Source organism: Mycobacterium sp. E2733 (genome assembly GCF_001667585.1).
Classification (GTDB): Bacteria; Actinomycetota; Actinomycetes; order Mycobacteriales; family Mycobacteriaceae; genus Mycobacterium.
Map to the genome: position 1 here is coordinate 1 of NZ_LZJZ01000035.1, position 47,483 is coordinate 47,483.

The 47,483-nt window shown below is 67.9% G+C and carries 39 protein-coding genes and 2 pseudogenes; 24 read left to right on the top strand and 17 right to left on the bottom strand.

Going from position 1 to position 47,483, the window contains the following annotated elements; genetic code table 11:
- From uvrC to A5678_RS08610, 5 genes are all read left to right on the top strand, one after another.
- Window positions 1–1,141 (top strand): excinuclease ABC subunit UvrC (uvrC, locus tag A5678_RS08590; protein WP_156746819.1); only part of this gene is annotated, 1,141 nt, incomplete at its 5' end.
- Window positions 1,138–2,052: an RNase adapter RapZ gene (gene rapZ, locus A5678_RS08595; RefSeq protein WP_068040866.1), complete on the top strand. Its 915-nt coding sequence runs from the start codon at window positions 1,138–1,140 to the stop codon at window positions 2,050–2,052. The genes uvrC and rapZ, both read left to right, overlap by 4 nt.
- On the top strand, window positions 2,049–3,125 hold the full coding sequence (gene yvcK / locus A5678_RS08600; RefSeq protein ID WP_068040868.1) for a uridine diphosphate-N-acetylglucosamine-binding protein YvcK: 1,077 nt from the start codon (window positions 2,049–2,051) through the stop codon (window positions 3,123–3,125). Before rapZ ends, yvcK begins: the two co-directional genes overlap by 4 nt.
- Entirely contained in the window at window positions 3,122–4,099 is a 978-nt protein-coding gene (gene whiA / locus A5678_RS08605; protein ID WP_156746820.1) for a DNA-binding protein WhiA, read from the top strand. The genes yvcK and whiA overlap by 4 nt, the downstream gene beginning before the upstream one ends.
- Before the next feature lie 53 nt (window positions 4,100–4,152).
- Window positions 4,153–5,544: a wax ester/triacylglycerol synthase family O-acyltransferase gene (locus tag A5678_RS08610; RefSeq protein WP_068040872.1), complete on the top strand. Its 1,392-nt coding sequence runs from the start codon at window positions 4,153–4,155 to the stop codon at window positions 5,542–5,544.
- 62 nt (window positions 5,545–5,606) lie between these two features.
- On the opposite strand, the pseudogene A5678_RS08615 reads toward A5678_RS08610, so the two are convergent.
- The 4 genes and pseudogenes from A5678_RS08615 to A5678_RS08630 all read right to left on the bottom strand — a co-directional run bounded on the left by A5678_RS08615 (window position 5,607) and on the right by A5678_RS08630 (window position 10,252).
- Window positions 5,607–6,457 (bottom strand): annotated as a pseudogene (locus A5678_RS08615) (DUF559 domain-containing protein).
- A 148-nt stretch (window positions 6,458–6,605) separates the two neighbouring features.
- Window positions 6,606–7,880: an alpha/beta hydrolase gene (locus A5678_RS08620; RefSeq protein ID WP_068040873.1), complete on the bottom strand. Its 1,275-nt coding sequence runs from the start codon at window positions 7,878–7,880 to the stop codon at window positions 6,606–6,608.
- Complete coding sequence (gene fadD12, locus A5678_RS08625) at window positions 7,880–9,451, bottom strand: acyl-CoA ligase FadD12 (RefSeq protein ID WP_231983612.1); 1,572 nt, start codon at window positions 9,449–9,451, stop codon at window positions 7,880–7,882. Before fadD12 ends, A5678_RS08620 begins: the two co-directional genes overlap by 1 nt.
- 60 nt (window positions 9,452–9,511) lie before the next feature.
- The gene (locus A5678_RS08630; protein ID WP_156746821.1) at window positions 9,512–10,252 is read right to left on the bottom strand and encodes a lysophospholipid acyltransferase family protein; all 741 of its coding nucleotides are present in this window, start codon (window positions 10,250–10,252) and stop codon (window positions 9,512–9,514) included.
- A 262-nt stretch (window positions 10,253–10,514) separates the two neighbouring features.
- Here A5678_RS08630 and A5678_RS08635 point away from each other — a divergent pair, with 262 nt between their 5' ends.
- From A5678_RS08635 to tpiA, 6 genes are all read left to right on the top strand, one after another.
- The gene (locus A5678_RS08635; RefSeq protein WP_068040879.1) at window positions 10,515–10,982 is read left to right on the top strand and encodes a hypothetical protein; all 468 of its coding nucleotides are present in this window, start codon (window positions 10,515–10,517) and stop codon (window positions 10,980–10,982) included.
- A gap of 156 nt (window positions 10,983–11,138) precedes the next feature.
- Window positions 11,139–12,896, top strand: coding sequence for a DUF3556 domain-containing protein (locus A5678_RS08640; protein ID WP_068040881.1), 1,758 nt, complete (start codon window positions 11,139–11,141; stop codon window positions 12,894–12,896).
- Window positions 12,893–14,320 (top strand): NAD(P)/FAD-dependent oxidoreductase, encoded by a 1,428-nt coding sequence (locus A5678_RS08645; protein WP_068040883.1) that lies wholly within the window; start codon window positions 12,893–12,895, stop codon window positions 14,318–14,320. The genes A5678_RS08640 and A5678_RS08645 overlap by 4 nt, the downstream gene beginning before the upstream one ends.
- A gap of 116 nt (window positions 14,321–14,436) precedes the next feature.
- The gene (gene gap / locus A5678_RS08650; RefSeq protein ID WP_068040885.1) at window positions 14,437–15,456 is read left to right on the top strand and encodes a type I glyceraldehyde-3-phosphate dehydrogenase; all 1,020 of its coding nucleotides are present in this window, start codon (window positions 14,437–14,439) and stop codon (window positions 15,454–15,456) included.
- Window positions 15,457–15,470: 14 nt separating this feature from the next.
- Window positions 15,471–16,742 (top strand): phosphoglycerate kinase, encoded by a 1,272-nt coding sequence (gene pgk / locus A5678_RS08655; protein WP_068040929.1) that lies wholly within the window; start codon window positions 15,471–15,473, stop codon window positions 16,740–16,742.
- Window positions 16,739–17,524 carry a triose-phosphate isomerase gene (gene tpiA / locus A5678_RS08660; protein WP_068040886.1) on the top strand — a complete coding sequence of 262 codons (786 nt, stop codon included), beginning with the start codon at window positions 16,739–16,741 and terminating at the stop codon, window positions 17,522–17,524. The genes pgk and tpiA overlap by 4 nt, the downstream gene beginning before the upstream one ends.
- Window positions 17,525–17,558: 34 nt before the next feature.
- Here tpiA and A5678_RS08665 read toward each other — a convergent pair whose 3' ends face one another.
- On the bottom strand, window positions 17,559–18,245 hold the full coding sequence (locus A5678_RS08665; RefSeq protein WP_068040888.1) for a PAS and ANTAR domain-containing protein: 687 nt from the start codon (window positions 18,243–18,245) through the stop codon (window positions 17,559–17,561).
- A 211-nt stretch (window positions 18,246–18,456) separates the two neighbouring features.
- On the opposite strand from A5678_RS08665, the gene secG reads away from it, so the two are divergent.
- From secG to A5678_RS08680, 3 genes are read left to right on the top strand one after another with little or no spacing between them, the layout of a single operon-like run.
- On the top strand, window positions 18,457–18,690 hold the full coding sequence (gene secG / locus A5678_RS08670) for a preprotein translocase subunit SecG (protein WP_040624202.1): 234 nt from the start codon (window positions 18,457–18,459) through the stop codon (window positions 18,688–18,690).
- Between the two features lie 45 nt (window positions 18,691–18,735).
- Entirely contained in the window at window positions 18,736–21,543 is a 2,808-nt protein-coding gene (gene ppc / locus A5678_RS08675) for a phosphoenolpyruvate carboxylase (protein WP_068040890.1), read from the top strand.
- A 16-nt stretch (window positions 21,544–21,559) separates the two neighbouring features.
- Window positions 21,560–22,372 (top strand): DUF1206 domain-containing protein, encoded by an 813-nt coding sequence (locus A5678_RS08680; RefSeq protein WP_068040892.1) that lies wholly within the window; start codon window positions 21,560–21,562, stop codon window positions 22,370–22,372.
- Window positions 22,373–22,383: 11 nt separating this feature from the next.
- Here A5678_RS08680 and A5678_RS08685 read toward each other — a convergent pair whose 3' ends face one another.
- Genes A5678_RS08685 through tkt form a run of 6 tightly spaced genes read right to left on the bottom strand, consistent with a single transcriptional unit; the run spans window position 22,384 to window position 29,226 of the window.
- Window positions 22,384–22,773 carry an ATPase gene (locus A5678_RS08685; RefSeq protein ID WP_068040894.1) on the bottom strand — a complete coding sequence of 130 codons (390 nt, stop codon included), beginning with the start codon at window positions 22,771–22,773 and terminating at the stop codon, window positions 22,384–22,386.
- Window positions 22,774–22,800: 27 nt separating this feature from the next.
- The gene (gene pgl, locus A5678_RS08690; protein ID WP_068040896.1) at window positions 22,801–23,556 is read right to left on the bottom strand and encodes a 6-phosphogluconolactonase; all 756 of its coding nucleotides are present in this window, start codon (window positions 23,554–23,556) and stop codon (window positions 22,801–22,803) included.
- A complete protein-coding gene (opcA, locus tag A5678_RS08695) occupies window positions 23,553–24,464 on the bottom strand; it encodes a glucose-6-phosphate dehydrogenase assembly protein OpcA (protein ID WP_068040931.1) in 912 nt (303 codons plus the stop codon). The genes pgl and opcA overlap by 4 nt, the downstream gene beginning before the upstream one ends.
- Complete coding sequence (gene zwf / locus A5678_RS08700; protein WP_068040898.1) at window positions 24,461–26,005, bottom strand: glucose-6-phosphate dehydrogenase; 1,545 nt, start codon at window positions 26,003–26,005, stop codon at window positions 24,461–24,463. The genes opcA and zwf overlap by 4 nt, the downstream gene beginning before the upstream one ends.
- The gene (tal, locus tag A5678_RS08705) at window positions 26,002–27,120 is read right to left on the bottom strand and encodes a transaldolase (RefSeq protein WP_068040900.1); all 1,119 of its coding nucleotides are present in this window, start codon (window positions 27,118–27,120) and stop codon (window positions 26,002–26,004) included. Before tal ends, zwf begins: the two co-directional genes overlap by 4 nt.
- Before the next feature lie 15 nt (window positions 27,121–27,135).
- Entirely contained in the window at window positions 27,136–29,226 is a 2,091-nt protein-coding gene (gene tkt, locus A5678_RS08710) for a transketolase (protein ID WP_068040902.1), read from the bottom strand.
- A 256-nt stretch (window positions 29,227–29,482) separates the two neighbouring features.
- On the opposite strand from tkt, the gene A5678_RS08715 reads away from it, so the two are divergent.
- A complete protein-coding gene (locus A5678_RS08715) occupies window positions 29,483–30,409 on the top strand; it encodes a heme o synthase (protein ID WP_068040904.1) in 927 nt (308 codons plus the stop codon).
- Between the two features lie 259 nt (window positions 30,410–30,668).
- A complete protein-coding gene (gene otsB, locus A5678_RS08720; RefSeq protein ID WP_068040906.1) occupies window positions 30,669–34,343 on the top strand; it encodes a trehalose-phosphatase in 3,675 nt (1,224 codons plus the stop codon).
- A 4-nt stretch (window positions 34,344–34,347) separates the two neighbouring features.
- Here the strand turns inward: otsB and A5678_RS08725 are convergent, their stop codons facing one another.
- Window positions 34,348–35,325: a quinone oxidoreductase gene (locus A5678_RS08725; RefSeq protein ID WP_068040908.1), complete on the bottom strand. Its 978-nt coding sequence runs from the start codon at window positions 35,323–35,325 to the stop codon at window positions 34,348–34,350.
- Window positions 35,326–35,344: 19 nt separating this feature from the next.
- Between A5678_RS08725 and A5678_RS08730 the strand changes: the two genes are divergently transcribed.
- Window positions 35,345–36,013: a hypothetical protein gene (locus A5678_RS08730; protein WP_068040910.1), complete on the top strand. Its 669-nt coding sequence runs from the start codon at window positions 35,345–35,347 to the stop codon at window positions 36,011–36,013.
- Here A5678_RS08730 and A5678_RS08735 read toward each other — a convergent pair.
- From A5678_RS08735 to mptB, 4 genes are all read right to left on the bottom strand, one after another.
- Window positions 35,963–36,898 (bottom strand): heme A synthase, encoded by a 936-nt coding sequence (locus tag A5678_RS08735; RefSeq protein ID WP_197502076.1) that lies wholly within the window; start codon window positions 36,896–36,898, stop codon window positions 35,963–35,965. The genes A5678_RS08730 and A5678_RS08735 overlap by 51 nt on opposite strands.
- Window positions 36,899–37,000: 102 nt before the next feature.
- Window positions 37,001–37,711 carry an ABC transporter permease gene (locus A5678_RS08740; RefSeq protein WP_231983613.1) on the bottom strand — a complete coding sequence of 237 codons (711 nt, stop codon included), beginning with the start codon at window positions 37,709–37,711 and terminating at the stop codon, window positions 37,001–37,003.
- 77 nt (window positions 37,712–37,788) lie between these two features.
- Entirely contained in the window at window positions 37,789–38,724 is a 936-nt protein-coding gene (locus A5678_RS08745; protein WP_197502074.1) for an ABC transporter ATP-binding protein, read from the bottom strand.
- Entirely contained in the window at window positions 38,721–40,421 is a 1,701-nt protein-coding gene (gene mptB, locus A5678_RS08750; RefSeq protein WP_068040916.1) for a polyprenol phosphomannose-dependent alpha 1,6 mannosyltransferase MptB, read from the bottom strand. Before mptB ends, A5678_RS08745 begins: the two co-directional genes overlap by 4 nt.
- 120 nt (window positions 40,422–40,541) lie before the next feature.
- Here mptB and A5678_RS08755 point away from each other — a divergent pair, with 120 nt between their 5' ends.
- From A5678_RS08755 to A5678_RS08785, 7 genes are read left to right on the top strand one after another with little or no spacing between them, the layout of a single operon-like run.
- Window positions 40,542–41,393, top strand: coding sequence for a metalloregulator ArsR/SmtB family transcription factor (locus A5678_RS08755; RefSeq protein ID WP_231983611.1), 852 nt, complete (start codon window positions 40,542–40,544; stop codon window positions 41,391–41,393).
- The gene (sufB, locus tag A5678_RS08760; RefSeq protein WP_068040918.1) at window positions 41,390–42,838 is read left to right on the top strand and encodes a Fe-S cluster assembly protein SufB; all 1,449 of its coding nucleotides are present in this window, start codon (window positions 41,390–41,392) and stop codon (window positions 42,836–42,838) included. The genes A5678_RS08755 and sufB overlap by 4 nt, the downstream gene beginning before the upstream one ends.
- Window positions 42,835–43,998, top strand: coding sequence for a Fe-S cluster assembly protein SufD (sufD, locus tag A5678_RS08765; RefSeq protein WP_068040920.1), 1,164 nt, complete (start codon window positions 42,835–42,837; stop codon window positions 43,996–43,998). The genes sufB and sufD overlap by 4 nt, the downstream gene beginning before the upstream one ends.
- On the top strand, window positions 43,995–44,777 hold the full coding sequence (gene sufC / locus A5678_RS08770) for a Fe-S cluster assembly ATPase SufC (protein ID WP_068040922.1): 783 nt from the start codon (window positions 43,995–43,997) through the stop codon (window positions 44,775–44,777). Before sufD ends, sufC begins: the two co-directional genes overlap by 4 nt.
- A 2-nt stretch (window positions 44,778–44,779) precedes the next feature.
- The gene (locus A5678_RS08775) at window positions 44,780–46,027 is read left to right on the top strand and encodes a cysteine desulfurase (RefSeq protein WP_068040923.1); all 1,248 of its coding nucleotides are present in this window, start codon (window positions 44,780–44,782) and stop codon (window positions 46,025–46,027) included.
- Entirely contained in the window at window positions 46,024–46,524 is a 501-nt protein-coding gene (gene sufU, locus A5678_RS08780) for a Fe-S cluster assembly sulfur transfer protein SufU (protein ID WP_068040925.1), read from the top strand. Before A5678_RS08775 ends, sufU begins: the two co-directional genes overlap by 4 nt.
- Window positions 46,499–46,846: a metal-sulfur cluster assembly factor gene (locus tag A5678_RS08785; RefSeq protein WP_068040927.1), complete on the top strand. Its 348-nt coding sequence runs from the start codon at window positions 46,499–46,501 to the stop codon at window positions 46,844–46,846. The genes sufU and A5678_RS08785 overlap by 26 nt, the downstream gene beginning before the upstream one ends.
- A gap of 23 nt (window positions 46,847–46,869) precedes the next feature.
- Here the strand turns inward: A5678_RS08785 and A5678_RS08790 are convergent.
- Window positions 46,870–47,439 (bottom strand): annotated as a pseudogene (locus A5678_RS08790) (DUF5666 domain-containing protein); the annotation flags it as partial.
- Window positions 47,440–47,483 lie beyond the last annotated feature (44 nt).

Sequence of the window (47,483 nt, forward strand, 5' to 3'; positions counted from 1 at the left end):
GGTGTTCCACGTCCGCGGCGGCCGGGTGCGCGGCCAGCGCGGCTGGATCGTCGAAAAGTCCGCTGAGGCCGGTGATTCCGGCGAGGAGCAGTTGGTCGAGCAGTTCCTGACGCAGTTCTACGGCGAGCAGGCCGAACTGGGTGGCCAGGACAACCAAGGGGCCGACGAAGCCGCCAACCCGGTGCCGCGCGAGGTGCTGGTGCCCTGCCTGCCGTCGAACTCCGACGAACTGGTCAGCTGGCTCTCCGGCCTGCGCGGCTCCCGGGTCGCGCTGCGGGTGCCGCGCCGCGGCGACAAAAGGGCGCTGGCCGAAACGGTGCAACGCAACGCCAAAGAGGCTCTGCAGCAACACAAGCTGAGAAGGGCTGGCGACTTCAACGCCAGATCTGCTGCGCTGCAGAACATTCAGGAAGCCCTCGGGTTGGCGGATGCGCCGCTGCGCATCGAATGCGTCGACATCAGCCACGTGCAGGGCACCGACGTGGTGGGGTCGTTGGTGGTGTTCGAGGACGGCCTGCCGCGCAAGTCCGACTACCGCCACTTCGGAATCCGCGAAGCCGCCGGGCAGGGGCGCTCCGACGACGTCGCCTCGATCGCCGAGGTGACCCGCCGCCGGTTCGCGCGACACCTCAGTGAACAGAGCGACCCGAATATGCTTTCCCCCGAAGGCAAGTCGCGCCGGTTCGCCTATCCGCCCAATCTCTACGTCGTCGACGGCGGCGCGCCGCAGGTCAACGCGGCCAGCACGGTGCTCGAAGACCTCGGCATCACCGACGTCGCGGTGATCGGCCTGGCCAAGCGGCTGGAAGAGATATGGGTGCCGTCCGAGCCGGATCCCGTCATCATGCCCCGCAACAGCGAGGGCCTTTATCTGCTGCAACGGATTCGCGACGAGGCCCATCGGTTCGCCATCACCTACCATCGCAGCAAGCGATCCAAGCGAATGACCGCCTCGGCGCTGGATTCGGTGCCAGGATTGGGGGAGCATCGCCGCAAGGCGCTGGTAACCCATTTCGGATCCATAGCCCGCCTCAAGGAGGCCACCGTCGACCAGATCACGGCCGTTCCCGGTATCGGTGTGGCCACCGCCACCGCCGTCCTTGAGGCGTTGCGACCCGAGCAGCCCGGAGAAGCCGGATGACGGGTGAATTGGCGGAGGGCCACACCAGGGATGCCCCGGCCGGCATCGATGTCGTTCTGGTGACCGGACTATCGGGCGCCGGGCGGGGTACAGCGGCCAAGGTGCTCGAGGACCTGGGCTGGTACGTGGCCGACAACCTGCCGCCCCAGCTGATCACGCGGATGGTGGATTTCGGCATGGACGCCGGGTCGCGGATCACCCGGTTGGCGGTGGTGATGGACGTGCGGTCGCGCGGCTTCACCGGTGACCTCGATGAGGTGCGCAACGAGCTGGCCACCCGCAACATCAGCCCCCGGGTCGTGTTCATGGAGGCATCCGACGACATGCTGGTGCGCCGCTACGAACAGAACCGCCGCAGCCATCCGCTGCAGGGCGACCAGACCCTGGCCGAGGGCATCGCGGCCGAGCGCCGGATGCTGGCCCCGGTGCGCGCCACCGCCGACCTGATCATCGATACGTCGACGCTGTCGGTGCGGGGCTTGCGGGAGAGCATCGAGCGCGCGTTCGGTGGCGAAGCCAGCACGTCGATCAGCGTCACCGTCGAATCGTTCGGCTTCAAGTACGGCCTGCCGATGGACGCCGACATGGTGATGGACGTGCGGTTCCTGCCGAACCCGCACTGGGTCGACGAGCTGCGCCCGCTCACCGGACAGGACCCGGCCGTCAGCGAATACGTTCTGAATCAGCCCGGCGCCGCCGAGTTTCTCGACGCCTACCATCGGTTGCTGTCTCTGGTCGTCGACGGCTACCGCCGGGAGGGCAAGCGTTATATGACGGTCGCAATCGGCTGCACCGGTGGTAAGCATCGCAGCGTTGCGATCGCCGAAGCGCTGATGCAGATCCTCAAGGCCCATAAGGGCGAAGCCCAGCTGTCGGTGCGGGTGCTGCACCGGGATCTGGGCCGCGAATGAACGCGCCGACGAATCACGGCATCGTCGCGCTGGGCGGCGGGCACGGCCTGTACGCGACGCTGTCCGCGGCCCGCCGGCTGACCCCGCACGTCACCGCCGTGGTGACCGTCGCCGACGACGGTGGCTCCTCCGGGCGGCTGCGCAGCGAGTTGGACGTGGTGCCGCCGGGTGATCTGCGGATGGCGTTGGCGGCGTTGGCATCTGACAGCCCACACGGCCGGCTGTGGGCGACCATCCTGCAGCACCGCTTCGGCGGCAACGGGGCGTTGGCCGGGCACCCGATCGGCAACCTGCTGCTCGCCGGGCTGTCGGAGGTGCTGGCCGATCCGGTGGCCGCCCTCGACGAGCTGGGCCGCATCCTCGGCGTCAAGGGCCGCGTCCTGCCGATGTGCCCGATCGCGCTGCAGATCGAGGCGGACGTGTCCGGCCTGGAAACCGATCCGCGGATGTTCCGGCTGATTCGCGGCCAGGTGGCGATCGCCACCACACCGGGCAAGGTGCGGCGGGTGCGCCTGCTGCCGTCCGACCCGCCGGCGACCCGGCAGGCCGTCGACGCCATCATGGCCGCCGACCTGGTGGTGCTGGGTCCCGGTTCGTGGTTCACCAGCGTGATCCCGCACGTGCTGGTGCCGGGTCTGGCGGCGGCCCTGCGGGCCACCACCGCCCGTCGGGCGCTGGTGCTCAATTTGATGGCCGAGCCGGGGGAGACGGCCGGCTTCTCCGTCGAGCGTCATCTGCACGTGTTGGCCCAGCATGCACCGGGGTTCACCGTGCACGACATCATCATCGACGCCGAACGGGTGCCCAGTGAGCGGGAGCGGGAGCACCTGCGCCGCACCGCGACGCTGCTTTCGGCCGAGGTCCACTTCGCCGACGTGGCCCGACCTGGTACACCTTTACATGATCCAGGCAAACTCGCGGCGGCCCTGGACGGGGTCCGGGCGGCCAACAAGGGTCCGGGCGCGCCTCCGGTCACGGCCACCGCGGATATTCGGGTCGACGGTGCAAGTCCACAGACCGGTGGACCCGGACCGGGCGGCAGCGGACCGAGGAGTGACGACGCGTGGCGATGACGACCGAAGTCAAGGACGAACTCAGCCGCCTGGTCGTGAAATCGGTCAGTGCGCGTCGCGCGGAAGTCACGTCGCTGCTGAGGTTCGCTGGTGGGTTGCACATCGTCGGCGGTCGGGTGGTCGTCGAGGCCGAGGTGGACCTGGGCAACGTCGCGCGGCGGCTGCGCAAGGACATCTTCGAGCTCTACGGTTACAACGCGGTCGTGCATGTGTTGTCGGCCAGCGGGATTCGCAAGACCACGCGCTACGTGCTGCGCGTGGCCAACGACGGCGAGGCGCTGGCACGCCAGACCGGCCTGCTCGATAACCGGGGCCGGCCCGTGCGCGGTCTGCCCGCTCAGGTCGTGGGCGGCAGCGTCGCCGACGCGGAAGCCGCCTGGCGCGGAGCCTTCCTCGCGCACGGGTCGCTGACCGAGCCGGGACGGTCGTCGGCTCTCGAGGTCAGCTGCCCCGGCCCGGAGGCCGCGCTGGCGTTGGTGGGGGCGGCCCGGCGGCTCGGGGTCAGCGCCAAGGCCCGCGAGGTGCGTGGCGCCGATCGGGTGGTGGTGCGCGACGGCGAGGCGATCGGCGCATTGCTGACGCGGATGGGCGCCCAGGACACCCGGCTCATCTGGGAGGAGCGCCGGATGCGCCGCGAGGTGCGGGCGACGGCCAACCGGCTGGCCAACTTCGATGACGCCAACCTGCGCCGCTCGGCGCGGGCCGCGGTCGCGGCCGCCGCCCGGGTGGAGCGCGCGCTCGAGATTCTCGGCGACACCGTCCCCGACCACCTGGCCTCGGCGGGCAAGCTGCGTGTCGAGCACCGGCAGGCCTCGCTCGAGGAGCTCGGCCGGCTCGCCGACCCCCCGATGACGAAAGACGCTGTGGCCGGGCGCATTCGCCGGCTGCTGTCGATGGCCGACCGGAAGGCCAAGGTCGAGGGCATCCCGGACACCGAGTCGGCGGTGACGCCGGATTTGCTGGAAGACGCGTAACTGGTCGCGCGAATCGCTGTTCGCAACGAGTAGGCGGGGGCTACGGTCGGGGGATGAAACGGCTTTCGAGCGTTGATGCGGCGTTTTGGTCGGCCGAGACTGCGGGCTGGCACATGCATGTGGGGGCACTGGCGATCTGTGACCCGAAGGAAACACCCGAGTACAGCTTCCAGCGGCTCCGTGAGCTGATCATCGAGCGGCTGCCGGAACTGCCGCAGCTGCGGTGGCGGGTCACCGGCGCGCCGCTCGGGCTGGACCGGCCGTGGTTCGTCGAAGACGAGGAGCTGGACATCGACTTCCACATCCGGCGCATCGCCGTTCCGGCGCCGGGCGGCCGCCGCGAGCTCGAGGAGCTGGTGGGCCGGTTGATGTCCTACAAGCTGGACCGCGCGCGGCCGTTGTGGGAGATGTGGGTGATCGAGGGCGTCGAGGGCGGCCGGATCGCGTCGCTGACCAAGATGCACCACGCCATCGTCGACGGCGTCTCGGGTGCCGGCCTGGGTGAGATTCTTTTGGACGTCACGCCGGAACCGAGGCCGCCGCAACAGCAAACGGTGGGATCGCTGGTGGGATCGCGGATTCCGGGCATCGAACGGCGCGCGGTGGGCGCGCTCATCAACCTTGGTGTCAAGACGCCCTTCCGCATCGCCCGGCTGATGGAGCAGACGGTGCGCCAGCAGATCGCGGCGCTCGGCGTGAGCAGCGGCCGGCCGCCACGGTACTTCGAAGCGCCCAAGACCCGGTTCAACGCACCCGTGTCGCCGCACCGGCGGATCACCGGCTGCCGCGTCGAGCTGGCCCGGGCCAAGGCCGTCAAGGACGCCTACGGCGTCAAGCTCAACGACGTGGTGCTGGCCCTCGTGGCCGGAGCGGCCCGCGAGTACTTGCAGAAGCGTGGCGAGCTGCCCGCCAAGCCGCTCATCGCCCAGATCCCCGTCTCCACGCGCACCGACGACGACAAGGACGACGTCGGCAACAAGGTGAGCTCGATGACCGTGTCGCTCGCGACCGACATCGACGATCCCGCCGAGCGGCTGCGGGCCATCCACGAAAGCACCCAGAACGCCAAGTTGATGGCCAAGGCGCTGTCGGCGCATCAGATCATGGGGCTGACGGAGACCACGCCGCCGGGATTGCTGCAGTTGGCTGCCCGGGCCTACACGGCCAGCGGGCTGTCGCGAAACCTGGCCCCCATCAACCTGGTTGTGTCCAATGTGCCGGGTCCGCCGTTCCCGTTGTACATGGCCGGCGCCCGGCTGGATTCGCTGGTGCCGCTCGGGCCGCCCGTCATGGACGTCGCGCTGAACATCACCTGCTTCTCCTACACCGACTATCTGGACTTCGGTTTCGTGACGACGCCCGAGGTGGCCAACGACATCGACGACATGGCGGACCGTATCGAGCCGGCGCTTACCGAGCTGGAGAAGGCGGCGGCGCGCGAGTGAGCGGCTAGCTGTCTGGTGTCCTCGGCCGAGTGTCACGCCAGCGTGACTACCGTAAGCGAGCGTCACGCTAGCGTGGCGGCGCGCCTGGCCAACGCGGCTCGTACCCGGCTGACGATGTCGGCGGGGCGATCCCCGCGACCACTCGAATGACGATCCAGCCCAGGCGCTCGAGTGTTTCGCGCCGCCTGATGTCCCACGTGTATTGCCAGCGATCCCGACGGTGTTGCTCACCGTCGTACTCGGCAGCGACTTTGAAATCCTCCCAACCCATGTCGAGGTAGTAAGTTAGGTCGCCGAATTCGTCACTGACCGGGATCTGTGTTTGTGGCCGGGGCAGCCCCGCCCGGATCAGCAACAGTCGCATCCACGTTTCCTTCGGCGACTGCGCGCCGGCATCCGCGAGACTGATTGCATTGCGCGCCGACTGAATGCCGCGGCGGCCCGGATATCGCTCGGCGAGCATCTCAAACTCGGCCACCTTGCAGTCGGTTGCGCGAAGCAGATCGTCGATCGCGGCCACAGCGTCGTTTATCGGATGCCAGCACCCCAGGTCGACGGCAGTCCGGGCCGGGGTCGTTACGGGAACACCGTCAATCAGCGTGAATTCGTCGTCTTGTAGGCGGCCACTGTGAATCCGCAAACCCGGCAACGGGTTTCTGTTGGTATGGAGAATCTCAAGCGGTGCCGTCGCATCCACCCATTGGGCACCGTGAACAGCGGCAGCCGACAGCCCTGCGATAATGCCCCGCCGGCGCGACCACAGCCATGCTGCGCGGGCTCGAACCAGCGGAGTGAGCTCGGCGCCAGGGTCGACATACACATCGCGGAACAACTTCCTGTAGTGCGTTCGCAAAGCGCTCTTGACAAAGTCTCCGTTCGCGATTGCCTCGCTGCCGATGAATGGTTCCGCCATCGCGGCAGCGTCGCATAAACCGCGACGAACGTCAGGTCAGTGCGGCCCGATTATCCACATCCAGTCACGCCAGCGTGACGCTCGCGCCCCAGGGCCACGCTGGCGTGACGCTCGGCGCGGGAGTGAGTCCTCGCCGCGATGTGCCGACCTAGTCGCGATCGGGTGGGTTCGTCGCGTACACCCAGGACAGGAACCGCGCGACGGCCTCCGCGGATCGATGCGCCCGGGGCGAACTGAAGATGTCGAAAGCGTGTTGGGCGCTGGGTAATTCGGCGTAGGCGACCGGGGACTTCGACACCGCGCGCAGTTCCTCGATGAACTCCTGCGCTTCGCCGACGGGGATCAGGGAATCGTCGCGGCCGTGCAGGACGAAGAACGGCGGCGCGTCGGCCCGCAGCCGCCGGATCGGCGAGGCGTCGACGTAGACGTCGCGGTTTGACGCGAATCCGCGCTTCACCACGAACTTTTCGAGCAGCGAGACGAATTCGGGCCGGCCCTCGCCCTCCGTCGAGAACCAGTCGTAGCGGCCATAAATCGGGACCGCGGCCGCCACCGAAGTGTCGGCGTCTTCGAAGCCCGGCTGGTATTTCGGGTCGTTGGGGGTCAACGCCGCCAATGCGCACAGGTGCCCGCCCGCGGAACCACCGGTGACCGCGACGAAGTCGGGGTCACCGCCGTAGTCGGCGATGTTCTCCTTGACCCACGCCAGAGCCCGTTTGACGTCGACGATGTGGTCGGGCCAGGTGTGGCGGGGGGAGACGCGGTAACCGATCGAGACGCACACCCAGCCGCGGGCGGCCAGGTGGCTCATCAGCGGATAGGCCTGCGGCCGGCGCATCCCGATCATCCAGGCGCCGCCTGGGACCTGTAGCAGCACCGGCGCCTTGGCGTCGCGCGGCAGGTCGCGGTGGCGCCAGATGTCGGCGAGGTTGGCGCGGCCGTTCGGGCCGTAGGACACCACGTTCGTCTTCTCGACGTACCGCCGGCGGGCCACGGTGTTGCCCAGCGGCAGGCTGCGCCGCCCGCTGCGCGTGGGCTTGGCGTGTGGCAGCTTGCCCAGCGCCTCTTCGTAGTCGTGCCCGAGCTGCTCGCGCAGGCCGGCCTCCAGCACCGGGCCGGGGGTGGTGATGCCGCGGTAGCGGATCACCGCCAGGATCGCCCACGACGCGGCCGTCATCGCCAGCGCCGCCTTGCCGCGCCGCCCCGCGAAGTGGCCGCGCCGCGCGCGCCGCAGCGCGTCCAGCACCGAGACGGAGAAGTAGATGCCCGGCACTTCCGACGTCGGCCAGCCGAACCAGAAGACCAGCACGGTGCTGTAGCCCTTGCGGGCCAGCGGCCGTAAACCGTTGGCCGCGTTGGCCAATTCCAGTGCGGCGCGCGCCAGCGGCCGGGGACGCCGCAGTTCCGAGAGGCGGCGGCGCATCAGCCGTCGACCCGAGACTGCAGTTCGTTGCGCTGGATCTTGCCGGTGCTCCCGCGCGGGAGTTCGTCGAGGACGGTGATTTCGCGGGGCACCTTGTAGTTGGCCAGGTTATCCCGGACGTGTTGTTTGAGGGCCTCGGGCGTGGCCTGGGCGCCCGCGCTCAAGACCACGAATGCCACCAGGCGCTGGCCGTACTGTTCGTCGTCGACGCCGATGACCGCGGCCTCGGCCACGTCGGGGTGTGCCGCCAGCGTCTTCTCCACCTCGATCGGATAGACGTTCTCGCCGCCGGAGACGATCATCTCGTCGTCGCGGCCGACCACGAACAACCGGCCGGCCTCGTCCAGATAGCCGACGTCGCCCGACGACATGAACCCCGCGTGAAAGGCTTTGCCTTTGCCGGAGGAACCCTCCGTGTAGCCCTCGAACTGGGTGTCGTTGCGGACGTAGATGGTGCCGACCTCGCCGGTGGGCAGCTCGTTGAACTCGCTGTCCAGTATCCGGATTTCGGTTCCGCCCGCCGGGCGGCCCGCGGTGTCGGGCGCCGCGCGCAGGTCCTGCGGGGTGGCGGTGGCGATCATGCCGGCCTCGGTGGCGTTGTAGTTGTTGTAGATCACGTCGCCGAACTCGTCCATGAACGCGGTGACGACATCGGGCCGCATGCGCGAGCCGGATGCCGCCGCGAATCGCAATGACTTGCAGCTGTACCGCTTTCGCACCTCGGGCGGTAGCTCCATGATGCGGTCGAACATCACCGGCACGACCGCAAGGCCGGTCGCCTGGTGCCGGTCGATGAGGTCCAGCGTCGCCTCCGGGTCGAACTTGCGCCGGGTGACCACCGTGCAGGCCATCGACGCCGCGAAGATCAACTGCGAGAAGCCCCAGGCGTGGAACATCGGCGCCACGACCACGATCGTCTCCTCGGCCCGCCACGGCGTGCGGTCCAGAATGGCCTTGAGCGTGCCGATGCCGGCATTGCCGCCAGTTTGGTTGGCGCCCTTCGGGGTTCCGGTGGTGCCGGAGGTGAGCAGGATCATCCTGCCCTTGCGGCCGGTGCGCTCGGGTTGTTGGCCCGTGTGATCGGCGATGAGCTTTTCCACCGTCAGCTCGTGCTGCCCGTCGGTCCAGGCCACGATGCGGGTGGCGTCCGGATTGTCGGCCAACGCGCGGTCGACCGTATCGGTGAACTCCTCGTCGTAGATGACGGCGTCGACGCCTTCGCGGTTGACCACCTCGGCGAGCGCCGGTCCCGCGAACGACGTGTTGAGCAGCACGACGTCGGAGCCGATCCGGTTGGTTGCCACCACCGCCTCGACGAAGCCGCGGTGGTTGCGGCACATGATCCCGACCACCCTCGGCTGACCCGAGGACAGATCCTGCAGGGCCGCGGCGAGCGCGTTGATCCGCTCGTCGAGCTGGCGCCAGGTCAGCGTGCCGAGTTCGTCGACCAGGCCCGGCCGGTCCGGGCAGCGTTGCGCCGCACTGGCGAAGCCCACGGTCATGCCCATGCCCTCGCGGCGCATGGCGGCGGCGATCTTCAGGTAGCGGTCGGGTCGCATCGGCGCGATCATCCCGGCGCGCCTCAGGGTGGTGATGACGCCGAGGGCTTGATTGATCGGAGAGGCCACGGCTCAGCCCAGGATCGGGAAGCGTCGCTTGGCGGCCAGGTCCTTGAGGGCCTGCTGCATCACCGACCGCACGTGCTCGTCGACTTCGTCGACGTTCGGGTCGTCACCGAATTGCGCGGTGATATCGATCGGCTTCAGCACCTGCGTGACGATCTTGGTGGGCAGCGGCAGGTTGGGTGGGATCACCGCGCTGAAGCCGAAGGGGAAGCCGAACGACAGCGGCAGGATGGCGCTGCGCAGCAAGCGCTTCACCCCCAACCGCTCGGCCAGCCAGGTGCCGCGCGACAGGTAGAGCTGCGTCTCCTGTCCGCCGATGGACACCGCGGGCACGATGGGGACGCCCGCTTCGATCGCCGTCCTGACGTACCCCTTGCGGCCGTCGAAGTCGATGACGTTCTCCGAGAACGTGGGCCGGTATGCGTCGTAGTCACCGCCGGGAAAGACGATGACCACCCCGCCGGACCGCAGGGCCTTGGCCGCGTTCTCCCGGTTGGCCCGGATGTATCCGGTGCGGCGGAAGAACTCGCCGGTGGGGCCGGTCATCAGGATGTCGTGGCTCAGCGTGTAGATGGGGCGGTCGTAGCCGAATTTCTCGTAGAAGTGGACGCTGAAGATGGGGACGTCCATCGGGAACATGCCGCCGGAGTGGTTGCCGACGACCAGCGCCCCGCCGGGTGGGAACGATCCCAGGCCGTGCACTTCCGACCGGAAGTACGTCTTCAGGGCCGGGCGCATCACGCTCATCAGGCGCTGGGTCAAGACGGGGTCGAATTTGCCGATGTCGCCGGTATCGGAGTGATCGTTGTCGGTCACGTTCCTCCCTTGACGCTCCCGCGAGGCCGCATCGAGGTATGAGGGGCCGCGTCGACTTCCTCGATGGTAGCGACCGGGGTGCGGCGGCCGTCATGGTGTTTGTCTCTTTCGGCATCTGCGGATATGGTGCCGGCCCGGGTCCGGGCGCTATTGTTACGACGCCCTTTGATGAAATCTCGAGGAACGGGACCCGATGGACGTCGCCGGTTTGTCGCCCGAGCGCAATGCCCGTTCGGGCGGCGCGCGCAGGAGTGTTCCGCGCTCCCGGCGGCCGCACGCCGGCGTGGTCCGCGCCGAACCGGCCCATCGCAGTCAGAAACCGTCCCCGTCCGCTCCGGGCACCGACCGCCCGGCCGGTGACGCCGATCCGGCCGGCCCGGACGCGGCGGACAATCGCCAGGCCGACTACTTTGTGCGGCTGCTCTCGCAGAACCGCAGGCTCATCGAACAGCGCCTCGACGACTATCAGAAGGCGATCGTCACCGCGCAAGCCAACGGCGACGCCGACGCCGTCTGCAACCTTCGCCGCATGGCGCGGATCGAGGAACAGGACCGGGACCATCTCGACGGCATGCTGGAGAAGTTGCGCCGCCGATTTGCCCGCCGGACCCCCGGGGAGCCGCCCGCCCTCCCCGCGCGGCCGCGCTCCGCGGTCCGGTAGTTCCGGCAAGACGCCAATTCGCCCACAGTGCAGCGTTTTTCGTGGCTCGGGCGACCGGCGAAGGCTTGCGGCGCGCCGATTCGGCCACCCCCGCTTGGCGGTGCCGATACATTTGACGGGCCAACTGGTTTCTTCCGACACCGAACGAGGCCACCCATGGGATTTATGACCCCGGAAATTCCCGACGTCGACCCCGACCGCTGGCCCGACTTGCCGCGATCTACCAGGCGGCAGGTCATGACCCGGCACTGGGTCGAACACGGATTCGGTTCGCCCTATGCGGTCTACCTGTTCTACGTCGTCAAGATCGCCCTGTACGTCGGCGGCGCGGCCGCGGTGATCTCGCTGACGCCGGGCTTGGGCGGGCTCGGGCGCATCACCGAGTGGTGGACACAGCCGATCGTGTATCAGAAGGTGGTCATCTTCACGCTGCTGTTCGAGATCCTGGGCCTGGGCTGCGGATCGGGGCCGTTGACCGCGCGGTTCTGGCCGGTATTCGGTGGGTTTCTGTATTGGTTGCGCCCCAACACCATTCGGTTGCCGCCGTGGCCGGGCAAGGTTCCGTTCACCGGTGGCGACAACCGCACCGTCGTCGACGTCGCCCTCTACCTGGTCGTACTCGGCTCGGGCGCCTGGGCTTTGCTGTCGCCCGGGCGGGGCGGCCCCGTGACCGCCGGCGGCGACGCCGGCTTGATCAATCCCGTTCTGGTGGTGCCGACCATCGTCGCGCTGGCGCTGCTGGGGTTGCGCGACAAAACCGTCTTTCTCGCCGCGCGCGGGGAGCACTACGGGCTGACCCTGCTGGTGTTCTTCTTTTCGTTCACCGACCAGATCGCCGCGTTCAAGATCATCATGCTCGCCCTGTGGTGGGGAGCCGCGACGTCGAAGCTCAATCACCACTTCCCGTACGTCGTCGCGGTCATGATGAGCAACAGCCCCGTGTTGCGCGCGAGAGCGTTCAACTGGTTCAAGCGCAGGCTCTACCTCGACCCGGTGAACGACCTGCGCCCCTCGTGGGTGCCGAAGGTGATGGCGCATGTCGGTGGGACGACGGCCGAGTTCCTGGTGCCGCTGGTCCTGGTCTTCTTCGCCGACGGTCACCGGTGGGCATGGTTCCTCATCGCGTTCATGGTGCTGTTCCACCTCAACATCACTTCCACCATTCCGATGGGAGTTCCCTTGGAGTGGAACGTTTTCTTCCTGTTTTCGCTGTTCTACTTGTTCGGGCACTACGCCGGCGTCACGGCCAGCGGACTGAGTTCGCCGCTGCTGCTGGTCATCCTGATCGCCGCGCTGGCGGTGGTGCCGATCTTGGGAAACCTGTTCCCCAAACAGATTTCGTTCCTGCCCGCGATGCGTTACTACGCCGGCAACTGGGCCACCAGCCTGTGGTGCCTGCGCGCGGGTGCCGAAGACAAGATCGACGCGAATATCACCAAGCCCGCGGCGCTGGTGCCCAAACAACTTGCCCGGCTTTACGACCCGAGCACCGCGGAGATGATGATCGACAAGCTGATGGGGTGGCGGTCCATGCACACGCACGGGCGCACGCTCAACGGGCTGGTGCCCCGCGCCCTGGACGGGCTGGACGAGGCGGACTACAAGCTGCGGGACGGCGAGATCATCGCCGGGCCGCTGATCGGGTGGAACTTCGGCGAAGGCCACCTGCACAACGAGCAGTTGCTCGCGGCGGTGCAGCGGCGCTGCCAGTTCGAGGACGGAGATGTCCGGGTGATCATCCTGGAAAGCCAACCGATCCACGTTCAGCGCCAGGAGTACCGCATCGTCGACGCCAAAGCCGGCTTGATCGAAGAGGGCTACGTCGACGTGGAAAGCATGCTGACCCGTCAGCCGTGGCCCGAGCCCGGCGACGAGTACCCGGTCCACGTGACAACGGCGGCCAGCGCTCGATGACCAGGGCGGTGGTGGTCGGCGCAGGCCCCAACGGGCTGGCCGCCGCGATTCACCTCGCTCGCAACGGCGTCGACGTGCAGGTGCTCGAGGCGTGCGACACCGTCGGCGGGGGAGCCCGCTCGGGCGAGCTGACGATGGCCGGCGTCATCCACGACCACTGCTCGGCGTTTCACCCGCTGGGCGTCGGTTCGCCGTTCTGGAAGGACATCGACCTGCAGCGCTACGGGCTGCAGTGGAAGTGGCCGGACGTCGACTGCGCGCACCCACTCGACGACGGCACCGCCGGCGTGCTCTACCAGTCGCTCGATGAGACGGTCGCCCGGATGGGGTCCGACGGCCCCCGGTGGCGGTGGGCAATCGGGGACCTGGCGGCCGGATTCGATCAGCTGGCCGAGGATCTCATGGGCCCGGTGCTGGGCATCCCGCGTCACCCGCTTCGCCTGGCCGGCTTCGGCCCGCGGGCGCTGTTGCCGGCCACCACCATGGCCCGCTGGTTCCGCACCGAGCAGGCGCGCGCGTTGTTCGGCGGCGCCGCCGCGCACGTCTACACCCGGCTGGACCGGCCGCTCACCGCGTCCCTGGGACTGATGATCCTGGCCAGCGGGCACCGCTACGGCTGGCCCGTCGCAAAAGGGGGTTCCGGGTCGATCAGTCAAGCGCTGTCCGCCGCGCTGCGGGACCACGGCGGCTCGGTGGCCACCGGGGTGACCGTCACCAGTCGCAAAGACATCCCCGACGCCGACATCGTCATGCTGGACCTGAGTCCGGAAGCGGCGGTCGCCATCTACGGCGACGCCATGCCGGCGCGGATCAGGCGGTCGTATCGGCGTTACCGCGAGGGCTCGTCGGCGTTCAAGGTGGACTTCGCGATCGAGGGCGAGATCCCCTGGACCAATCCGGACTGCGCCCGGGCCGGCACCGTGCACCTGGGCGGCACGTTCGCGGAGATGGTGGACACGGAACGCCAACGCGCACAGGGGAAGATGGCCGCGCGGCCCTTTGTGCTTCTGGGGCAGCAGTACCTGGCGGACCCGTCCCGCTCGGCGGGCAACGTCAACCCGATCTGGGCGTACGCGCACGTGCCGTTCGGCTACGACGGCGACGCCACCGCCGCCGTCGTCGGCCAGATCGAGCGGTTCGCGCCGGGCTTCTCCGACCGCGTCCTGGCGACGGTCAGCAAGGGACCCGCGCAACTGCAGGCCTACAACGCCAACTTCATCGGCGGCGACATCATCGGCGGCGCCAACGACGGGCTGCAGGTGATCTTCCGCCCGCGCATCGCCGTGGATCCCTACGCCACGGGTGTGCCGGGCGTCTACCTGTGTTCACAGTCCACGCCGCCGGGCGCCGGCATCCATGGCCTGTGCGGTTACCACGCCGCCGAGTCGGCGCTGAAGTGGCTGAAGAAGACGCGCCGCGACTGAGGTCACGTTGTCCGCGGGAACCGGGGCGGCAACCGCGCATGTTGCTCAACTAGGCTGACCACGAGCGCGTATTCAGCGGACTCAGTAAAGACATCGCCAAGACAGGGAGAGATCAAGTGACTGTCCGAGTAGGCATCAACGGCTTCGGTCGAATCGGACGCAACTTCTACCGGGCCCTCCTGGCCCAACAGGAGCAGGGCACCGCAGACATCGAGGTGCTGGCGGTCAACGACATCACCGACAACCACACACTGGCGCACCTGCTCAAATTCGACTCGATCCTGGGCCGGCTGCCGTATGACGTCAGCCTGGAAGGCCAGGACACCATCGTGGTGGGTCCGCACAAGATAAAGGCGCTCGAGGTCAGGGAGGGCCCGGCAGCGTTGCCGTGGGGCGACCTGGGCGTCGACGTCGTCGTGGAGTCCACCGGTCTGTTCACCAACGCCGCCAAGGCCAAGGGCCACCTGGACGCCGGCGCCAAGAAGGTGATCATCTCGGCGCCCGCCACCGACGAGGACATCACCATCGTCCTGGGCGTCAACGACGACAAGTACGACGGCAGCCAGAACATCATCTCCAATGCGTCGTGCACCACGAACTGCCTCGGGCCGCTGGCCAAGGTCCTCAACGACGAGTTCGGCATCGTCAAGGGGCTGATGACCACGATCCACGCTTACACCCAGGACCAGAACCTGCAGGACGGGCCGCACAAGGACCTGCGCCGCGCCCGCGCCGCCGCGCTGAACATCGTGCCGACCTCCACCGGCGCGGCCAAGGCCATCGGGCTGGTGCTGCCGGAGCTGAAGGGCAAGCTCGACGGTTACGCGTTGCGGGTGCCGATCCCCACCGGCTCGGTGACCGACCTCACCGCCGAGTTGTCCAAATCCGCCAGCGCCGAAGACATCAACGCCGCCTTCAAGGCCGCCGCGGAGGGCAAGCTGAAGGGCATCCTGAAGTACTACGACGCCCCGATCGTCTCCAGCGACATCGTCACCGACCCGCACAGCTCGATCTTCGACTCCGGCCTGACCAAGGTGATCGACAACCAGGCCAAGGTGGTGTCCTGGTACGACAACGAGTGGGGCTACTCCAACCGCCTCATCGACCTCGTCGCACTGGTCGGCAAGTCGCTGTAGCCGTGACGGATTCCTTGCCGCCCAACCTCTCGGACCTACTGACCGAAGGTGTTTCGGGCCGGGGCGTGCTGGTGCGCTCCGACCTGAACGTCCCGCTCGACGACTCCACCGGTTCTCAAGGCGCCATCACCGACCTGGGCCGGATCACCGCGTCGGTGCCGACGTTGCAGGCCCTCGTCGACGCCGGCGCCAAGGTGGTGGTCACCGCGCACCTGGGTCGGCCGAAAAACGGGCCCGACCCGAAACTGTCGCTGGCACCGGTCGCCGCGGCGCTCGGAGAGCGGCTCGGCCGGCACGTGCAACTCGCCGGCGTTGACGGTGCCCGAGTGGTCGGCGGCGACGCGCTGGCCCGGGCCGAGGGCCTGACGGACGGTGACGTCCTGCTGCTGGAGAACATCCGCTTCGATCCGCGCGAAACCAGCAAGGACGACGGCGAGCGACTCGCGCTCGCCCGCGAACTCGCCGAATTGGTCTCGCCCGGAGGGGCTTTCGTCTCCGACGGATTCGGGGTGGTGCACCGCAAGCAGGCCTCGGTGTACGACGTGGCCACGCTGCTGCCGCACTATGCCGGCACGCTGGTGGCCGACGAGATCCGAGTGCTGGAGCAGTTGACCAGCTCGACCACCCGCCCCTACGCGGTGGTGCTCGGCGGCTCGAAGGTGTCCGACAAGCTCGGCGTCATCGAATCGCTGGCGACCAAGGCCGACAGCATCGTGATCGGCGGCGGGATGTGCTTCACCTTCCTTGCGGCACAAGGCTTTCCGGTGGGGAAGTCGCTGCTGGAAGAGGAGATGGTGGACACCTGTCGCCGGCTGCTGGACACCTACGTCGACGTGCTGCGCCTGCCCAGGGACGTCGTGGTGGCCGAGCAGTTCGCCGCCGACTCGCCGCCGCAGACGGTGGCCGCCGACGCCATCCCGGACAACATGATCGGCCTGGACATCGGCCCGGAGTCGGTGAAGCGCTTCGCTGCCCTGTTGTCCAACGCCCGGACGGTCTTCTGGAACGGCCCCATGGGCGTGTTCGAGTTCCCGGCGTTCGCCACGGGCACCAGGGGCGTCGCCGAGGCCATCGCCGCGGCGACCGGCAAGGGTGCGTTCAGTGTGGTGGGCGGCGGCGACTCCGCGGCCGCGGTGCGCGCCCTGGGCATCCCGGAGGGCGACTTCTCGCACATCTCGACCGGCGGGGGCGCGTCGCTGGAGTACCTGGAGGGCAAGACCCTGCCCGGCATTGAGGTTTTGGGGCGGCCGCAGCCTGATCAAAACAAGGAAGCAGGAGACGCGTGAGCCGCAAGCCGCTGATCGCCGGCAACTGGAAGATGAACCTCAATCACTTCGAGGCGATCGCGCTGGTGCAGAAGATCGCGTTCGCGCTGCCGGACAAGTACTACGACAAGGTCGACGTCACGGTCTTGCCGCCGTTCACCGACCTGCGCAGCGTGCAGACCCTGGTCGACGGCGACAAGCTGCGGCTGACCTACGGCGGCCAGGATCTGTCCCAGCACGACTCGGGCGCCTACACCGGTGACGTCAGCGGGGCCTTCCTGGCCAAGCTGGGCTGCAGCTTCGTCGTGGTCGGCCACTCCGAACGGCGCACCTACCACAACGAGGACGACGCGTTGGTGGCCGCCAAGGCCGCCGCGGCCCTCAAGCACGAGCTGACCCCGATCGTGTGCATCGGCGAGCACCTGGACGTCCGCGAGGCCGGCGGGCACGTCAGCCACTGCGAGGAGCAGCTGCGCGGCTCGCTGGCCGGCCTTTCGGCGGAGCAGATCGGCAAGGTCGTGGTCGCCTACGAGCCGGTGTGGGCCATCGGCACCGGACGGGTGGCCAGTGCCGCCGACGCCCAGGAGGTGTGCGCCGCGATCCGGGCAACCCTGGGTTCTTTCGCCTCGTCAAAGGTCGCCGACACCGTGCGGGTGCTTTACGGCGGCTCGGTGAACGCCAAGAACATCGGCGACATCATCGCCCGCGACGACATCGACGGGGCCCTCGTCGGCGGGGCGTCCCTGGACGGCGAGCAGTTCGCGACGCTGGCGGCGATCGCCGCCGGCGGGCCCCTGCCATAGGCGGGCCGTAGCGACGGACTTGGCCCGCGGGGCGTCACCAGCTCTGCGGGTCGACCCGAAGGTGTGCGGATAGGACGATGTCGTCGTAAGCGGATCGAAGCGGGTGGACTTCTCTGCGTGACAGTGCCAGAAACTCGGCGACGATTTGCCGGGCGAGCGGTCGCAGCTTGACGTTGTTCTGCTGGGACCGCCATTTCAGCAACACGAAGGCCGTCGTTTCATCGATCCCGTAGATCACCATCAACATGCCCTTTGCTCTTTCGATGATGGCGCGGTTCTTGGTGAACTTTGCGACCTCGGCGGTCAGGGCCTCCTGGTCCGCGCGGTCGGTGGGCGTCACGTCGACGTAAAAGCCTTCTGTGCCGACGACGGTGCCCGCGGCGTCGACGAGCTGGTTGCCGACCACGACAACTTGGTGGACGTTGCCCTGGACATCGATGATCCGGTGCCGCGTGCTGAACGGGCCGTGGTTGCAACGGATGTCGTCCAGGGTCGCGGCGATCTGCTTGCGATCGTCGGGATGCTTGTGCGCGAGCACCAACTCGGTCGTCGGCGTGACCGTCCCCGGTTCGTAGCCGTGCAGCCGTGCTACCTGTTCACACCACTCCCACCGCTGCCCGTCGAAATAGAAGCGGAATGTCCCCATCCGCTGCGGTGAACCGGCCGCCAATGCCTGAACAACCGCGTCGTCGGCCCTAGTTTCACTGAAATCAGCAATCATCGCTACGTCCGAATGTTTGGGCACGTAGCAAAGGTGCAAAGAGTAAACAGCGACGGTTGCGAGTAATCGCTCGATGCCGACGTTTACATTCTCAGCCGGGCATCTAATTGCTGATCGTTGCACGCGTGTGGAAAAAGGGCAAGGAAGGTCGTCCTAGCACCGCGGCGGCCATTTGCGGCCGCTCGAGCGCCACCCGGTAGGATTTGGCGTCATGGAGCTGGCCCTGCAGATCACCCTGGTGGTCACAAGCGTGCTCGTGGTGTTGCTGGTGCTGCTGCACCGCGCCAAGGGTGGCGGCCTGTCGACGCTGTTCGGCGGCGGTGTGCAGTCCAGCCTCTCCGGCTCGACGGTGGTGGAAAAGAACCTGGACCGGTTGACCCTGTTCATCACCGGCATCTGGCTGGTCTCCATCATCGGGGTGGCCCTGCTGATCAAGTACCGGTGACCCGTCGGCGGGCGGACCACGTGATCCGCACCGATACTGGGACGCATGGTTGACGTTTCCGACATCGCGCTCGAACCCATCGGCGCCGTGCGACGCACGCTCGTCGGTCGCGAGGCGACAGAGCCGATGCGCGCCGACATCAGGCTGCTGGGCGCCATCCTCGGGGACACCGTGCGCGAGCACAGCGGGCACGATGTTTTCGAACTCGTCGAACGTGCCCGGGTGGAGTCGTTCCGGGTGCGCCGCTCCGAGATCGACCGGGTCGACCTGGCGCGCATGTTCGACGGCATCGACATTCACCGAGCGATCCCCGTCATCCGGGCGTTCAGCCACTTCGCGCTGCTTGCCAACGTGGCCGAGGACATCCACCGGGAGCGCCGCCGCGCCATCCACGTCTCCGCCGGAGAGCCGCCGCAGGACAGCAGCCTGGCCGCGACGTACGCGAAACTTGATGCGGCCGAACTTGATTCGGCCACGGTGGCCGACGCGCTGCGAGGCGCCCTGATCTCCCCGGTGATCACCGCACACCCCACCGAAACCCGGCGGCGCACCGTCTTCGTCACCCAGCACCGGATCACCCAGCTGATGCGGTTGCATGCCGAGGGGCACACCGAAACCGACGACGGGCGCAACATCGAGCGCGAGTTGCGCCGTCAGATCCTCACCCTGTGGCAGACCGCGTTGATCCGGTTGTCCCGCTTGCAGATCACCGACGAGATCGAGGTGGGGCTGCGCTATTACGCCGCGGCGTTCTTCCAGGTCATTCCCCAGGTCAACGCCGAGGTGCGGGACGCGTTGCGGGCCCGATGGCCCGGCACCGACCTGCTCGCCGCGCCGATCCTGCGCCCCGGTTCCTGGATCGGCGGCGACCGCGACGGCAATCCGAACGTGACGGGCGACGTGGTGCGCCAGGCCACCGGCAGCGCGGCGTTCACCGCGCTGTCGCATTACCTGGCCGAGCTCACCGCCCTCGAGCAGGATCTGTCGATGTCGGCGCGACTCGTCCCCGTCACCCCGGGGCTGGCGGAACTGGCCGAGGGCTGCGGGGAGCAGGCCCGCGCCGACGAACCGTACCGGCGGGCGGTGCGGGTGATTCGCGCGCGGCTCACCGCGACGGGTGCCGAGATCCTGGACAGCCGGCCGCAGCACGAGCTGGACCTCGGCCTGAGGCCGTATTCCGCCCCGGCCGAGCTGCAGGCGGACCTGGACACCATCGACGAGGCGCTCCGCGCACACGGCAGCGCGCTGCTGGCGGACGACCGCCTGGCCCTGTTACGAGAAGGCGTGAGCGTCTTCGGGTTTCACTTGTCCGGCCTGGACATGCGGCAAAACTCCGACGTCCACGAAGAGGTGGTGGGGGAGCTGTTGGCGTGGGCCGGGGTGCACCCGGACTACGCTTCGCTGCCCGAGGACGAGCGGGTCGAGCTGCTGGCCGGCGAGCTGGGCACCCGCCGCCCGCTGGTCGGCGACCGCGGTGGCCTGTCCGACCTGGCCCGCACGGAGCTCGAGGTCGTCGCCGCCGCGGCGTACGCCGTCGGGCGCTACGGCCCGGCCGCGGTGCCGACCTATGTCATCTCCATGTGCCGCTCGGTGTCCGACGTCTTGGAGGTGGCGATCCTGCTGAAAGAGGGCGGGCTGTTGGATGCCTCCGGGCCGGAACCGTATTGCCCGGTTGCCATCTCGCCGCTCTTCGAGACGATCGACGATCTGCACAACGGCGCGGCCATCCTGGACGCGATGCTCGAGCTTCCCCTGTACCGGGCGGTCGTCGACGCGCAGGGCGGCTGCCAGGAGGTGATGCTCGGCTACTCCGACTCGAACAAGGACGGCGGTTACCTCGCGTCCAGCTGGGCGGTCTACCGCGCCGAGCTGGCACTGGTCGAGGTGGCCCGCAAGGCGGGAATCCGGTTGCGGCTCTTCCACGGCCGCGGCGGTACCGTCGGCCGCGGGGGTGGGCCGAGCTATGAGGCCATCCTGGCGCAACCGCCGGGAGCGGTGAACGGTTCGCTGCGGCTCACCGAGCAGGGCGAGGTGATCGCCGCCAAGTACGCGGAACCGCAGGCGGCCCGGCGCAACGTGGAGAGCTTGGTGGCGGCGACGCTGGAGTCGACGCTGCTCGACGTCGAGGGCCTGGGAGATGCCGCGGAGCCGGCCTACGCGGTGCTCGACGAAGTGGCCACCCTCGCGCAGCGCGCTTACGCCGAATTGGTGCATGACACACCGGGTTTCGTCGACTACTTCCTGGCTTCCACGCCGGTCAGCGAGATCGGTTCGCTGAACATCGGCAGCCGCCCTACGTCACGCAAACCCACCTCTTCGATCTCGGACCTACGCGCCATCCCCTGGGTCCTGGCGTGGAGCCAGTCGCGGGTGATGCTTCCGGGCTGGTACGGCACCGGATCGGCGTTCGAGCAGTGGATCGCGGCCGGGCCCGAAAGCGAAACCGAGCGGGTGGCGATCCTGCACGAGCTGTACGAGCGGTGGCCGTTCTTCCGCGGCGCGCTCTCCAACATGGCCCAGGTGCTCGCCAAGAGCGACCTCGGGCTGGCGGCGCATTACGCGGAGCTGGTCGACGACGAGGAACTGCGGGACCGGGTGTTCGGCAAGATCGTGGACGAGCACCGGCGAACCATCGCGATGCACAAGCGCATCACCGGTCACGACGACCTGCTCGCCGACAACCCCGCGCTGGCCCGCTCGGTGTTCAACCGCTTCCCCTACCTGGAGCCGCTGAACCACCTCCAGGTGGAGTTGCTGCGCCGCTACCGCTCCGGTGACGACGACGAACTGGTGCAGCGCGGCATCCTGCTGACGATGAATGGATTGGCCAGCGCGTTACGTAACAGTGGCTGATGGGCATTCGTAAGCCATGTCGGACATCGCCTCGCCGGTCACCGCGGCTCAGTTGGCTCAGAACACCGTCTTCGAACGACTGGCACGCGTCGGGTTCGTCGTCAACGGGGTACTGCACCTGATCGTCGGCTATCTCGCCATCCGGGTTGCGTTCGGCGACGGCGGAACCGCTGACCAAACCGGGGCCCTGGCGACGCTGGCGTCCAAGCCGGGCGGGCCGTTGGCGCTCTGGATCGCCACGGCCGCCCTGTTGGCGATGGGCCTGTGGCGGCTGGTCGAAACCGCCCTCGGCCGATCGAGCGACCGCAAGTCAAAGGGTGCCTCATCGGATGCCTCCTCGCGGGCGAAGGCCCTGGGGCTCGCCGCGGTCTACCTGGCTTTCGCCTACTCGGCGTTCGGATTCGCCCGGGGCGCCGGCAGGTCGGCGGATCAACAGAATTCGAGCATCAGCGCGCGCCTCATGGCAACGACCGGCGGCACCATCGCGCTCATCGTGGGCGGACTGATCATCGTCGCGGTCGGTTGCTATCACATCTACAAGGGCGCCAGCCGCAACTTCGTCGACGACCTCCACGGCAAGTCGGGCGACTTGGTGCGACGGCTTGGCGTCGCCGGATATATCGGCAAGGGCACCGTGATCACCCTGACGGGCGTGCTGGTAATCGTTGCCGCGTGTCGCTCGGAACCGAAGAAGGCCACCGGCCTCGACGGGGCCCTGAAGACCCTCGGCGCCCAGCACTATGGGGCAGCGCTGCTGATCGCCGCCGGCGTGGGGATCATCACCTATGGGCTGTATAGCTTCGTGATGGCCCGGTCGACCAAGATGTAGCCCGCGAGGCCTCAGCGGTTCCGCAGTCTGTCCAGCGCCCCGCGCACGGCGTGCTCGGTCATCGCGACCGGCGTCAACATCGTCTCGCCCACCTTCACCATGCCGTCGAGCCGCCCGACGATGGCCTCCACGGGCTCGACCAGGACGATCAGTCGCCTGGCCAGATCGTCCAGCCGCGACAGGGTGCCGTCCAGGTGGTCCAGGCCGCTTTCCATGCGCTCGACCGTGGCATTCAGGTTGGAAAGGGACGTGTTCAGCTCTTTCATGGTCGTGCTCAGGCCGTCGAGGACGTCTTCGACCTGCTCCACCGTCTTGTCGGCGTTCAGCGCAGCCTGGGTGAGGGTTTTGATCCGGCTTCGCTCTTGCCCACCGCGCACGGTTCTGTCTGCCATGACCGTCATTATTACCCGGATCACACCGGGCGGGGGTTAGCCTGGCTGACCCGGGCGCGACGGCAGTTTGGCGGCGGCCTCCTCGTCGAGCAGCCACAGGGTGGTTTCCTGGCCGATCGCCCCTGCCGCCGGCACCTTGACCGGCGGGGCACCGCCGATGGCCGCGGCCGCCGCGTCGGCCTTGGCGGCGCCCGACACCATCAGCCAAACCTCGCGTGAACGTTGAATCGCGGGCAGCGTCAGGGTGATTCGTTGGGGAGGCGGCTTGGGGGAGTCCTCCACCGGGACCACCATGCGGCTGGTTTCCAGCACGGCCGGGGTGTCCGGGAACAACGAGTTGATATGACCCTCGGGCCCCATGCCCAACAGGTGCACGTCGAAATTCGGAACCGGTTGGCCGGGTTCGGCGTTGGCCGCCAGCAGTTGCTCGTAGGCCAGCGCCGCGGCGGCGAGGTCCGTGCCGAATTCGCCGTCGCTGGCGGGCATCGTGTGCACGTGGCTGGTCGGGATGTCGATCCGGTCCAGTAAGGCCTCGCGGGCCTGCTTGTCGTTGCGTTCGTCGTCGTCCTCCGGGACGTAGCGTTCGTCGCCCCAGAACAGGTGCACCTTGGGCCAGGCGATCTCGTGCCCCGCCAGGGACTTGAGCAGCCCGATGCCGTTGCCGCCGCCGGTCAGCACGACAAGCGCGCGGTCCCGCGCTGCCACGGCGGTGCGGATGCTATCGGCCAGTCGGTTGGCCGCGGCCTCGGCGAGCGCCTGACCGTTCGGGAAAACTTCGATGATGGTGCTCACACGTACTGCACTTTCTCAATACCCTCTAACGCTGTCTGATAAATCTCGTCGGGATCCAGCCGCCGCAGGTCTTCGGCGAGGCACTCGCCGGTTTCCCTGCGAGCCAAGGGAAGCAGGGCCTCCGGCTTGGCGGTGCGACTAAGTGTCGCCGTCCTGCCCTGTTGGGGCCGGCTCAAGACGATGGTCTCGCTCTTGCGTACGAGTTCCACCTTGAGCTCGCCGACCGCGCGGCGCACCGGGCCATCGATGCAGCTGGCCAGCCAGCCCGCAAGGATGTCAAGCGCCGGTTCGTTTTTCAAACCGGACACCACGGCCGACTCGATCGGTTCGTGGGGCGGCAGGTCAACCGCGGAGGTCAGCAGCGCCCGCCAGTAGGTAATGCGGGCCCACGCCAGGTCCGTGTCGCCGGCGGTGTACCCGGGCAGCCGACCCTTGATCGCCGACAATGGATCGGTTCCGTTGGTGGCATCGGTGATGCGCCGAATCGCCAACTTGCCCAACGGATCCTGGGCGGGAACGGCCGGTGCGACGTCGGGCCACCACGCCACTACGGGGATGTCGGGCAGCAGGAACGGGGTCACCACGCTGGCGGCGTGCCCGGCCAGCGCCCCGGACAGATTCAGGATCACCACCTCGGTGGCCCCGGTGTCTCCGCCCGCGCGCAGCTGTGCGTCCAGGCGTGGCTCGTCGGCGTACGGGTCGCCCCGCATCGTGACGATGACCCGGCTGGGGTGCTCGTGGCTGGCGTTGTTGGCCGCCTCGAGCGACTCTTCGAGGATGGCGTCGCTTTCGGGGGCGATGATGAGCGTCAGCACCCGGCCCATCGTCACGGCGCCGACCTTCTCCCGCAGTTCCTCGAGCTTCTTGTTGACCGCGGTGGTGGTGGTGTCCGGCATGTCGATAATCAAGGCCGCCGCCATTCGCGCCCGGTCCGGCGCAGCATCTCGAACGCGGACTCCGGACCCCAGGTGCCCGCCTCGTACGGCTCCGGCTTGCCGTCGGCCGCCCAGTTATCGAGGACGGGATCCAATATCTGCCAAGCCAATTCGACCTCTTCGTTGACCGGAAACAGGGACGGCTCGCCCAGCAGCACATCCAGGATCAGCTGTTCGTACGCTTCCGGCGACTCGTCGGCGAACGCCGAACCGTAGGAGAAGTCCATGTTGACGTCGCGGACCTCCATCGCGGTTCCCGGCACCTTGGAGCCGAACCGCAGCGTGATGCCCTCGTCGGGCTGCACCCGGATGACCATGGCGTTGGTGCCCAGCTCGTCGGTCATGGTGGCGTCGAACGGCAGATGCGGCGCGCGCTTGAAGACGAGCGCGATCTCGGTAACCCTGCGGCCCAGGCGTTTTCCCGTCCGCAGATAGAACGGCACACCGGCCCAGCGGCGGGTGTCGACCTCCAGCGTGATGGCGGCGAACGTCTCGGTGGTGGAGTCCTTGGCGAACCCTTCCTCGTCGAGCAGCCCGACGACCTTCTCGCCGCCCTGCCAACCGCCGGTGTACTGGCCGCGGCTGGTGGTCTCGTCGAGGGGCTCGGCCAGCTGGGTCGCCGAGAGCACCTTGATCTTTTCGGTCTGCAACGCCGCGGGGTTGAAGCTGACCGGCTCTTCCATCGCGGTGAGCGCCAGCAGCTGCATCAGGTGATTCTGGATGACATCGCGGGCGGCGCCGATACCGTCGTAATAGCCGGCGCGGCCGCCCAACCCGATGTCCTCGGCCATCGTGATCTGCACGTGATCGACGTAGTGCGCGTTCCAGATCGGGTCGAACAACTGATTGGCGAACCGCAGCGCCAATATGTTGCGCACCGTCTCCTTGCCGAGGTAGTGGTCGATGCGGAACACCGCCTCCTCGGGGAAGACGGCGTTGACCGCATGGTTGAGGGCCTGCGCGCTCTCCAGATCGTGTCCGAACGGCTTCTCGATGACCACCCGGCTCCATCGGTCACCCTGCGGGCGGGCCAGCCCGGACTTGTGCAGCTGTTCGCACACCACCGGGAAGGACTTCGGCGGGATGGCCAGGTAGAAGGCGTGGTTGCCGCCGGTGCCGCGCTCGGCGTCCAGTTTGTCCAGGGTTTCGGCCAGCCGGCCGAACGACTCGTCGTCGTCGAAAGAGCCTGGCACGAAACGGAAACCCTCGGCCAGCCGCTCCCAGTTCTCCTCCCGAAAGGGAGTCCGGCAGTGATCCTTCACGGCCTGATAGACCACCTTGCGGAAATCCTGGGTCTCCCAGTCCCGACGGGCGAATCCCACCAGGGAGAAGCTGGGCGGCAGCAGCCCACGGTTGGCCAGGTCGTAGATGGCCGGCATCACCTTCTTGCGAGCGAGGTCGCCGGTGACACCGAAGATCACCATGCCACAGGGGCCGGCGATCCTCGGCAACCGCTTGTCACGCTTGTCCCGTAACGGGTTATGCCATTGTGCAGCGGTACGAGCCGGGCTCATTTCGAGGCGGAATCCAGCTGCTTCTGTGTCTCCTCCAGCAGCTCGGTCCACGAGTCCACGAACTTCTCCACGCCCTCGTCCTCCAGCACCTTGAACACGTCGGTCAAGTCGATCCCGACCGCGGCCAGCTTGTCGAACACCTCCTGGGCGGCGGAAGCGGTGCCGGTGACGGTGTCACCCTTGATCTCACCGTGGTCGGCGACGGCGTCAATGGTCTTCTCCGGCATGGTGTTCACCGTGTTCGGCGCGACCAGCTCGGTGACGTATAGGGTGTCGGAGTAGTCGGGGTTCTTGACCCCGGTCGACGCCCACAGCGGACGCTGCACGCGGGCGCCGTCGCCCTTGAGCGCCTCGTAGCGATCGCCGCCCTCGAAAACCTCCTGGTAGGCGGCGTAGGCCAGCCGGGCGTTGGCGACCCCGGCCTGGCCGCGCAACGCCAGCGCCTCCTCGGAGCCGATCTTCTCCAGCCGCTTGTCGACCTCGGTGTCCACCCGAGACACGAAAAACGATGCCACAGAATGGATCTTGGATAGGTCGTGTCCCGCCTCGCGCGCCTTCTCCAGGCCGGCCAGGTAAGCGTCCATCACCTGACGGTGCCGCTCGACCGAGAAGATGAGCGTGACGTTGACCGAAATCCCTTCCGCCAGTGTGGCGGTGATGGCCGGAACGCCGGCCTTGGTCGCCGGGATCTTGATGTACGCGTTCGGCCGGTCGACGATCTTCCACAGCTCGACGGCCTGCGCGATGGTCTTGTCTGTCTCGGCCGCCAGTCGCGGGTCGACCTCGATGGACACCCGGCCGTCGACGCCGTCGGAGGCTTCCCACTGCGGCCGCAGCACGTCGCACGCGTTGCGGACGTCGTCGGTGGTGACGGTGCGGATGGTGGCGTCGACGTCGGCGCCGCGCTCGGCGAGCTCGGCGATCTGACCGTCGTAAGTGTCGCCCTCGGCGAAAGCCTTCTGGAAGATCGACGGGTTGGTTGTCACTCCGACAACGCTTTTGGTGTCGATCAGCTCCTGCAGATTGCCCGACTGCAGCCGCTGGCGCGACAGGTCATCCAGCCAGACGGATACGCCCGCAGCGCTGAGCGCCGCAAGGTTTGGGTTCTGAGTCATGTGAATTACCCCTTCTCAGTTGTCCACTACCTGTTCCGCGGCGGCCGCGACGGCTTCTGCGGTGAAACCGAATTCACGGAACAAAGTCTTGTAGTCGGCGGATTCGCCATAGTGCTCGATCGACACGATCTTGCCGGTGTCGCCGACGAGCTTGTGCCAGGACTGCGCGACGCCCGCCTCGACGGCCACCCGGGCCGATACCGACGGGGGCAGCACGCTGTCGCGGTAGTCCTCGGGCTGAGACTCGAACCATTCCACGCACGGCATGGACACCACTCGCGCGACAATGTCCTTGTCCGCCAACAGCTTCTGGGCTTCCACGGCGAGCTGAACCTCCGAGCCCGTGGCGATCAGGACGACGTCCGGCTCGTCGCCGCCGGCATCACCAAGGACGTACCCGCCTTTGGCCACGCCCTCGACGTTGGTGCCTTCGAGGATCGGCACGCCCTGGCGGGTCAGCATCAGCCCGACCGGGCCGCTCCCGTTGCCGCGGGCCAGGATGGTGCGCCAGGCGTAGGCGGTCTCGTTGGCGTCGGCCGGGCGCACCACCGACAGGTTTGGGATGGCCCGCAGCGCCGCGAGGTGCTCGATGGGCTGATGGGTCGGGCCGTCCTCGCCGAGTCCGATGGAGTCGTGCGTCCACACGTAGATGGTGTCGATGTCCATCAGCGAGGCCAGCCGCACCGCCGGGCGCATGTAGTCCGAGAACTGCAGGAACGTGCCGCCATAGGCCCGGGTCGGGCCGTGCAGCACGATGCCGGACAGGATGGCGGCCATCGCGTGTTCGCGAACACCGAAATGCAGTGTGCGGCCATACCAGTGCGCGGTGTAGTCCTTGGTTGAAATCGATGGCGGCCCAAACGAATCGACACCGTCCATGGTGGTGTTGTTGCTGCCCGCCAGGTCGGCCGAGCCGCCCCACAGCTCCGGCAGCTTCGGTCCCAGGGCGGTGAGCACTTCGCCGGAGGCCTTGCGGGTGGCCACCGCGTCGGAGCCGGGTTCCCAGTGCGGTAGGTCTGCGTCCCAACCGTCGGGCAATTCCTCGGCGGTCAACCGGTCCAGCAGCGCCTTGCGGTCGGGTTCGCGCTCCGCCCAGGCGTCGAAGTCGGCCTGCCACTTCTCGTGCGCTTCCTTGCCCCGGTCCACCAGCTTGCGGGTGTGGGCGATGACCTCGTCGCGCACCTCGAACTTCTTCTCGGGATCGAACCCCAGGATCTCCTTGACCGCCGCGACTTCCTCGTCGCCCAGCGCCGCGCCGTGCGCCTTGCCGGTGTTCATCAACTTCGGTGCCGGGAAGCCGATGATGGTGCGCAACTCGATGAACGACGGCCGGTCGGTGACGGCCCTGGCGTTGGCGATGGCCTCCTCGATGCCGACCACGTTCTCGCCGCCTTCGACCCTCTGCACGTGCCAGCCGTAGGCCTCGTAACGCGCCGCGGTGTCCTCACACAGCGCGATGTTGGTGTCGTCCTCGATCGAGATCTGGTTGTGGTCGTAGAAGACGATCAGGTTGCCGAGCTGCTGGACGGCCGCCAGCGACGAGGCCTCCGAGGTGACGCCCTCCTCGATGTCGCCGTCGGAGGCGATCACGTAGATGAAGTGATCGAACGGGCTGGTGCCGGGGGCGGCGTCCGGGTCGAACAGCCCGCGCTCGTAGCGCGACGCCATCGCCATGCCCACGGCCGAGGCCAGACCCTGGCCGAGCGGGCCGGTGGTGATCTCAACGCCCTTGGTGTGCCGGAATTCCGGGTGCCCGGGCGTTTTGGATCCCCACGTGCGCAGCGACTCGATGTCGGACAGCTCGAGGCCGAACCCGCCCAGGTAAAGCTGGATGTAGAGCGTCAGGCTGCTGTGCCCGCACGACAGCACGAACCGGTCGCGTCCCAGCCAGTAGGTGTCGCTGGGGTCGTGTCGCATCGTGCGCTGGAACAGGGTGTAGGCCAGGGGGGCCAGGCTCATCGCCGTTCCGGGATGTCCGTTGCCGACCTTTTGGACCGCGTCGGCGGCCAGCACCCGAATGGTGTCGACGGCGGCCGAGTCGAGCTCGGACCAGTCGTCGGGAAGGTGTGGTTGGGTCAGCGTCGAGATCTCTTCGAGTGTGGTCACAGACTCAGTCCTTGGGGTCATCAAGCTGATAATTCCCACCCTAGTGCGGGAGGGCCGGCCTTTGCAGTGCAGGTTTCGGGTACCCGCCGCCGGCTGAACTGAAAATTACGCGGTGGCTGTCGACCCGTAGCATTCAGTTCGAAAATCTGAGGAAAATCTGCGTGAATAGACCCTGCGGGCGGGCCATTACCGGCCCTCGGTCTACCATCGTGTGTAGTAGATGCTGCGCGCTGCTGCGACCCCAAGGAGTTATTGCGTGAGCGTTCGCGGGCGCGTCGCCCCGAGCCGAGTACCGAGCCGAGTGCATGGCACGGTGCTGGCGTATTTGGCACTGACCAAGCCGCGGGTCATCGAGCTGCTGCTTGTCACCACCATTCCGGCCATGCTGCTCGCCCACCGCGGCACCGTGGACCCGCTGCTGATCCTCAACACGTTGATCGGCGGGATGCTGGCCGCCGGGGGAGCGAACACGCTCAACTGCGTGGCCGACGCCGACATCGACAAGGTGATGAAGCGCACGGCGCGCCGCCCGTTGGCCAGGGCCGCGGTCCCTCGCAGCCACGCGCTGGTGTTCGGGTTGGCGCTGTCGGTGGCGTCGTTCTTCTGGCTGTGGTGGACGACGAACATGCTGTCGGCACACCTGGCCGGCGCCACCATCGCCTTCTACGTGCTGATCTACACGCTGCTGCTCAAGCGGCGCACGTCGCAGAACGTCGTGTGGGGCGGCGCGGCGGGCTGCATGCCGGTGATGATCGGCTGGTCGGCCGTCACCGGCACCATCGGCTGGCCGGCGCTGGTGATGTTCGCCATCATCTTCTTCTGGACGCCGCCGCACACCTGGGCGCTGGCGATGCGTTACAAGGACGACTACAAAGCGGCCGGCGTCCCGATGCTGCCCGCGGTCGCGACCGAGCGTCAGGTCACCAAGCAGATCCTGATCTACACCTGGCTGACGGTGGCGGCGACGCTGGCGCTGGCGCTGGCCGCCGGCTGGCTGTACACGGCGGTCGCCGTGGTCGCCGGGGTGTGGTTCCTAACCATGGCCCACCAGCTGTACGCCGGGGTTCGCGCCGGCGAGCCGGTCAAGCCGCTGCGCTTGTTCCTGCAATCGAACAACTACCTCGCCGTGGTGTTCTGCGCGTTGGCGGTCGACTCGGTGATCGCGCTGCCGCATTTGTTCTGACGCCTACGACCTAGCCACATCGGCCACACCGTCTCTCCGGCGGCCAGGGTGGCCCTCGAGTGGCCGGCCCCACAGCGACTGCGCGTCCGCGGGTGCACAGTCGGGTGGACCTTAGTCACAACCCAGCTGCCGAAGGGCTCGGATCGCGCACAAAGGGTTCTGGTCGTTTCACGCACGCGCAACGATGAGACAACGACACATTCCAGGTATTCCGCCGGTTCTCATGCCGCCGCATCTAGTTCGGGGAGGGGGATTACCAATGAAGCCGGTCACTATCGACCCCCGCTCGCACGATGCGGTGATCTTCGATCTCGACGCCGTGATCGGGCCCACCGATGACTCGGCGTTGGAGTCGACTGTTGCGCTAGCGGAGAAGCTGCGGGCGGCCGGCATCGCGACGGCCGCCTATTCCCTGGCCGCGCAGCCCGCAGAGGCGATGGCAGCGGCTCGGATCGCCAAAGCGTTCACCGTCCGGTTCGACCGCGCCGCGGGAGTACCCGAAGTGCCCCCGCTGCCGGACCCGACGATTTTATTGGCGGCCGCCCGCAAGTTGGGGGTGGTCCCGCAGCGGTCGGTGGTCGTCGACGCTGCGGGTTCCGGGGTGGAGGCCGCACGCGAAGGTGGCTTCGCGTTCGTCGTCGGTGTCGGGCAGGGCAAGCAAGCCGACAAGCTACTGCGTTGCGGCGCCGACGTCGTCGTCCCCGATCTCGCTTACGTCGACGTCACGACGGGGCACAAACGCATGTCGCAGCGTCCGAACGCGCTGGACTCGTACGGTCAAGTCATCGGTATTGTCGCCGGCCGGCAGCCATTCATCTGCCTGGATTACGACGGCACGTTGTCCGAGATCGTGCCGGACCCCGATACCGCCAAGCTTGTCGAGGGCGCAGCCGAGGCGCTCGCGCATCTGGCGAAGCAGTGCCCGGTCGCGATACTGTCCGGCCGGGATCTGGCGGATATCCGCGCTCGGGTCGGGGTACCGGGAATCTGGTATGCCGGCAGCCACGGCTTTGAGTTGATCGCACCCGACGGCAGCCATCACCAATACGAGGCGGCCGGCGCCGCGGAACGTGTGCTTGCGAACGCTGCGGACGACCTTCGCGGCGAACTGAGCCGGATTCCGGGAGCGCACGTCGAACACAAGCGGTTCGCACTCGCGGTGCACTACCGCAATGTCGCACCCGACCGCGTGGACGAGCTGATCGCGGCGGTACGCCGGCGAGGTCTTCGGCCTGGCCTGAGGCTGACGACCGGTCGCAAGGTAGTCGAGCTGCGGCCTGACATCGGCTGGGACAAGGGCACCGCCCTCACCTGGATCCGCGATCGCATCTTTGACACGGAACGGGTGCTGCCCATTTATGTCGGTGATGACATCACCGACGAGGATGCGTTCGATGCGGTTCGCTTCAGCGGCATCGGGATACTGATCCGGCACGACGAAGATGGCGACCGGCCGACCGCTGCCAGCTTCACGCTGAGAAGCCCCACCGAAGTCCGTGATTTCGTCCAGCGCGGCAGCAGGTGGCTGGCATATCAGCGCGAGACCCACAGTCGCGCTTGGACTCTCACGTTCGAGGGGTATGACCCCCCCAACGAAAAGCTTCGCGAAGCACTGTGCACGGTCGGCAACGGTTACTTCGCCACCCGCGGGGCCGCGCCGGAATCGAGGGCCGGCCAGATTCATTACCCGGGAACGTACGCGGGCGGCGTGTACAACCGGCTAGACGACCTGATCGGCGGAACCCGAGCAGAACACGAAAGCCTGGTGAACCTGCCCAACTGGCTTCCGCTTACCTTTCGCATCAACGATGGCGACTGGTTCGACGTCGACACGGTGAAATTGCTGTCCTACCGACAAACCCTCGACCTTCGTAGCGCGGTGCTGATGCGCCAACTGCGTTTCCGCGACGACGCCGGCCGCACCACCTCGGTGACACAGCAGCGGTTCGTAGCGATGCACGTCGTACACGTGGCCGCGATGGAAACCACCATCGTGGCCGAGGACTGGTCGGGCACTGTCGAATTCCGATCGACGATCGACGGAAACGTCCGCAACTCGGGGGTAGAGCGTTATCGAGACTTGGCCAGCAATCACCTGCAGGGACTGGAAAAGCGCGTCCTGTCGGAAAACTCGGTGCTGATGACCGTCGAGACCACCCAATCGAAGATCCCGGTCGCGCTGGCCATGCGGACCAGCACTTGGCACGGCGACGCGCCGGCGCCCGCAACCTATCGACTACTCGACGAAGAATTCGAAATCGGCCATCAGATCTTCACCGACCTGCGAGAGGGCCAGGCGCTGAGCGTGGAGAAGATCGTCGTTCTGGTGACCGGGCGCGATGTTGCCACATCCCATCCGGCCACCGGCGCCGAACGCAGGCTCGGCCGGCAGCCGCGATACGCCGAGATATGTGACGCCCACAAGACCGCCTGGGCACATCTGTGGGAACGGCTGTCCTTCGAATTCGGCGACCACGCCGAGCACTTGCGCGTCCTGCGCCTACACCTGCTGCACCTGCTGCAGACGGTGTCGTACAACAGCGAGGAAATCGATGTAGGGGTACCGGCCCGCGGGCTGCATGGTGAGGCATACCGCGGGCACATTTTCTGGGACGAGCTATTCATCTTCCAGGTATTGAATCTGAGAGTGCCCACGGTCACCCGATCGCTGCTGCGCTACCGATATCGCCGGCTGATGGAGGCCCGCCGCCTCGCCAAGCTGGCCGGTTACCGCGGCGCGATGTACCCGTGGCAGTCCGGCAGCGATGGGCGCGAGGAAAGTCCGGAGCGACACCTGAATCCGCAATCGGGCCGGTGGCTGCCCGATCCCAGCCATCGCGCGCACCACATCGGCATCGCCGTCGCCTACAACGTGTGGCAGTTCTACCAAGCCACCGGCGATCTGGCGTACCTGATCGACTACGGGACCGAGATGCTGGCCGAGATAGCCCGGTTCTGGGCGAGCAGGGCCACTTACGACTCCGACCGAGATCGCTACAGCATCAACGGGGTCGTCGGACCCGACGAATTCCACGCAGGCTATCCGGACCGGCCATATGAGGGGGTGAACAACAACGCGTACACGAACGTGATGGCGGCCTGGGTGATCCTGCGGGCTATCGAAGCGCTCGAGCTGATGCCGCTGCCCAACCGGTTGGATTTGCGGGAGAGGCTCGAACTGACCGACGACGAGCTGACCCAGTGGGACCACGTCAGCCGGCGCATGTTCGTCCCCTTCCACGATGGCATGATCAGCCAGTTCGAAGGATATGAGGAACTGGCGGAACTGGATTGGGATGCCTACCGGGAGCGCTACGGCAACATCCAGCGCCTCGACCGCATTCTTGAAGCCGAGGGTGACGACGTCAACCGGTACCAAGCGTCCAAGCAGGCCGACGCGCTGATGCTGCTCTACCTGCTGTCATCGGACGAACTGCGTGAGCTGTTAGGCCGGCTCGGCTACCACTTGGCCCCCGCCAAGATCCCCGAGATGGTGGACTACTACCTGGCTCGCACCTCAGACGGGTCGACATTGAGTGCGGTCGTCCACGCATGGGTGCTGGCCCGGGCCAATCGCGACCGCGCGCTGGAGTTCTTCCAGAAAGCGCTCGCATCCGATATCTCCGACATCCAGGGCGGCACCACTTCCGAAGGTGTTCACCTGGCCGCGATGGCCGGCAGCGTCGACTTCGTGCAGCGGTGCTTCACCGGTCTGGAGATCCGTAGTAATCGCATCGTACTGTCTCCGCAATGGCCGGAATTCCTTGGGCCACTAGGCTTTCCGATTCATTACCGAGGTAGCCACCTGCACGTGCGGGTCAGCGGTAAGGGTGCGGAGATCAGCGTCGACCCACGCGATGTGCCACCGGTCGAAGTCGAGTGCCGCGGACGAGTGGAACGGTTAATGCCGGGCAGCGTGGTTCGATTCACCTGAAAGCCTATGGCACCAGCACGACCGAGCCGACCGTCTTACGCCCTTGCAGGTCGCGGTGGGCCCAGGCGGCGTCGGCCAGTGGGTAACGCCGGCTCACGGTGACGCTGATCGAGCCCGTGACGACGGAATCGAACAATTCCCCTGCGCGCCAAGCGAATTCCTGTTCACTACGGGTGAAGTGGGCGAGCATCGGCCGAGTCAGGTACACGGAGCCGGCGGTGTTGAGGCGCTGCGGGTCCACCGGGGGTACCGGTCCACTGGCGGCACCGAACAACGCGAGCGTCCCCCGGATGGCGAGGCTGGCCAGGCTGGCATCGAACGTGTCGGCCCCAACCCCGTCGTAGACCGCTGCCACACCCACACCATCGGTTAGATCGCGGATCTGCCTGCCGAACTCGCTGGGGTCGTCGCGCGGGTAATCGAGCACGTCGGTGGCGCCGGCCTGTCGGGACAGTTCCGCCTTGGCCGGTGTGGACACAGTCGTGATCACCCGCACGCCCAGGCTGGTGGCCCATTGCGTCAGGATCAGCCCGACGCCGCCCGCTCCGGCGTGCACCAGCACCGTGTCGCCCGCCTGCACCGGATACACCGACTTCAACAGGTAGTGCGCGGTCAGGCCCTTCAGCAGCACCGACGCGGCCACGTCGGAATTCACCCCGTCCGGTACGTGTGCCGTCAAAAACGCTGTAGCAATGGCGTACTCGGCGTAACCGCCGGACGCCGACGCGCTGACCACGCGGTCGCCCACCCGGAAGCCGTCGACGCCGTCACCGGTCGCCTCGACGGTGCCGCACAGTTCGGAACCGAGGATGAACGGCAGCTCACGCGGGTACTGCCCCGAGCGGAAGTAGGTGTCGATGTAGTTGACACCGATCGCCTCGGCCTTGATCAACACCTCGCCGGGCCCGGGCGCGGGCTGTGGCGCGTCGACGTAGCGCAGCACCTCGGGGCCGCCGGTCTCGCTGACTTCGATTGCGTGCATGTGCTTATCATGCCCGGGCATGAAACTCGCCCGTCCGGACATCTTCCATCCCCGCATTGTGCTGGCGGGGCCGCCCGGGCACGCGGGCGGCAACCCCGACGACACGGGGCTGGTTCCCGCGTTGCGAACTCGTGGGCTGCATGCCCGCTGGCGGTCCTGGGACGATCCCGAGACTCTCGGCGCCGACCTGGTGATTCTGCGTGCCACCACGGACCGGCGCGACGAGTTCCTCGGCTGGATGCGGCGGGTGCGCCACCTGCTCAACCCGCCCGACGCGATCGCTTGGAACCTCGAGGACGGGTATCTGCGCGACATGGCGAACGACGGGGTGCCGACCGTGCTTGACGGGCCGCCCGGCCGGCCCGTGGCGCAGTCGGCGTTGATCTTCCTGGGCGGCAAGCAGTCGCACGCCTGGCCGGACGAGCCGGAGTTCGAAGCGTGGGACCTCGGCTACGCGGCGATCGCCTCGGCCGCCGACCGCGCCGGAATCGGCGCGCGCGAGCTGCTGTACGCGCGCGCCGACGTGACCGGGGACCGGCTGGTGGGTCTCGACCTCGTCGCGCCGTCGCTGGGCTGGCCGCACCTCGACGCCGCTACCCGCGAGCGGGCCCAGCGCGGGTTCGCGCTGGCCGTGGAGTCAGCCTGCGAGCGGCTCGGGCTCGGCCCGCTCTCGCATCGACGCCCATAGCGCGGCGGTCGCCGCGGTGCACGCCGCCGCGCCGGCCACGTGCAGGGCGACCAGCGCCGCGGGTACCCCGGTGAAGTACTGGGCGGTGCCGACGGCGGCCTGCGCGCACACCAGGGCGAGCAGCACGATCAGCCGCCGCAGGATGGGTCGCGCGGCGCGCACCGCCAGCAAACCGAAGCCCAGCCCGACCAGCAGGGCGAGGTAGGCGACCAGCAGCGAGGAGTGCGCGTGCACCAGGGTGTCGACGGCGACCTTGAGCCGCGGCACCGTGCGGGTGGGGCTGCGGTCACCGGCGTGCGGGCCGGCGGCCGTCACCAGCGTGCCGGTGACCAGCACCACGGCCAGATCCAGACCGATCAGCGCCGTCAGGGCGCGCAACGGCCTGGCCACACGTCGCTGCACAACTCCGTCGTCGGGCTCGCCGATCTTGACGTAGAGCAGCACCGACAGCCACACCATCGTCATCGAGGTGAGCAGGTGGACGGCCACCGTCCACCACAGCAGGCCGGTGCGCACGGTGATGCCGCCGATGACCGCCTGGACGACCGTCGACACCGGCATCAGCCACGCGTACACCAGGACTTCCCCGCGTCGCCGGGCCCGGGTCACGGCCAGCACGGCCAGCGCCGCGGCGACGACCACCGCGAAGGTGATCATGCGATTGCCGAACTCGACCGCCTGGTGAATGCGCGGCACCTCGGCGTGCGCGACCGGGACGAAGCTGCCCGGAAAGCACTGCGGCCAGGTGGGACAGCCCAGCCCCGACGCGGTGACGCGGACGATCGCCCCGGTGACGGCGATGCCGCCCTGGGTCAGGATGACGGCCGCGGCGATGAAGCGCTGGACACGCACGCTCGGGTTGGGGAGTAGGTCCACCAGCCGCATCAGCGTCCGTCCCACGGGCATGGCCCGATGGTAGGCCAACGAAAACTACGTCCTGTAGTAAGCCCTGGCGTCGCCGAGATTTACGTGCCGTGAGCCGGCGCGTCAGGTGAACCGGAACCAGCGCAGCGCGGCCAGCGCGGCCAGCGCCCCCCACACCGCCAGGACGACGACGCCGAACCAGTCCACCGACAGGACCATCGCCCGCGACAGGGCCTCGGTCAGCGCGCCCGACGGGGTGAGCCGGGCCGCCCACTTGACGCCGGTCGGGATCATCCCGGATTCCACCGTCAGCGCGCCGAGCCCGGCGAAGACGAACCACAGCAGGTTGGCGACCGCGAGCACGATCTCGGCCCGCAACGTCCCCCCGAGCAACAGTCCGAGGGCGGTGAAGCCGGCGGTGCCCAGCGCGATGACCGCCGCACCCAATGCCAATGCGGCCAGGGCGGGCCGCCAGCCCAGCACAAACCCGATGGCGCCCAACAGGATTGCCTGCAGGAACACCACGGTGACCACGGCCAGCGACTTGCCGGCGATGATGCCCCAGACCGGCAGCGGGGTCGCGCCCAACCGCTTGAGCGCGCCGTAGCGGCGGTCGAACGCGACCGCGATGGCCTGCCCGGTGAAGGCGGTCGAGATGACAGCGAGGGCCATGATGGCCGGCACGAAGGTGGCGGCGCGGTTGTGCCCGAAGGAGCCGAACGGCAGCAGCGTGAGCCCGATCAAAAGCGTGATCGGGATGAACATGGTCAGCAGGAGCTGCTCGCCGTTGCGCAGCAGCAGCTTGAGCTCGAGGCCGAACTGCGCGGCCAGCATCCTGGGCACGGCGTTGGGCCGCGGGTCGGGGGTGAAGGTGCCCGCGGGAAAGACGTTCGATTGGGTCTTGTCCAGATTCAAGGCCGCAACTTCCTGCCGGTGAGGTCGAGGAACACGTCCTCGAGGCTGCGCTGCTCGACGCGCATGTCGGTGGCCAGCACGTCGATGCGCGCACACCACGCCGTCACGGTGGCCAGCACCTGCGGGTCGACGGGGCCCTCGACCAGGTACTCGCCCGGTGTCACCTCGCTGGCGCGGTAGTCCTCCGGCAGGGCGGCGGTCAGCAGGGACAGGTCGAGCCGCGGCGGCGCGGTGAAACGCAGCTCGTCCTTGGCGCCGGTGCGCATCAGCTCGGCCGGCGTGCCGGCGGCCACCGTTTTCCCGTGGTCGATGATGACCAGCCGATCGGCGAGCTCCTCGGCCTCCTTGAGTTGGTGGGTGGTCAGCAGCACCGTCACGCCGTCGCGGCGCAGAGCGTCGATCAATTCCCACACCAGCAGCCGGGCGTGCGCGTCCATGCCCGCGGTCGGTTCGTCCAGGAAGACCAGTTCGGGCCGGCCGACCAGCGCGCAGGCCAGCGCGAGCCGCTGCTGCTGGCCGCCGGACAGCCGTCGGTAGGTGGTGCGGGCGGCATCGGTGAGGCCCAGGGTGTCGAGCAGCCACGCCGGGTCCAGAGGGTCGGCGGCGTAGGAGGCGACCAGGTTGAGCATTTCGCCCGCACGTGCGCTGGGGTAGCCGCCACCGCCCTGCAACATCACCCCGATGCGGGTGCGCAGGCGGGCGTTGTCGGCGATCGGGTCCAGCCCGAGCACCTCGATGGTGCCGGCGTCCGGGCGCACGAAGCCCTCGCACATTTCGACCGTCGTGGTCTTGCCGGCGCCGTTGGGGCCCAGCAGCGCGAGCACTTCGGCGGCGTGCACCTCGAGGTCGAGATTGGCGACGGCCGTGGTCGATCCGTAGTGCTTGCTCACCCCGCGCAGTCGCACGACTGTTTCAGGAACGTCCGAGCTCACGTGGAATCAGCGTAGGCGTCAGGCACAGTGGCCGGCCGGGGGGCCTGAGCGGCGTCGGGCGCGGGCGCGGTTCCGACGGCCGCCTCCGGCGTTTCGGCGCCCTCACCCGGAAGCCGCCGCCACGGCAACCGGGTGTACGTCAGCGCGATGAGCGCCGCCACGATGACGGTGCTGGCCAGGGTGGCGTCCACGATCTGGAACAAAGCGAAGCGGTCCCCGTTGGCCGTCGGGCCGAAGATGCCGACGACGAGGGTGATGACGATGACCGCCGCCCGGAACCCGCTGCGGGTCGCCCAGGCGGCCAGCGGAATGATCGCCCACAACAGATACCAGGGCTGCACGACCGGAAACAGCAACACGGTGACGCCCAGCGCCACGCCGAGGCCACCGACCGGATGCAACCGGCCGCGAAAGACCGCCAGCAGCAACCAGCCCACCATCACCATGATGATCAGCACGCCGATGGCGCGGGTGAGTCCCAACACCGCGGTGGTGTGATCGCCGAGACCGAGCAGAATCCCCACCTGGCCGGTGCCAAGGGCGAGCAGGGTCGGCGGCGACATCCAGCTGCGAACCACGTTGGCGGTGCCCAGCGTGTAGATCCAGCCGAACCCGAGGCCGCTGGCCCAGCCGACCACCGCCATCACCGCCAGTGACAGCGCGCTCATCGCGCCGCCAGCCAGCAGCAGCGCCCGCAGGTTCCCCCCGCAGCGATAGGCCAGCGCCATCGTGACGAACCCGAGAGCCAGCAGCGACGGCAGCTTCACCTGCGACGACAGCGTGATCAGGACGGCGCCGGCCAACAGCATGCCCAGCGGCTCCCAATCCGGGCCCGGCCGCCACGAGGCCGGGAACAGCCGCGGCGAATCGGTGCCCCGCAGCGCGAACTCCGCCCCTGCCAGCATCAGGCCGAGCATCAGCGCCTCGTTGTGCACGCCGGCCACCAGATGCATGATCAGCAACGGATTAGCGGCGCCCAGCCACAGCGCGCTGACCTCGGCGACGCCGCACCGCCGGGCCAGCCGCGGGGTCGCCCACACGATCAACCCCACGCCGATCAGCTCGACCAGCCGGTGACACAGCACGGCGGCGACGATGTTCTCCCCGGTGAGCGCCGAGATGCCGCGCCCGATCCACAAAAAGAGCGGGCCGTAGGGCGCCGGCGTCTCGCGCCACAGGGTGGGGACCGACAGCGTGAAGACGTGGGACAGCCCGAGTCCGGACGCCGGACCCACCCGGTAGGGGTCGAGCCCTTCCAAAGAGATCTGGCTCTGGGCCAGGTAGGAGTAGACGTCCTTGCTGTACATCGGCGGCGCGATCAGCAGCGGCAACGTCCACAGCAGCAGGGTGCGGTCCAGGTCGCCGCGCGACATTCGCCTGCTGCCCAGCGCGAACCGGCCGAGCATCAGCCAGGCCAGCGCCATCATGACCGCGCCGGTGGTCGTCATCGTCAGCGACACCGTCTGGATCCGCGACGGCAGGTTGAGCAACCGCACCCCAAACGTGGGGTCCTGCACGACGGGCCGGGCCCCGGCGCCCAGCGCGCCGATCGCCATCAAAATGGTGCCGGTGGCCCCGAACAGGCGGGTGCGCTGCAGCGCGGTGAGCTCTGTATCGTTCAGCGGCGTGCCTACCGCCTGCTCGTCGCCATGCAGGCTGGCGATCGACGAGCTCAGCGCGTGGTGGCGGTCAGCCATCTGAGCAGCGTAGCCGCCGGGGTCAACACAGCGGCGATCGCAAGCGCGGCGGAGCCGGGCGTACCGTGTCGCCGCGCGTCCCACTCAGTGTGACCAGCGCAACGCCCGCTCAGGGCACCCTTGGTAGACCGATCCCCGGAATTGCGTCACACTGGTGTTGTGAAAATCCGGACCGATCTCGACGACGCTGCCGTGGGTGCGGCGGCCGCCGCGGTGCGGGATGGTCACACCCGGCGCGCCATCGTGCGCTTGCTGGTGGAGTCCGGGTCGATCACCGCGGGCGAGATCGGCGACCGGCTCGGGTTGGCGGCCGCCGGTGTGCGGCGCCATCTCGATGCCCTGATCGAGGCGGGCGACGCCGAGTCGGTGCCCGCCGCGTCCTGGCAGCAGGTCGGGCGCGGGCGCCCGGCCAAGCGTTTCCGGCTCACGGCGGCCGGTCGCGCCAAGCTTGAGCACGCCTACGACGACCTCGCGTCGGCGGCCATGCGGCAGCTGCGGGAGATCGGCGGCGAGGACGCCGTCCGCACGTTCGCTCGGCAACGGATCGACTCGATCCTGGCCGGCGTAGCGTCGGCCGAGGGCGACGACGACGCCGAAGTCGAAGCGGCCGCCGAGCGGGTGGCCGGCGCGCTGACCAAGGCGGGTTACGTCGCCACCACGACGCGGGTGGGCGGCCCGATCCACGGCGTGCAGATCTGCCAGCACCACTGCCCGGTGTCGCACGTCGCGGAGGAATTTCCCGAGTTGTGTGAAGCCGAGCAGCAGGCGATGGCCGAGGTGCTCGGGACCCACGTGCAGCGGTTGGCGACCATCGTCAACGGTGACTGCGCCTGCACCACCCACGTACCCCTGACTGTCCCTAGTCCGAAGGCGCCCAGCCCGCGCCGCGCCGGCGACGATGCAGAGCGTAGCGATGAGGAGGAGCGGGGCTATATGACCGACACCACGAGCATCGAAGGAGCGTCGTTATGACCCTCACGCCAGAGGCCCAACAGGCCACTGCAGCGCCGTTGACCCAGGAGCAGGCGATCGCCTCGCTGGGCCGCTACGGCTACGGCTGGGCGGACACCGACGTCGCGGGGGCCAGCGCCCAGCGCGGGCTGTCGGAGGCGGTCGTCCGCGACATCTCGTCGAAGAAGAGCGAGTCCGAATGGATGCTGCAGGCGCGGCTGAAGGCGTTGCGCATCTTCGAGCGCAAGCCGATGCCGACGTGGGGCTCGAACCTCGGGGGCATCGACTTCGACAACATCAAGTACTTCGTGCGCTCCACCGAAAAGCAGGCCGCCTCTTGGGAAGACCTGCCCGAGGACATCCGGAACACCTACGACAGGCTGGGCATCCCGGAGGCCGAGAAGCAGCGTTTGGTCGCCGGTGTCGCGGCCCAGTACGAGTCCGAGGTGGTGTACCACCAGATCCGCGAGGACCTGGAGGCCCAGGGCGTTATCTTCGTGGACACCGACACCGGCCTGCGTGAGCACGAGGACCTTTTCAAGCAGTACTTCGGCACCGTGATCCCGGCCGGCGACAACAAGTTCTCCGCGCTCAACACCGCGGTGTGGAGTGGCGGTTCGTTCATCTACGTGCCGCCCGGCGTGCACGTCGACATCCCGCTGCAGGCCTACTTCCGCATCAACACCGAGAACATGGGCCAGTTCGAGCGCACGCTGATCATCGTCGACGAAAACGCTTACGTGCATTACGTGGAGGGCTGCACCGCGCCCATCTACACGTCGGACTCACTGCACTCGGCGGTGGTGGAGATCATCGTAAAGCCTGGCGGCCGTTGCCGTTACACCACGATCCAGAACTGGTCGAACAACGTCTACAACCTGGTCACCAAGCGCGCCCGCGCCGAGGCCGGCGCCACTATGGAGTGGGTCGACGGCAACATCGGGTCCAAGGTCACGATGAAGTACCCGGCCGTCTGGATGACCGGCGAGCATGCCAAGGGCGAGGTGCTGTCGGTCGCCTTCGCCGGCGAGGGCCAGCACCAGGACGCCGGCGCCAAGATGCTGCACCTGGCGCCGAACACGTCGAGCAACATCGTCTCGAAGTCGGTGGCCCGCGGCGGCGGCCGCACCTCCTACCGCGGTCTCGTCCAGGTGAACAAGGGTGCACACGGGTCGCGTTCCAGCGTGAAATGCGATGCGCTGCTGGTCGATACGATCAGCCGCAGCGACACCTACCCCTACGTCGACATCCGCGAGGACGACGTCACGATGGGCCACGAGGCCACCGTGTCCAAGGTCAGCGACAACCAGTTGTTCTACCTGATGAGCCGCGGACTGACCGAGGACGAGGCGATGGCGATGGTGGTACGCGGCTTCGTCGAGCCGATCGCCAAGGAACTGCCCATGGAATACGCCCTCGAGCTCAACCGGCTCATCGAGTTGCAGATGGAGGGCGCGGTCGGATGACGACTGCTGCTGCTGCCCTGAACAAGGGCGAGCTGTTCGCGTCCTTCGACGTGGACGCGTTCGAGGTGCCCAGCGGCCGCGACGAAATCTGGCGGTTCACCCCGCTGCGGCGGCTGCGCGGGCTGCACGACGGCTCGGCTCAAGCCACCGGCAAGGCGGAAATCAACGTCGGCGAGCAACCGGGCGTACAGGTCGAGACCGTCCGCCGCGGCGACGAGCGGCTCGGCCGGGGCGGCGTGCCCGCTGACCGCGTTGCGGCGCAAGCGTTTTCGTCGTTCAACTCCGCGACGCTGGTGAGCGTCGGGCGTGACACGCAGATCGCCGAGCCGGTCAACATCACCGTGACGGGCCCCGGCGCCGGCGCGGTGGCCTACGGGCACCTGCAAATCAGCGTCGCCGAACTCGGCGAGGCGGTCGTGGTGATCGACCATCGGGGGAGCGGAACGTACGCCGACAACGTCGAATTCATCGTCGACGACGCCGCCCGGCTCACCGTCGTGTGGATCGCGGACTGGGCCGACGACATGGTGCACCTGTCCGCGCAGCACGCCAGGCTGGGCAAGGACGCGGTGCTGCGGCACGTCGCCGTCACCCTGGGCGGCGAGGTGGTGCGGATGTCGGCCAACGTGCGCTACGCCGCGCCGGGCGGGGACGCGGAGCTGCTCGGGTTGTACTTCGCCGACGACGGGCAGCACCTCGAGTCACGGCTGCTGGTCGACCACGCGCAACCCAACTGCAAGTCGAACGTGCTCTACAAGGGTGCGCTGCAAGGGGATCCGGCATCGCAACGGCCGGACGCGCACACCGTCTGGGTGGGCGACGTGCTGATCCGCGCCGAGGCTACCGACACCGAGACCTTCGAGGTGAACCGCAACCTCGTGCTCACCGACGGGGCGCGCGCCGACTCGGTGCCCAACCTGGAGATCGAGACCGGCGAGATCGTCGGCGCCGGACACGCCAGCGCCACCGGACGGTTCGACGACGAGCAACTGTTCTACCTGCGGGCCCGCGGCATCCCCGAAGACCAGGCGCGCCGGCTGGTGGTGCGGGGTTTCTTCGGCGAGATCATCTCGAAGATCGCCGTGCCCGAGATCCGGGAGCGCCTGACCGCGGCCATCGAACACGAACTGGAAATCACGGAGAAGACAACGGCCCTATGACCACACTCGAGATCAAAGACCTGCACGTCAGCGTCGAAGACCCCAACGCGCCCGAGGGGAGCCGCGAGATTCCCATCCTCAAGGGCGTGAACCTGACCGTGAATTCCGGTGAGACGCACGCGGTGATGGGGCCCAACGGCTCGGGCAAGTCCACGCTGTCCTACGCCATCGCCGGTCACCCGAAGTACCGGGTGACGTCGGGGTCGATCACGCTTGACGGCCAGAACGTCCTGGACATGAGCGTCGATGAACGCGCCCGCGCCGGGTTGTTCCTGGCCATGCAGTACCCCGTCGAGGTGCCTGGCGTGTCGATGTCGAACTTCCTGCGCAGCGCCGCGACCGCCGTCCGCGGGGAGCCGCCGAAACTGCGGCACTGGGTCAAGGAGGTCAAGGCCGCCATGGCCGACCTCGACATCGACCCGGCGTTCGCCGAACGCAGCGTCAATGAAGGGTTTTCCGGCGGCGAGAAGAAGCGCCACGAGATCCTGCAGCTGGGATTGCTCAAGCCCAAGATCGCCATCCTCGACGAGACCGACTCCGGTCTGGACGTGGACGCGCTGCGGGTGGTCAGTGAGGGCGTGAATCGCTACGCGGAGGCCGAGCACGGCGGCATCCTGCTCATCACCCACTACACCCGGATCCTGCGCTACATCCGGCCGCAATTCGTGCACGTGTTCGTCGGGGGCCGGATCGTCGAATCCGGCGGGCCGGAGCTGGCCGACGAACTCGAGGAGAACGGCTACGTGCGCTTCACCGAAGCGGCGGCCGCGGGGGCGTAAGCATGGCCGGGAGACCACTGGACGTCGACGCGATCCGCGCCGACTTCCCCATCTTGAAGCGCGTGATGCGCGGCGGAAAGCAATTGGCGTACCTGGATTCCGGCGCGACCTCCCAGCGCCCGCTGCAGGTGCTCGACGCCGAACGCGAATTCCTGATCACCTCCAACGGCGCGGTGCACCGCGGTGCGCACCAGCTGATGGAGGAGGCGACCGACGCCTACGAGCGGGGCCGCGCGGACATTGCCGCGTTCGTCGGCGCCGGTGCCGACGAGCTGGTGTTCACCCGCAACGCCACCGAGGCGCTGAACCTGGCGTCATATGTGCTGGGCGACAAGCGGTTCGGCCGGGCCGTGGGAGAGGGTGACGTCATTGTCACCACCGAGTTGGAGCACCACGCCAACATCGTCCCGTGGCAGGAGCTGGCCCGCCGCAGCGGCACCACCCTGCGCTGGTTCGGGGTGACCGAGGACGGGCGCATCGACCTGGACTCGCTGGAGCTCGACGAGCGCGTGAAAGTCGTTGCTTTCAGCCATCATTCGAACGTAACCGGCGCGGTGGCGCCGGTGGCCGAGCTGGTCGGCCGCGCCAGCGCGGTGGGCGCCGTGACGGTGCTGGACGCCTGCCAGTCGGTGCCCCACGAGCCAGTCGACCTGCACGCGCTCGGCGTCGACTTCGCCGCTTTCTCCGGTCATAAGATGTTGGCCCCCAACGGGGTGGGCGTGCTCTATGCCCGTCGAGAGCTGTTGTCGAAGCTGCCGCCGTTCCTGACGGGTGGGTCGATGATCGAGACGGTGACCATGGAGGCGTCGACCTACGCGCCCGCGCCGCAACGGTTCGAGGCAGGCACGCCGATGACCTCCCAGGTGGTCGGGTTGGGCGCGGCCGCGCGGTATCTGGACGCCATCGGCATGGGCGCCGTCGAGGCGCACGAGCGCCGGCTGGTTGCCGCGGCCATCGAGGGTCTTTCGGGCATCGACGGGGTGCGGATCATCGGGCCGACCGCCATGGAAAACCGTGGCTCGCCCGTCTCTTTCGTCGTCGACGGCGTGCACGCCCACGACGTCGGGCAGGTGCTCGACGATGAGGGCGTCGCGGTACGCGTGGGGCATCACTGCGCGATGCCGCTGCACCGCCGGTTCGGCGTGGCGGCCACCGCCAGGGCATCGTTCGCCCTGTACAACACCCCCGACGAGGTCGAGCGTCTGCTGACCGGAGTGCGGCGCGCACTGAAATTCTTTGGGAGACAATGACAGTGCGCCTCGAGCAGATGTATCAGGACGTGATCCTCGATCACTACAAGCATCCGCAGCACCGCGGGCTGCGGGAGCCGTTCGGCGCGCAGGTCCACCACGTCAACCCGGTTTGCGGTGACGAGGTGACGCTGCGGGTCGCGCTGTCCGATGACGGTCAGCGCGTCGCGGACGTCTCCTATGACGGCCAAGGCTGTTCGATCAGCCAAGCGGCCACCTCGGTGCTCACCCAGCAGGTGATCGGTCAGACGGTACCCGAGGCGCTGAACACCGTCACCGCGTTCACCGAGATGGTGTCCTCGCGCGGCACCATCGAGGGCGACGAGGACATCCTCGGCGACGGGATCGCGTTCGCCGGGGTGGCGAAATATCCGGCCCGGGTGAAATGCGCACTGCTGGGCTGGATGGCGTTCAAGGACGCCTTGGCGCAGGCTTGCACTGACAGGGGCGCGGACTTCGAGGAGGAAGAAAATGAGCGAGACCGCCGCACCGGATGACGAATTTCTTGCCGACCTCGAGGAGGCGATGCGCGACGTCGTCGACCCCGAGTTGGGCATCAACGTCGTCGATCTCGGACTGGTCTACGGCCTCAACGTGGAAGAGGGCGAGGAGGGAACGGTCGCCCTGATCGACATGACCTTGACCTCGGCGGCCTGCCCGCTGACCGACGTCATCGAGGACCAGTCACGCAGCGCGCTCGTCAGCAGCGGGCTGGTCGACGAGCTGCGGATCAACTGGGTGTGGAACCCGCCGTGGGGCCCCGACAAGATCACCGAAGACGGGCGCGAGCAGTTGCGCGCGCTGGGCTTCACCGTCTGATCGACAACGGTCCCGCAAGACCCCTAGAGATGCAGGCGTGGCAGGTGCGGGATGTGCAGATGGTGGTGCGGGCCGCCCATCGGCGGGCATTGCTCCAGGCTGATCGTCATCGCCTGTAACGCTCCGCCGTCGTTGGTTCCCTGAGCGCCCATGCAGGTGCCGTTCACGATCGCCTGCGTGTTGGAGGCCGTCTGCTTCTTGTAGGACGTCGAGTCGTTGACGGTCACATTGGTGGGGGTGGGCTTACCGCCGGGACCGATGCTGTTGACGACGATCGTGTTCCCCGACACCGAGGCCACCGTGCCGTAGAAGCCGGGGGGCGGCGGGCACTTGCCGTCGACGGCCGAGGTGATCGTCACCGCCTGCGCGGTGGCATCGGTGGGCGTGCTCTGCGGCGTGGCCTTCACGTTGACGCAACTACCCGGCGTGACGTCGGTCAGCCCGGCCGGGGTGACCTGGAAGACCGGCGTCGACGGGCTGAAGTCCACCGTCGCGCTTCCGGTTCGTGTCCTGAGCTGAATCGTCCCGCCCGACACCGACTCGACCATCCCCTCGACGTAGTCCTTGGGCGGGGGCGGCGGTGCCGGGCAACTCCATCCGGGTCACCAAGGAAGACAATTCGACCGCGGCCGTGAAC

Excerpts from the sequence above, each read along its gene's own strand:
- rapZ (WP_068040866.1), top strand. The coding sequence starts at position 1,138 with ATGACGGGTGAATTGGCGGAGGGCCACACCAGGGATGCCCCGGCCGGC.
- yvcK (WP_068040868.1), top strand. The coding sequence starts at position 2,049 with ATGAACGCGCCGACGAATCACGGCATCGTCGCGCTGGGCGGCGGGCAC.
- whiA (WP_156746820.1), top strand. The coding sequence starts at position 3,122 with ATGACGACCGAAGTCAAGGACGAACTCAGCCGCCTGGTCGTGAAATCG.
- A5678_RS08610 (WP_068040872.1), top strand. The coding sequence starts at position 4,153 with ATGAAACGGCTTTCGAGCGTTGATGCGGCGTTTTGGTCGGCCGAGACT.
- A5678_RS08620 (WP_068040873.1), bottom strand. The coding sequence starts at position 7,880 with ATGCGCCGCCGCCTCTCGGAACTGCGGCGTCCCCGGCCGCTGGCGCGC.
- fadD12 (WP_231983612.1), bottom strand. The coding sequence starts at position 9,451 with ATGATCGCGCCGATGCGACCCGACCGCTACCTGAAGATCGCCGCCGCC.
- A5678_RS08630 (WP_156746821.1), bottom strand. The coding sequence starts at position 10,252 with ATGAGCGTGATGCGCCCGGCCCTGAAGACGTACTTCCGGTCGGAAGTG.
- A5678_RS08635 (WP_068040879.1), top strand. The coding sequence starts at position 10,515 with ATGGACGTCGCCGGTTTGTCGCCCGAGCGCAATGCCCGTTCGGGCGGC.
- A5678_RS08640 (WP_068040881.1), top strand. The coding sequence starts at position 11,139 with ATGGGATTTATGACCCCGGAAATTCCCGACGTCGACCCCGACCGCTGG.
- A5678_RS08645 (WP_068040883.1), top strand. The coding sequence starts at position 12,893 with ATGACCAGGGCGGTGGTGGTCGGCGCAGGCCCCAACGGGCTGGCCGCC.
- A5678_RS08665 (WP_068040888.1), bottom strand. The coding sequence starts at position 18,245 with ATGATTGCTGATTTCAGTGAAACTAGGGCCGACGACGCGGTTGTTCAG.
- secG (WP_040624202.1), top strand. The coding sequence starts at position 18,457 with ATGGAGCTGGCCCTGCAGATCACCCTGGTGGTCACAAGCGTGCTCGTG.
- ppc (WP_068040890.1), top strand. The coding sequence starts at position 18,736 with ATGGTTGACGTTTCCGACATCGCGCTCGAACCCATCGGCGCCGTGCGA.
- A5678_RS08680 (WP_068040892.1), top strand. The coding sequence starts at position 21,560 with ATGTCGGACATCGCCTCGCCGGTCACCGCGGCTCAGTTGGCTCAGAAC.
- A5678_RS08685 (WP_068040894.1), bottom strand. The coding sequence starts at position 22,773 with ATGACGGTCATGGCAGACAGAACCGTGCGCGGTGGGCAAGAGCGAAGC.
- zwf (WP_068040898.1), bottom strand. The coding sequence starts at position 26,005 with ATGAGCCCGGCTCGTACCGCTGCACAATGGCATAACCCGTTACGGGAC.
- tal (WP_068040900.1), bottom strand. The coding sequence starts at position 27,120 with ATGACTCAGAACCCAAACCTTGCGGCGCTCAGCGCTGCGGGCGTATCC.
- otsB (WP_068040906.1), top strand. The coding sequence starts at position 30,669 with ATGAAGCCGGTCACTATCGACCCCCGCTCGCACGATGCGGTGATCTTC.
- A5678_RS08725 (WP_068040908.1), bottom strand. The coding sequence starts at position 35,325 with ATGCACGCAATCGAAGTCAGCGAGACCGGCGGCCCCGAGGTGCTGCGC.
- A5678_RS08730 (WP_068040910.1), top strand. The coding sequence starts at position 35,345 with ATGAAACTCGCCCGTCCGGACATCTTCCATCCCCGCATTGTGCTGGCG.
- A5678_RS08735 (WP_197502076.1), bottom strand. The coding sequence starts at position 36,898 with ATGCGGCTGGTGGACCTACTCCCCAACCCGAGCGTGCGTGTCCAGCGC.
- A5678_RS08740 (WP_231983613.1), bottom strand. The coding sequence starts at position 37,711 with ATGCTGGCCGCGCAGTTCGGCCTCGAGCTCAAGCTGCTGCTGCGCAAC.
- mptB (WP_068040916.1), bottom strand. The coding sequence starts at position 40,421 with ATGGCTGACCGCCACCACGCGCTGAGCTCGTCGATCGCCAGCCTGCAT.
- sufB (WP_068040918.1), top strand. The coding sequence starts at position 41,390 with ATGACCCTCACGCCAGAGGCCCAACAGGCCACTGCAGCGCCGTTGACC.
- sufD (WP_068040920.1), top strand. The coding sequence starts at position 42,835 with ATGACGACTGCTGCTGCTGCCCTGAACAAGGGCGAGCTGTTCGCGTCC.
- sufC (WP_068040922.1), top strand. The coding sequence starts at position 43,995 with ATGACCACACTCGAGATCAAAGACCTGCACGTCAGCGTCGAAGACCCC.
- A5678_RS08775 (WP_068040923.1), top strand. The coding sequence starts at position 44,780 with ATGGCCGGGAGACCACTGGACGTCGACGCGATCCGCGCCGACTTCCCC.
- sufU (WP_068040925.1), top strand. The coding sequence starts at position 46,024 with ATGACAGTGCGCCTCGAGCAGATGTATCAGGACGTGATCCTCGATCAC.
- A5678_RS08785 (WP_068040927.1), top strand. The coding sequence starts at position 46,499 with ATGAGCGAGACCGCCGCACCGGATGACGAATTTCTTGCCGACCTCGAG.